This window comes from Curtobacterium luteum, from assembly GCF_014646995.1.
Taxonomy (GTDB): domain Bacteria; phylum Actinomycetota; class Actinomycetes; order Actinomycetales; family Microbacteriaceae; genus Curtobacterium; species Curtobacterium luteum.
The window spans coordinates 56,509-112,331 of sequence record NZ_BMOI01000006.1 but is presented as its reverse complement, the minus strand read 5'-3'; the positions used below and the strand labels follow the sequence as shown (position 1 = coordinate 112,331).

57 protein-coding genes and 1 pseudogene (1 of these 58 running past the window's edge) are annotated in these 55,823 nt (G+C 72.7%); 31 read left to right on the top strand and 27 right to left on the bottom strand.

Annotation, left to right across the window (positions count from 1 at the left end; genetic code table 11):
* The 3 genes in view from IEY20_RS08510 to aztB are tightly spaced (each overlapping or abutting the next) and all read right to left on the bottom strand, a layout consistent with a single transcriptional unit that may run on beyond the window.
* Nucleotides 1-646, bottom strand: the 5' portion of a protein-coding gene (locus tag IEY20_RS08510) for a metal ABC transporter substrate-binding protein (protein ID WP_372379195.1). It extends 278 nt beyond the left edge of the window; the window shows 646 of its 924 coding nt (coding positions 1-646); the start codon lies at nucleotides 644-646; the stop codon falls past the left edge of the window.
* On the bottom strand, nucleotides 643-1,815 hold the full coding sequence (locus IEY20_RS08505) for an ABC transporter (RefSeq protein ID WP_175327922.1): 1,173 nt from the start codon (nucleotides 1,813-1,815) through the stop codon (nucleotides 643-645). Before IEY20_RS08505 ends, IEY20_RS08510 begins: the two co-directional genes overlap by 4 nt.
* Nucleotides 1,812-2,690, bottom strand: coding sequence for a zinc ABC transporter permease AztB (gene aztB / locus IEY20_RS08500; RefSeq protein WP_175327921.1), 879 nt, complete (start codon nucleotides 2,688-2,690; stop codon nucleotides 1,812-1,814). The genes IEY20_RS08505 and aztB overlap by 4 nt, the downstream gene beginning before the upstream one ends.
* Nucleotides 2,691-2,740: 50 nt before the next feature.
* Between aztB and IEY20_RS08495 the strand changes: the two genes are divergently transcribed.
* A complete protein-coding gene (locus IEY20_RS08495) occupies nucleotides 2,741-3,382 on the top strand; it encodes a metal ABC transporter ATP-binding protein (protein ID WP_022902758.1) in 642 nt (213 codons plus the stop codon).
* Here the strand turns inward: IEY20_RS08495 and IEY20_RS17290 are convergent.
* Entirely contained in the window at nucleotides 3,352-3,798 is a 447-nt protein-coding gene (locus IEY20_RS17290) for a MarR family winged helix-turn-helix transcriptional regulator (protein WP_022902757.1), read from the bottom strand. The two genes, IEY20_RS08495 and IEY20_RS17290, sit on opposite strands and share 31 nt — an antisense overlap.
* Nucleotides 3,799-3,964: 166 nt before the next feature.
* On the opposite strand from IEY20_RS17290, the gene IEY20_RS17285 reads away from it, so the two are divergent.
* A complete protein-coding gene (locus tag IEY20_RS17285) occupies nucleotides 3,965-4,090 on the top strand; it encodes a hypothetical protein (protein ID WP_268239150.1) in 126 nt (41 codons plus the stop codon).
* A gap of 498 nt (nucleotides 4,091-4,588) precedes the next feature.
* Nucleotides 4,589-5,248, top strand: coding sequence for a TetR/AcrR family transcriptional regulator (locus IEY20_RS08485; protein WP_175327919.1), 660 nt, complete (start codon nucleotides 4,589-4,591; stop codon nucleotides 5,246-5,248).
* A gap of 7 nt (nucleotides 5,249-5,255) precedes the next feature.
* On the opposite strand, the gene IEY20_RS08480 is transcribed toward IEY20_RS08485, so the two are convergent.
* Genes IEY20_RS08480 through IEY20_RS08470 form a run of 3 tightly spaced genes read right to left on the bottom strand, consistent with a single transcriptional unit; the run spans nucleotide 5,256 to nucleotide 8,717 of the window.
* The gene (locus IEY20_RS08480; protein WP_175327918.1) at nucleotides 5,256-6,002 is read right to left on the bottom strand and encodes a copper homeostasis protein CutC; all 747 of its coding nucleotides are present in this window, start codon (nucleotides 6,000-6,002) and stop codon (nucleotides 5,256-5,258) included.
* Complete coding sequence (locus IEY20_RS08475) at nucleotides 5,999-7,540, bottom strand: M81 family metallopeptidase (RefSeq protein WP_175327917.1); 1,542 nt, start codon at nucleotides 7,538-7,540, stop codon at nucleotides 5,999-6,001. Before IEY20_RS08475 ends, IEY20_RS08480 begins: the two co-directional genes overlap by 4 nt.
* Complete coding sequence (locus tag IEY20_RS08470; RefSeq protein WP_175327916.1) at nucleotides 7,533-8,717, bottom strand: ROK family protein; 1,185 nt, start codon at nucleotides 8,715-8,717, stop codon at nucleotides 7,533-7,535. The genes IEY20_RS08475 and IEY20_RS08470 overlap by 8 nt, the downstream gene beginning before the upstream one ends.
* Nucleotides 8,718-8,932: 215 nt before the next feature.
* Here IEY20_RS08470 and IEY20_RS08465 point away from each other — a divergent pair, with 215 nt between their 5' ends.
* The 5 genes from IEY20_RS08465 (at nucleotide 8,933) to IEY20_RS08445 (ending at nucleotide 15,340) form a co-directional block, all read left to right on the top strand.
* Complete coding sequence (locus IEY20_RS08465) at nucleotides 8,933-10,732, top strand: peptide ABC transporter substrate-binding protein (protein ID WP_022902751.1); 1,800 nt, start codon at nucleotides 8,933-8,935, stop codon at nucleotides 10,730-10,732.
* A gap of 91 nt (nucleotides 10,733-10,823) precedes the next feature.
* Entirely contained in the window at nucleotides 10,824-11,783 is a 960-nt protein-coding gene (locus tag IEY20_RS08460) for an ABC transporter permease (protein WP_022902750.1), read from the top strand.
* A gap of 58 nt (nucleotides 11,784-11,841) precedes the next feature.
* Nucleotides 11,842-12,735, top strand: coding sequence for an ABC transporter permease (locus IEY20_RS08455; RefSeq protein ID WP_175327915.1), 894 nt, complete (start codon nucleotides 11,842-11,844; stop codon nucleotides 12,733-12,735).
* Complete coding sequence (locus IEY20_RS08450; RefSeq protein WP_188889049.1) at nucleotides 12,735-14,414, top strand: dipeptide ABC transporter ATP-binding protein; 1,680 nt, start codon at nucleotides 12,735-12,737, stop codon at nucleotides 14,412-14,414. The genes IEY20_RS08455 and IEY20_RS08450 overlap by 1 nt, the downstream gene beginning before the upstream one ends.
* The gene (locus IEY20_RS08445; protein ID WP_022902912.1) at nucleotides 14,411-15,340 is read left to right on the top strand and encodes an ROK family protein; all 930 of its coding nucleotides are present in this window, start codon (nucleotides 14,411-14,413) and stop codon (nucleotides 15,338-15,340) included. The genes IEY20_RS08450 and IEY20_RS08445 overlap by 4 nt, the downstream gene beginning before the upstream one ends.
* A gap of 12 nt (nucleotides 15,341-15,352) precedes the next feature.
* On the opposite strand, the gene IEY20_RS08440 is transcribed toward IEY20_RS08445, so the two are convergent.
* Nucleotides 15,353-15,952, bottom strand: coding sequence for a hypothetical protein (locus IEY20_RS08440; protein WP_175327913.1), 600 nt, complete (start codon nucleotides 15,950-15,952; stop codon nucleotides 15,353-15,355).
* 154 nt (nucleotides 15,953-16,106) lie between these two features.
* Here IEY20_RS08440 and IEY20_RS08435 point away from each other — a divergent pair, with 154 nt between their 5' ends.
* The 5 genes from IEY20_RS08435 (at nucleotide 16,107) to IEY20_RS08415 (ending at nucleotide 19,633) form a co-directional block, all read left to right on the top strand.
* Entirely contained in the window at nucleotides 16,107-16,994 is an 888-nt protein-coding gene (locus tag IEY20_RS08435; protein ID WP_175327912.1) for an SDR family oxidoreductase, read from the top strand.
* 60 nt (nucleotides 16,995-17,054) lie between these two features.
* Complete coding sequence (locus tag IEY20_RS08430; RefSeq protein WP_188889048.1) at nucleotides 17,055-17,639, top strand: hypothetical protein; 585 nt, start codon at nucleotides 17,055-17,057, stop codon at nucleotides 17,637-17,639.
* 94 nt (nucleotides 17,640-17,733) lie between these two features.
* Entirely contained in the window at nucleotides 17,734-18,030 is a 297-nt protein-coding gene (locus IEY20_RS08425; RefSeq protein WP_175327910.1) for a Dabb family protein, read from the top strand.
* A 136-nt stretch (nucleotides 18,031-18,166) separates the two neighbouring features.
* Entirely contained in the window at nucleotides 18,167-18,817 is a 651-nt protein-coding gene (gene pcp / locus IEY20_RS08420) for a pyroglutamyl-peptidase I (protein ID WP_022902907.1), read from the top strand.
* 81 nt (nucleotides 18,818-18,898) lie between these two features.
* Nucleotides 18,899-19,633, top strand: coding sequence for a phosphatase PAP2 family protein (locus tag IEY20_RS08415; RefSeq protein WP_175327909.1), 735 nt, complete (start codon nucleotides 18,899-18,901; stop codon nucleotides 19,631-19,633).
* Nucleotides 19,634-19,753: 120 nt separating this feature from the next.
* On the opposite strand, the gene IEY20_RS08410 is transcribed toward IEY20_RS08415, so the two are convergent.
* Nucleotides 19,754-20,986: a multidrug effflux MFS transporter gene (locus tag IEY20_RS08410; RefSeq protein ID WP_175327908.1), complete on the bottom strand. Its 1,233-nt coding sequence runs from the start codon at nucleotides 20,984-20,986 to the stop codon at nucleotides 19,754-19,756.
* 46 nt (nucleotides 20,987-21,032) lie between these two features.
* Here IEY20_RS08410 and IEY20_RS08405 point away from each other — a divergent pair, with 46 nt between their 5' ends.
* On the top strand, nucleotides 21,033-21,476 hold the full coding sequence (locus IEY20_RS08405; protein WP_217504204.1) for a MarR family winged helix-turn-helix transcriptional regulator: 444 nt from the start codon (nucleotides 21,033-21,035) through the stop codon (nucleotides 21,474-21,476).
* Here IEY20_RS08405 and soxR read toward each other — a convergent pair.
* On the bottom strand, nucleotides 21,436-21,984 hold the full coding sequence (gene soxR / locus IEY20_RS08400; protein ID WP_188889046.1) for a redox-sensitive transcriptional activator SoxR: 549 nt from the start codon (nucleotides 21,982-21,984) through the stop codon (nucleotides 21,436-21,438). The genes IEY20_RS08405 and soxR overlap by 41 nt on opposite strands.
* Before the next feature lie 115 nt (nucleotides 21,985-22,099).
* Here soxR and IEY20_RS08395 point away from each other — a divergent pair, with 115 nt between their 5' ends.
* On the top strand, nucleotides 22,100-22,288 hold the full coding sequence (locus tag IEY20_RS08395) for a hypothetical protein (RefSeq protein WP_022902902.1): 189 nt from the start codon (nucleotides 22,100-22,102) through the stop codon (nucleotides 22,286-22,288).
* A 95-nt stretch (nucleotides 22,289-22,383) separates the two neighbouring features.
* On the opposite strand, the gene IEY20_RS08390 is transcribed toward IEY20_RS08395, so the two are convergent.
* Nucleotides 22,384-23,412, bottom strand: a complete 1,029-nt coding sequence (locus tag IEY20_RS08390) for an aldo/keto reductase (protein ID WP_175327906.1) — start codon at nucleotides 23,410-23,412, stop codon at nucleotides 22,384-22,386.
* Nucleotides 23,413-23,655: 243 nt separating this feature from the next.
* Here IEY20_RS08390 and IEY20_RS08385 point away from each other — a divergent pair, with 243 nt between their 5' ends.
* A complete protein-coding gene (locus IEY20_RS08385) occupies nucleotides 23,656-24,873 on the top strand; it encodes an MFS transporter (RefSeq protein WP_175327905.1) in 1,218 nt (405 codons plus the stop codon).
* A 114-nt stretch (nucleotides 24,874-24,987) separates the two neighbouring features.
* Here the strand turns inward: IEY20_RS08385 and mnhG are convergent, their stop codons facing one another.
* The 8 genes and pseudogenes from mnhG to IEY20_RS08350 all read right to left on the bottom strand — a co-directional run bounded on the left by mnhG (nucleotide 24,988) and on the right by IEY20_RS08350 (nucleotide 32,276).
* Nucleotides 24,988-25,341, bottom strand: a complete 354-nt coding sequence (gene mnhG, locus IEY20_RS08380; protein ID WP_175327904.1) for a monovalent cation/H(+) antiporter subunit G — start codon at nucleotides 25,339-25,341, stop codon at nucleotides 24,988-24,990.
* Nucleotides 25,342-25,680, bottom strand: a complete 339-nt coding sequence (locus tag IEY20_RS08375) for an MrpF/PhaF family protein (protein ID WP_229727953.1) — start codon at nucleotides 25,678-25,680, stop codon at nucleotides 25,342-25,344.
* Nucleotides 25,677-26,258 carry a Na+/H+ antiporter subunit E gene (locus tag IEY20_RS08370; protein WP_022902897.1) on the bottom strand — a complete coding sequence of 194 codons (582 nt, stop codon included), beginning with the start codon at nucleotides 26,256-26,258 and terminating at the stop codon, nucleotides 25,677-25,679. Before IEY20_RS08370 ends, IEY20_RS08375 begins: the two co-directional genes overlap by 4 nt.
* The gene (locus IEY20_RS08365) at nucleotides 26,255-27,958 is read right to left on the bottom strand and encodes a Na+/H+ antiporter subunit D (RefSeq protein ID WP_175327903.1); all 1,704 of its coding nucleotides are present in this window, start codon (nucleotides 27,956-27,958) and stop codon (nucleotides 26,255-26,257) included. Before IEY20_RS08365 ends, IEY20_RS08370 begins: the two co-directional genes overlap by 4 nt.
* Nucleotides 27,955-28,392 (bottom strand): Na(+)/H(+) antiporter subunit C, encoded by a 438-nt coding sequence (locus tag IEY20_RS08360; protein WP_175327902.1) that lies wholly within the window; start codon nucleotides 28,390-28,392, stop codon nucleotides 27,955-27,957. The genes IEY20_RS08365 and IEY20_RS08360 overlap by 4 nt, the downstream gene beginning before the upstream one ends.
* Nucleotides 28,389-31,145, bottom strand: a pseudogene (locus IEY20_RS08355) (Na+/H+ antiporter subunit A); the annotation flags it as partial. The gene IEY20_RS08360 and the pseudogene IEY20_RS08355, both read right to left, overlap by 4 nt.
* 12 nt (nucleotides 31,146-31,157) lie before the next feature.
* Complete coding sequence (locus IEY20_RS17370) at nucleotides 31,158-31,334, bottom strand: hypothetical protein (RefSeq protein WP_307839857.1); 177 nt, start codon at nucleotides 31,332-31,334, stop codon at nucleotides 31,158-31,160.
* 156 nt (nucleotides 31,335-31,490) lie between these two features.
* Nucleotides 31,491-32,276, bottom strand: coding sequence for an SDR family NAD(P)-dependent oxidoreductase (locus tag IEY20_RS08350; RefSeq protein WP_175327901.1), 786 nt, complete (start codon nucleotides 32,274-32,276; stop codon nucleotides 31,491-31,493).
* A 43-nt stretch (nucleotides 32,277-32,319) separates the two neighbouring features.
* Between IEY20_RS08350 and IEY20_RS08345 the strand changes: the two genes are divergently transcribed.
* The 8 genes from IEY20_RS08345 to IEY20_RS08310 all read left to right on the top strand — a co-directional run bounded on the left by IEY20_RS08345 (nucleotide 32,320) and on the right by IEY20_RS08310 (nucleotide 40,005).
* Nucleotides 32,320-33,042 (top strand): SDR family oxidoreductase, encoded by a 723-nt coding sequence (locus IEY20_RS08345; RefSeq protein WP_022902891.1) that lies wholly within the window; start codon nucleotides 32,320-32,322, stop codon nucleotides 33,040-33,042.
* Nucleotides 33,039-33,680 (top strand): FadR/GntR family transcriptional regulator, encoded by a 642-nt coding sequence (locus IEY20_RS08340; protein ID WP_175327900.1) that lies wholly within the window; start codon nucleotides 33,039-33,041, stop codon nucleotides 33,678-33,680. Before IEY20_RS08345 ends, IEY20_RS08340 begins: the two co-directional genes overlap by 4 nt.
* A 47-nt stretch (nucleotides 33,681-33,727) precedes the next feature.
* Nucleotides 33,728-34,609, top strand: a complete 882-nt coding sequence (locus tag IEY20_RS08335) for an SMP-30/gluconolactonase/LRE family protein (protein ID WP_022902889.1) — start codon at nucleotides 33,728-33,730, stop codon at nucleotides 34,607-34,609.
* 68 nt (nucleotides 34,610-34,677) lie between these two features.
* Nucleotides 34,678-35,826: a glycosyltransferase gene (locus IEY20_RS08330; RefSeq protein ID WP_175327899.1), complete on the top strand. Its 1,149-nt coding sequence runs from the start codon at nucleotides 34,678-34,680 to the stop codon at nucleotides 35,824-35,826.
* Nucleotides 35,823-36,899: a glycosyltransferase gene (locus tag IEY20_RS08325; protein ID WP_022902887.1), complete on the top strand. Its 1,077-nt coding sequence runs from the start codon at nucleotides 35,823-35,825 to the stop codon at nucleotides 36,897-36,899. Before IEY20_RS08330 ends, IEY20_RS08325 begins: the two co-directional genes overlap by 4 nt.
* A complete protein-coding gene (locus tag IEY20_RS08320; RefSeq protein ID WP_175327898.1) occupies nucleotides 36,896-37,858 on the top strand; it encodes a glycosyltransferase family protein in 963 nt (320 codons plus the stop codon). The genes IEY20_RS08325 and IEY20_RS08320 overlap by 4 nt, the downstream gene beginning before the upstream one ends.
* Before the next feature lie 7 nt (nucleotides 37,859-37,865).
* The gene (gene rlmC / locus IEY20_RS08315; RefSeq protein WP_175327897.1) at nucleotides 37,866-39,017 is read left to right on the top strand and encodes a 23S rRNA (uracil(747)-C(5))-methyltransferase RlmC; all 1,152 of its coding nucleotides are present in this window, start codon (nucleotides 37,866-37,868) and stop codon (nucleotides 39,015-39,017) included.
* 301 nt (nucleotides 39,018-39,318) lie between these two features.
* A complete protein-coding gene (locus IEY20_RS08310; RefSeq protein ID WP_022902884.1) occupies nucleotides 39,319-40,005 on the top strand; it encodes a LysM peptidoglycan-binding domain-containing protein in 687 nt (228 codons plus the stop codon).
* Between the two features lie 62 nt (nucleotides 40,006-40,067).
* Here IEY20_RS08310 and IEY20_RS08305 read toward each other — a convergent pair whose 3' ends face one another.
* Both IEY20_RS08305 and IEY20_RS08300 read right to left on the bottom strand, forming a co-directional pair.
* Nucleotides 40,068-40,970, bottom strand: a complete 903-nt coding sequence (locus IEY20_RS08305; RefSeq protein ID WP_175327896.1) for an LCP family protein — start codon at nucleotides 40,968-40,970, stop codon at nucleotides 40,068-40,070.
* Nucleotides 40,971-41,358: 388 nt separating this feature from the next.
* On the bottom strand, nucleotides 41,359-41,763 hold the full coding sequence (locus IEY20_RS08300) for a MarR family winged helix-turn-helix transcriptional regulator (protein WP_042726466.1): 405 nt from the start codon (nucleotides 41,761-41,763) through the stop codon (nucleotides 41,359-41,361).
* Between the two features lie 70 nt (nucleotides 41,764-41,833).
* Here IEY20_RS08300 and IEY20_RS08295 point away from each other — a divergent pair, with 70 nt between their 5' ends.
* The 5 genes from IEY20_RS08295 to IEY20_RS08275 all read left to right on the top strand — a co-directional run bounded on the left by IEY20_RS08295 (nucleotide 41,834) and on the right by IEY20_RS08275 (nucleotide 47,711).
* Complete coding sequence (locus IEY20_RS08295; protein ID WP_175327895.1) at nucleotides 41,834-44,044, top strand: MMPL family transporter; 2,211 nt, start codon at nucleotides 41,834-41,836, stop codon at nucleotides 44,042-44,044.
* Between the two features lie 12 nt (nucleotides 44,045-44,056).
* Nucleotides 44,057-44,710, top strand: a complete 654-nt coding sequence (locus tag IEY20_RS08290; protein WP_022902881.1) for a GntR family transcriptional regulator — start codon at nucleotides 44,057-44,059, stop codon at nucleotides 44,708-44,710.
* Between the two features lie 70 nt (nucleotides 44,711-44,780).
* On the top strand, nucleotides 44,781-46,289 hold the full coding sequence (locus tag IEY20_RS08285) for an LCP family protein (protein WP_188889044.1): 1,509 nt from the start codon (nucleotides 44,781-44,783) through the stop codon (nucleotides 46,287-46,289).
* Between the two features lie 54 nt (nucleotides 46,290-46,343).
* Entirely contained in the window at nucleotides 46,344-46,919 is a 576-nt protein-coding gene (locus tag IEY20_RS08280) for a sigma-70 family RNA polymerase sigma factor (protein WP_148286088.1), read from the top strand.
* Nucleotides 46,920-46,928: 9 nt separating this feature from the next.
* A complete protein-coding gene (locus IEY20_RS08275) occupies nucleotides 46,929-47,711 on the top strand; it encodes an endonuclease/exonuclease/phosphatase family protein (protein WP_049976525.1) in 783 nt (260 codons plus the stop codon).
* 3 nt (nucleotides 47,712-47,714) lie between these two features.
* Here IEY20_RS08275 and IEY20_RS08270 read toward each other — a convergent pair whose 3' ends face one another.
* Nucleotides 47,715-48,485: a hypothetical protein gene (locus IEY20_RS08270; RefSeq protein WP_022902879.1), complete on the bottom strand. Its 771-nt coding sequence runs from the start codon at nucleotides 48,483-48,485 to the stop codon at nucleotides 47,715-47,717.
* A 166-nt stretch (nucleotides 48,486-48,651) separates the two neighbouring features.
* Here IEY20_RS08270 and IEY20_RS08265 point away from each other — a divergent pair, with 166 nt between their 5' ends.
* Entirely contained in the window at nucleotides 48,652-49,533 is an 882-nt protein-coding gene (locus IEY20_RS08265) for an SDR family oxidoreductase (protein WP_175327894.1), read from the top strand.
* Between the two features lie 75 nt (nucleotides 49,534-49,608).
* Here IEY20_RS08265 and IEY20_RS08260 read toward each other — a convergent pair whose 3' ends face one another.
* From IEY20_RS08260 to IEY20_RS08240, 5 genes are all read right to left on the bottom strand, one after another.
* Entirely contained in the window at nucleotides 49,609-50,400 is a 792-nt protein-coding gene (locus IEY20_RS08260) for a hypothetical protein (protein WP_175327893.1), read from the bottom strand.
* A gap of 90 nt (nucleotides 50,401-50,490) precedes the next feature.
* Complete coding sequence (locus IEY20_RS08255; protein WP_188889043.1) at nucleotides 50,491-52,572, bottom strand: iron ABC transporter permease; 2,082 nt, start codon at nucleotides 52,570-52,572, stop codon at nucleotides 50,491-50,493.
* Between the two features lie 2 nt (nucleotides 52,573-52,574).
* A complete protein-coding gene (locus IEY20_RS08250) occupies nucleotides 52,575-53,564 on the bottom strand; it encodes an ABC transporter substrate-binding protein (protein WP_022902875.1) in 990 nt (329 codons plus the stop codon).
* A 70-nt stretch (nucleotides 53,565-53,634) separates the two neighbouring features.
* Nucleotides 53,635-54,492 carry an ABC transporter ATP-binding protein gene (locus tag IEY20_RS08245; RefSeq protein ID WP_204620611.1) on the bottom strand — a complete coding sequence of 286 codons (858 nt, stop codon included), beginning with the start codon at nucleotides 54,490-54,492 and terminating at the stop codon, nucleotides 53,635-53,637.
* A 68-nt stretch (nucleotides 54,493-54,560) separates the two neighbouring features.
* Nucleotides 54,561-54,884: a hypothetical protein gene (locus tag IEY20_RS08240; protein WP_175327891.1), complete on the bottom strand. Its 324-nt coding sequence runs from the start codon at nucleotides 54,882-54,884 to the stop codon at nucleotides 54,561-54,563.
* A gap of 187 nt (nucleotides 54,885-55,071) precedes the next feature.
* On the opposite strand from IEY20_RS08240, the gene IEY20_RS08235 reads away from it, so the two are divergent.
* The gene (locus IEY20_RS08235) at nucleotides 55,072-55,749 is read left to right on the top strand and encodes a TetR/AcrR family transcriptional regulator (protein WP_031272895.1); all 678 of its coding nucleotides are present in this window, start codon (nucleotides 55,072-55,074) and stop codon (nucleotides 55,747-55,749) included.
* Nucleotides 55,750-55,823 lie beyond the last annotated feature (74 nt).

Here is a 55,823-nt window from a genome sequence, read left to right as displayed (position 1 = left end):
CACCGACGATCCGGAAGCCGTAGCGGTCGGCGAGGTAGCCGAACACGTGGTGGTTCGTCACGAGCGCGCGACGGTCGGCGGGGACGGTCGCGAACGCCGTGGCCACCTCGCCGTCGAGTGCGTCGAGCTGGGCGCGGTAGCCGTCCGCCCCCGGAGCGTCGATGCCGACCTCGTCGAGGGCGTCGTCGAGGGCCGAGACCACCTCCGCCATCCGCCGTGGGTCGGTCCAGAAGTGCGGATCCGGCCCGGAGTCGTCCTCGGTGCGCCAGTCGAGCACGTCGATCGCATCGCCCGCCGTGAAGACCGGCACGCCGTCCGCGGTGGCGGCCTCGACGTGCCGGGCGACGCCCTCCTCGAGCCCGAGTCCGTTCTCGACGACGAGGTCGGCGGACCGGAGCCGTGCGGCTTCCCGGGCGGAGACCTCGAAGGAGTGTGGGTCCGCACCCGCGGGCATGAGGACCGCGACGTCAGCGGCGTCGCCGACGACCTCGCTGACGACGTCACCGAGGATGTTCGTCGTCACGGCCACGAGCGGGCGGTCACGGTCGGCCGGGCTGCAGCCGGCGCTGGTCACGACGAGCCCGGCAGCGAGGACCGCGACGGCGGTGCGCACGGCGGCGGTGCCCGCCCGCGCGACGCGGGTCACCGACCGACCTCGGCGAGGGCGGCGACGGGGCGACCGAGCTCGATCGTGCGCGCCACCCGGGCGTCGTCGCCGAAGTCGATCTCGTGCACCACACCGGCCGTCGGGTCGGCGGCGTACGCCCGCTGTGCGTCGACCTGCAGGAGGGCCGGACCGTTCGCGGTGACCAGGGGTCGGGTCGTGGCGGTCCGGCCGTCCGGGGACGTCGGGTCCGCCGTCGCGACGACGACCACCCGCCCGGTGTCGTCGACCGCGACCACGTGCCCCTCGGGGTCGTCGACGGCCACGACCGCGCGGAACGGTCGTTCCGAGGGGACGTACCGCCAGGAGTGCTCCCGTGCGTCGAGCAGCCAGGCGCCGCCGTCCCCGGCGACCCCTGCGACGGTGGGCCGACCCGCCCGCGCTGCGAACGACGTCGGACGGCCCGCCGATCCCTCCGGCAGCGGGACCGTCGTCGCGCCGTCCTCGTCCACGACGACGGCGCCGTCGGAGCACCCGATCACGGCGCCCGCCCGGGTCACGATGCCGCCGGCGGGCTCCGGGCAGGCCACCGGCTCGCCCACGGCACGGCCACCCCGGTCGAGGACGGTCACCGCGCCGTCGGCCCCGGCGACGAAGCGGTCGCCGAACGGCAGCAGGACGGATGCCTCGACACGCAGGACCTCCGTGACCTCGCCCTGTCCGAGTGCCTCGCGGTCCAGTGCCACGGCCTCACCGTGGTCCGGCCAGGTCAGCGTGGTCGTCGTCTCCGAGGAGTGCACCGCGATCGCGCCGCCACGACCGACGTGCCCGACGACCCGCGGATCGGCGGCGTAGTAGTGCGTGTGGTCGCCGTGGTCGACCGTCCACGCGCCTCCGTCGGTGATCGTCGTCCGCTCGTCGTCGGACGTGACGAGGAAGCGCCCGTCCGTCGCGGCGTGCTCCGGGGCGTCCACGTCCTGGAGCTCGGACGTCTCGTCGGTGAGCAGGTCGTGGATCGTGGTCCGGCCGTCCGGGCTGACCGCGAGGAGGCGGAGCTGCGGTTCGCCGGCCTCCCGGGCGCCCTCGACGTACCCGTGCGGGCGATCCGTCGTCGTGGTGGGTCCTGGTGTGCCCGGGTCGGACGAGCAGCCGGCGAGCAGGAGCGTCAGCCCGAGCGCAGCGCCGACGGCGGGGGTGGAGCGGTGGTTCATGAGGCCTCTCGTGGTGCGGTGGGTGCTGGGGTTCGAGTGGTCGGGGCCTGCGTGGGCGCGCGGCCGCGCAGGAGTGCAGCGGCACCGCGGGAGACCGCGACGCCGAGGACCGCGACGACGGCGATGCTCGCTCCTGCGGCGGTGCCGAGGTGCCACGAGACGAGGAGGCCGGCGAGGACGGCGGCGGCACCGATGCCGGCGCCGAGGAGCATGGTCGAGCCGATCGAACGAGACCAAGCACGGGCGGCAGCGGCCGGCGCGAGGAGCAGCCCGACGACGAGGAGCGTCCCGACGGCCCGGTACGACGCGACGACGGCGAGTGTGACCAGGGCGACGAGGACCACCTCCGCCAGGCGCGGTCGCAGCCCGAGCGTCGCGGCCTTCCGGACGTCGAACGCGGTCGCGGTGAACGGGCGGTGGAAGCAGATCGCGGTACCGAGTGCCACGGCGGCGGCCGCAGCGAGGCCGACGAGGTCCGCGGAGGTCACGGCGAGCACATCCCCGAAGAGGATCGCGGTCACGTCCGTCGCGAACGAGCGCGACCCGGACACGATGATGACGCCGAGGGCGAGCATGCCCACGAACAGCAGGCCGATCGACGAGTCGTAGGACAGCCGAGCATGCCGCCGCAGTGCGCCGACGCCGAGGACCATGGCGCCCGCGCTCGCCGCGGCACCGAGGACCGCGGGGAACCCGGTGAGGGTCGCGACCGCGACACCGGGGAGCATGCCGTGCGCGAGCGCCTCGCCGAGGAAGGCCATGCCGCGGACGAGCACCCAGGTGCCGACGACCGCGCACAGCACCGCCGCCAGTGTGCCGCCGACGAGGGCGCGCAGCATGAAGTCGACGGAGAACGGGTCGGTCAGCCAGGTCACGGACCCAGACGCTACATGAAAATGACTATCAATACTGATAGCGTGCTCAGGTGCCGCTCTCCACGACCATCGAGCTCTCCGGCGTCGCCCTGCACCGGGACGGGCGTCGCGTCCTCGACGGACTGCACGCGACGTTCCGGTCCGGCGAGGTGACGGCGCTCACCGGACCGAACGGATCGGGGAAGTCGACGGTGCTCGACGCGATCGCGGGTGTCGTGCCGTGGTCTGCCGGACGGGTGACGGGCCTCCCGGCCGACGTCGCCTACGTGCCGCAGTCCGTCCCGCCCACCGCGCTCCCGCTGACCGTGCGCGACGCTGTGGCGATGGGGCGGTGGCGGGCGCGACCGTGGTGGCGCCCGTCGACGCGACGCGACCGGTCGGTCGTGGAGGCGCAGCTCGAGCGCCTGGCCGTCGCCGACCTCGCGGACCGCTCGTTCGACCGACTGTCGGGCGGACAGCGGCAGCGCGCTCTCGTCGCGCTCGGGCTCGCACAGGAGGCCGCGGTGCTGCTCGTCGACGAGCCCACTGCCGGTGTCGACGCGGCATCCGCGGCGCTCGTCGTCGCCGCGCTGGCGGAGGAGGCCCGCGGCGGGGTGGTCGTCGTGCACGCAGCACACGATCCGGTCGCCGTAGCGGCCGCTGACGCCCTTGTCGCGCTCGGTCAGCCCTCGGCGTCGCCGGCCTGCTCGTAGAGGCTCGTCGCGAGGTCGCTCAGCAGGCTGGCCAGGTCGCCGTCGTGCGTGTCGTCGACCGCCGTCAGCAGGTCGGCGTACCGCTGCCGGTACCGACCGACGACCGCATCGCCCTCCGATGTGAGCCGGAGGAGCGATCCGCGACGGTCGTTCGGGTTCGGCGCGCGCTCGACCAGGCCGGCCGCCACCATGCGGTCGACCATGTTCGTGACGGCACCGGAGGTGAGTCCGAGGTACCCCGCGACCTCGGTCGGGGTCGAGTAGCCCGTGTCGTCGATGAGCACGAGGGCGCGGAGGGCGTTCTCGTGCACGCCCGCGCCGGCGCTGAGTTGCCGGACGAGCACCGCGTTGGCGCGCACGACCGCCTCGAACGCGCTGATGAGTTCTGCGGGGTCCGCGTTCCCTGCTCGGGTCACAGGTGGCTCCACTCCGGGTCGGGAGGGGCCGTCCGTGGCGTCCCTCGCACTGGGGACAGTACACGAGTGGCCAAGTTGGTGAATGGTTGAGTATCTTTATGAGTGAAGCAAGTGAACCCGAGCCATTTGCTCCGCGACCGTACGACCGCAGAACGAGGAGGCCCCCGTGTCCGACAGACCCCGCACATCGCCCGTGCAGTGGCGCCGGTACGTGCCGGTCGGGCTGCTCGCCGGCATCGCCGCTGCCGTGGTCCTCTCGCTGTCGCTCACCGGTTCACTCGCCGGCGGGTAGCACGCACCACCGAGCCGGCGGCCCTCGATCGCTCCCCCCATCGAGCGAGTGCCGCCACCCCCGGCGACGCCTGGTCGCGCCCCCCCTCCGATCAGGCGTCGCCACCTTCCCCTCGCCCCACCCGCACCGGCGGCGCTCGACCGGCCCCCCCACCGGCCGAGCGCCGCCTGCCGTGTCGCGGCCGCGGCAACGGGCCGACGGCGTCGACGTGCTCGCTGGTCGACGGGGCATCGCGGCGACCGCCCCGGGGGTCCCGGTGCCGACTGACCGGTGTTGCCGCTCGTTCGGGTCGGGCGGCAGCACCGGTCGTCCGGCGGACGGCCCGCAGGGTGACGGGCCGGGCTCCGGGTCGGCGGCCCGCAGGGTGACGGGCCGGGCTCCGGGTCGGCGGCCCGCAGGGTGACGGGCGCGCGGACACAGCAGTGCCGGGTGCGACGATAGGCGCAGGCGCTAAGCGGAGTCAACTCTCCACTTGAATCGGACAGCTAGGGTCGGAGCATGTCCGCTGCCGAGCGTGCCCGTGCCGAGCGCATCGAGGTGCGCCGGAGCCGCGAGTCCATCCTCGCCGCGGCCGAGCGGCACTGGGCGGTCCACGACGCCGACCCATCGATGGCCCAGCTGGCGAAGGACTCGGGCGTCGGCATCGCGACGCTCTACCGTCGGTTCCCCGGCATCGACGAGGTGATCCGGGCCCTCCACGCCCGACTCGTCGCCGAGTTCGCCTGCATCGAGGAGGCGGTGGCGGTGCAGCCCACCGCGTGGGACGGCGTCGTCGCGCTCGTGACCGGCATCGTCGACGTGCTGCAGGATCACCCGGCGATCCCACGACTGAACCGCAAGATGGTGGCCCTCGACGACGACCGGCAGTTCAGCGACGGGTGGGCGGACCGACTCGCGGCGCTGGTCACCGCGGCCCAGGCCGAGGGACGTCTGCGGCCCGACGTCAACGCGAACGACGTCACCTTCGCGGCGTTCCGCATCGGGAGCTACTCGAACCTCCCGCCGGACGAGGCGGGACGGATCCTCGGGCGGCAGATCGGGATCGTCCTCGACGGGCTGCGCGCGGACGGCGGGACACGCCCGCTGCCGGGCGGACCGATCGCGATGGACGACCTCCACCGCGTCTTCCGCTACGAGGTCGAGCACCCCGTCGACTAGCGGCCGGTCAGCCGACGGCGTCGACGGCCCGTCGGGCGGCGGCGACGACCTCGGCGTCCGTGACGAAGTGCGCGGACCCGTCGTCGGACCCGCCCATCGGCACCCCCGCGTGGGCGCTGCCGGATGCGCGGCGCTTCGCCGAGAGGTGGACGGCCGCGGCACCGGTCGCGACGAGTGCCGGGACGTCCGCGGGGGTGACGCCGGCGCCGGCCATCACCTGGACCGACCCGGCGGCGTCCACCATCCGGGTGATCGTGCCGGCACCTGCGACGGCCGTCGACGCCCCGCCGGACGTCAGGACACGGGTGAAGCCGAGGTCGTGCAGTGCCGCGGCCGCTCGGACCGGGTCTGCGGTGTGGTCGACCGCGCGGTGCAGGGTGACCTCCGCGACGGCGCTCACCGAGCGTGCGGCGTCGACGAACCGACGGAGCGCGTCGACGTCGAGCGTGCGGTCGGGCCGGAGCGCGCCGACCACCACCCCGGCCGCGCCGGAGCGCAGCACCGTCCGCACCTCGCGTTCCATGAGCTCGAGCTCGCCGCGGTCGTGCACGAACCCGCCCGGGCGGCACCGGACGAGCGCGTGCGCCGGGATGCCGGTCTCGTGCACCGTCTCGACGAGGGCCTGGGACGGGGTGAGTCCGCCGAGCTCCAGGCCGACGCAGAGCTCGACGCGGTCGGCGCCGTGCTCGCGGGCGACGACGGCCCCGGCGGGGGAGGTCACCGCGATCTCGAGGGCGACGGAGGCGGTGGTCACGCGATGGCTCCGAGGGGTTCGTTCGACGGTGGGATGATCCGGGCGCCGAGGTCGGGCGCCGACGGGAACACCCGATCGTAGGGGAACATCGGGCGCTGGATCCTGTGGTGGCCGAGGCGCTCGAGGTCCTGGTCGACGCCGCCGGGCGTGAGGGCGAGCATCCAGTCCGCAGCCATGTCGAAGAGCTCGGGTTCGAGGTAGCCGATCTTCACGATCACGAGGTCGGCGTCCCGCGGAGCGAGGTCGAGGTCGGTGAAGTCGTGCTCGTGGTGGTACGGCTTCCGGAGCTTCGTGAGGATCGCGAACACCGACCCGACCTGCAGGACGACCTCGGTCTCCGCGTCCCGGTCCCCGTGCTTGACCGCGTGGACCCGCCCGGTCATGGTGATCGGCCCGGCGTGCAGGTCGTCGACCTCGGCACCCGCGGTGACGGTGACGGTCGCGCCCACCCCGGCCTCGACCGCGGTCTCCACGGCCGCGGGACCGGGAACGCTCGCGTAGATCACGGTCGGGCCGTCCGTGCTCGCGAACACTGGGTTCGCGAGCACCCGGGTGAGCCCCCACGTCATGTCCCCGGAGCCGCCCGCCGTCGGGTTGTCGCCGGAGTCGGACACGAAGAACGGCCGCGCCGCACCCGGGGCGAGCGCCGCGGTCAGACACTCGTCGAACGAACCGGTCGGGGCGACGAAGACGAACTCCTCGCGGACGTCCCAGAACGCGCGGGCGAGCCGCTCCGCACCGGCGGCGACGGCCTCGCGGTCCCACCCGGTGACGACCGTCACGGCACGGTCGCGCGGCTGGTCGGCCCACGCGTACCCGACCCAGATCGCTGCGTCGAGGACACCGGGGGTCGCCTCGACCTCCGGTACCTGCGCGTACAGCGACGCCGCGGGCTCGATGCGGGTCGAGGTCTGCTCGCCGGGGAGCAGCACGGGGATCGGGACCCACGCCTTCACGGGCCGCTGCTGCCCGACCGGTCGGGTCGTGAGCACGTCGACGAGGTTCCGGACCGCGCGTTCCTTCGTCTCGAGGGCGTCCTCGTGCGGGGCCATCCGGTAGCAGGTGACGAGGTCGACCTGGTGCGCGAGCTCGGCCGTGACGTTGCCGTGCAGGTCCATGGACGCCGACACGACGACGTCCGGCCCGACGACCGCGCGGATGCGGCCGAGCAGGTCGGTCTCGGCGTCGTCGAGCCCGTCGACGACCATCGCGCCGTGGATGTCGTACCAGAGGCCGTCGAGCTGCTCGGCGGCGGTGATCGCGCCCAGCCGGGACACGATCTCGTCGGCCAGCGATTCGTACGAGTCGCGGTCGACGACCCCGCCGGGCAGGGCGTGCCCGATGAGCGCACCCCGGAACTCGGCGCGGTCGGCGATGTCCGCGAGGAACGGGTACCGCGCGACCACCTCGTCGCCCCGGTCCGGGTGGAAGGCGGCTGCGTGTGTCCGGGTGGGCGTGAAGGTCGAGGTCTCGATGGCGAGTCCGGCGATCGCGATGACCGGACGACGTGCGGTGGGGGTGGGGTGGGACTCAGACACGGACGCTCCTCTTCCGGGCGGTGGACTGCGGGATGGGTGCGGACAGCTCCTCGAGCGAGGCCGTGAGTCCGCGCTGCAACGCGAACTGACCGGCCCCGACGAGCCCGGCGTCGGCACCGAGGGACACCGGCTCGATCGCGAGGTGCTGCGTCATGAGCGGGTGGCAGCTCTCGTACAGCTGGCTGCGGACCGCGGCGATGAACGGGTCGAGGGTGGACAGGATGCCACCGAGGTAGACGGCGTCCGGGTTGAAGAAGTTCACGTTCGCGGCGAGGACCTCACCGAGGTAACGACCGGCCAGGCGCACCGCCCGGGTCGCCTCCGGGTGGGCGTCCGAAGCGAGGCGCACGACGTCCGCCGTGGACTCGACCGCGACCCCGGCACCCGACAGGATGCGCACGAGGGCGGCCCCGGAGGCCACCGTCTCGAGGCACCCGGTGTTGCCGCACGAGCACGGGGTGTCACCGGCGGCGTCGATCCGGACGTGCGTGATGTCCCCCGCGGAGCCGGTCGCCCCGCGGTACAGGCGACCGTCGATGACGATGCCTGCGCCGATCGCCGACCCCGCCTTGATGGTGATGGTCTGGCGCCGCGAGGGGTCCTGCACGCTCTGCTCGCCGGCGGCCATGCAGTTCGCGTCGTTGTCGACGACGGCGGGGAGGCCGAACCGTTCGGTCAGCCACGCCGCCACCGGGAACCCGTTCCACCCCGGCATGCGGCTCGGGAGGTCGACGACCCCGGCCTCGACGTCGACGGGGCCGGGGAGGCTGAGCCCGACGCCGCGGAGGCCCGCGCGCCCCTGGTCGTCCGCGAGCCGCTCGAGCAGACCGGCCAGCCGTTGCAGCCCGGCGGTCGGGCCGTCCGCGAGCGCGAACGGGACGTTCGCGACGGACTCGAGCGCGCCTCCCGGCCGGACCACCCCGATGCGGGCGTGACCGCCGCCGACGTCCGCGGCGACCGCGTACTCGTCGGCGCCGCCGATCCGGAGCGCCTTGCGCGGGCGACCCCCCGTCGAGACGTCCGTGCCCTCCTCCGCGAGCAGACCGTGGGACAGGAGCTGCGCGACCACGTGGGACACCGTCGAGGGCACCGCGGCGAGCAGGGCCGCGATCTCGGTGCGGCTGGAGGCCTGTCCGGAGGCGACGAGCTCCAGGACGCGGGCACTGAGGTCCGGCACGACTTTCTCCAATCCGGTGGAAAGCGGTCGACGACCGCCCGTGGAGCCGAGCCTAGGCGGTGATCCGACCCGTCCACCCTTTCGTCCGTTCCGCAGAAACGCACTATTTACACGGAGATGTTTGTTTTTCCAACGGCTTTGGTCATTGACTGTCCCCGTGCCGACCGGCACGCGTGCTCCACACCCCGACACTTCCCACGCACCAGGAGACACACATGACCAAGCCCCGTCGCTGGGCGCTCCTCACCGGAGCCGCGATCGCCGTGAGCGCGCTGCTCGCCGGCTGCTCCGGGGGCGGCAACGCCTCGTCCGGCAGCAGCAACGCCGACGAGATCGACTACGCGCTGCCGGCGAACTTCACGCCGAACTGGATCCTCCCGATCGGGACGGCCGCCCACCTCAACACGAACAACGGCTCGATCGCGCAATCGCTGTACGAGCCGCTCGTCGCCTACGACGGCTCGACGGGCAAGATCGCGTGGAACAAAGCCGGATCCGTGGCCACCGACGCCGCGTTCGCGAAGGACGGCAAGAGTGTCGAGGTGACCCTCGGCGACCGCCACTGGTCGGACGGCAAGCCGATCACCAGCCGCGACGTCGAGTTCTGGTTCAACCTCATCAAGGCGAACAAGGACCAGTGGGGCTCGTACTCGAAGGGCAAGGCGCCCGACAACTGGACGTCCTTCACGACGGTGGACGACACCCACTTCACGATCACGTTCGACAAGGCGTACAACGCGGACTGGATGCTCGCGAACCAGCTGAGCCACATCGTCCCGCTGCCGCAGCACGCGTGGGACAAGACGAGCGCGAGCGGCTCCGTCGGAAACGCGGACGAGACGACGGCCGGCGCGAAGGAGGTCTGGAAGTACCTCAACACCGCCGCGGGCAAGATCTCGGACTACGCCAGCGACGACCTGTGGAAGACGATCTCCGGCCCGTACGGCGTGAGTGCGTTCACCACCGCCGGCAAGGTCACCCTCACCGCGAACACGAAGTACGACGGCGGCGAGAAGCCCTCCATCACGACCGTGAACCTGCTGCCGTTCACGTCCGCGGACGCCGAGGTCAACGCGGTCCGCTCGGGCGGTGTCGACTACGGCTACATCAACGCCACCGACATGGACCAGAAGCAGTCGTTCGAGGCCAAGGGCTACGAGGTGCAGCCGTGGACCGGCTGGGCGATCACGTACATGCCGTACAACTTCAACAACCCGACGATGGGGGCGGTGTTCAAGCAGCTGTACGCCCGCCAGGCCGTGCAGATGTCGATCGACCAGACCTCGCTGTCGAAGGTCGTCTTCAACGGCACCGCGACCTCGACCTACGGCCCGATCCCGCAGGCGCAGGAGTCCGACTACGTCTCGAGCGTCCAGAAGGACAACCCGTACCCGTTCAGCACGTCGAAGGCCAAGGACCTGCTGACCAGCCACGGCTGGGAGGAGCAGGGCGGCACGATGGTCTGCACCGACCCGGGCACCTCCGACAGCCAGTGCGGCGAGGGCGTGGACAAGGGCACGAAGTTCACGATGAACGTGCTCTCGCAGTCCGGCTCGACCGTGACCGACAACATGATGAGCGCGATCCAGTCCTCGCTCGCGAAGACCGGCATCGGCTTCACGATCAAGACCGCGCCGGTGTCGAGCGTCCTGTCGCAGACCCCGACCTGCACGAGCGACGAGGCCAGCTGCGACTGGGACCTCTCCTTCTTCGGCACCGCGGGCAGCTGGTACTTCCCGGCCTACCCGACCGGTGAGTCGCTGTTCCAGACCGGTGGGTCGGCGAACTTCGGCTCGTACTCGAACAAGGAGGTCGACCAGCTCATCGACGCGACCACCACCTCGACCGACTCGTCGGCCGTCCAGGCCTACAGCGCGGCCGTCGCGAAGGACCTCCCGGTGATCTGGCTCCCCGAGCCCGACTACCAGATCTCGGTCGTCAAGAAGGGCCTGACCGGGTTCGACCAGGACTCCCTCGCGAACTTCCACCCCGCGCAGTGGAAGTGGAGCAAGTAACACCAAGGACAGCCGGGAGGCGCGGTGCGCGTCCGACGCGCACCGCGCCTCCCTCCCGGCTCACGTCCCCGACCCGACCATCGGAAGCCGCATGACCACAGCCCTGTACCTGCTCCGGCGCGTGCTGCAAGCACTCGCCGTTGTCCTCATCGTCACGATCGTCGTGTTCTGCCTGCTGCACGCCCTGCCGGGCGGACCCGCCCGCGGCGTCCTCGGCGTCTCCGCGACGCCGGCGCAGATCGCCGCCTTCAACCAGTCCCAGGGACTCGACCAGCCGCTGCCCGTGCAGTACCTCCGGTTCCTCGGTCGTCTGCTCACCGGCGACATCGGCATGTCGTACACGCTCAACGAACCGGTCTCGCAGCTCATCGCCGAGCGCCTGCCGAAGACCCTCGTGCTCACCGGGATGTCCGCCGTCCTCGGGCTCGTCATCGCGATCCCCGTCGGCATGTGGCAGGCCGTGCGCCGCAACGGTGCCGTCGACTACGCCGCCACCGCGCTGGCGTTCGTGTTCTACTCGACGCCCGCGTTCTTCCTCGGGCTGCTCCTCATCATCGTGTTCAGCCAGCAGCTGCCGTGGCTGCCCGCGCAGGCGCCGAGCGGCACCACCCTCGCCGAGGTCTTCCAGGACCCGGCCGGCCTCGTGCTGCCGGTGGTCACGGGCGCACTCGCGATGATCGCCGTGTTCAGCCGGTACATGCGGGCGTCGACGCTCGAGAACCTGCAGGAGGACTACGTGCGCACCGCCCGGGCCGGTGGCGCGTCGACGGTGACCATCCTCCGGCGGCACGTCTTCCGGAACTCCCTGACCCCGGTCGTCGCGATGCTCGGGTACTACCTGCCCGTGCTGTTCGGCGGCGCGCTCGTCACCGAGCAGCTCTTCAACTACCCCGGCATGGGTCTGCTGTTCTGGAACGCCGCGCAGACCTCGGACTACCCGACCCTGCTCGGCTGCGTCCTCGTCATCTCGATCGCGACCGTGGTGGGCACGCTGCTCGCCGACGTCGCGCAGTCCGTCATCGACCCGCGAACGAAGGCGAGCCGCGCATGAGCGTCGTCACGTCCCTCATCGACACTGCGCCCACCAACGACGGGATGGGAGTCCGCGCATGAGCGTCGTACAACTGGCACCCGAAGCCCCGGGCGCCCCCGTCACGGTCGCATCGACCGGCTGGCGGCTCGCCGCCCGGCGCTTCCGCCGCAACACCCTCGCGGTGATCGGCCTCGTCGTCATCGTCGTGGTCATGCTGTTCTGCTTCGTCGGTCCGTTCCTGTACCCGACCGACCAGACCCACACCCAGTTGGACCAGGTGAACCTCGCCCCGGGTGCCGCGCACCTGCTCGGCACCGACGCCGTCGGGCACGACGTCCTCGGCCGCCTCATGTTCGGCGGGAAAGTGTCGCTCTTGGTCGGCATCGCCGCGGGCATCCTGGCGACGGTCGTCGGGACGCTCTGGGGCTCGGTCGCCGGGTACGTCGGCGGTTGGGTCGACGCCGTCATGATGCGGGTCGTCGACGCCGGCATCGCGATCCCCGCGCTCTTCATCCTGCTCGTCATCTCGGCGATCACGACCCCCGGTGTCTGGGGACTCATCGTGATCCTCGGGCTGGTCTCGTGGCTCGTGCCCTCCCGACTCATCCGCGCCGAGACCCTGACGCTGAAGAACCGCGACTACGTCCTCACCCTCCGCGCCATCGGCGGCTCCCACGCCCGCGCGATCCGTCGGCACCTGCTGCCGAACTCGGTGTCGACGATCGTCGTCGCGGCGACGTTCCAGGTCGCGGACGCGATCCTGCTCGTGGCGTACGTCTCGTACCTCGGGCTCGGTGTCCAGGCACCCGCGACCGACTGGGGCGGGATGCTGTCCGCCGGGCTGACCTCCGCCTACTCCGGGCGGTGGTGGCTCATCGTCCCGCCGGGACTCGCCGTGATCCTCGTCGTCTGCGCGTTCAACGCGGTGGGCGACGGGCTCCGGGACGCCTTCGACGTGAGGGGCCGCTGATGTCCATCCTGACCACCACCGACCTCGGGATCACCTTCGCCACCGAGTCCGGCACCGTCGACGCCGGCCGCGGGGTCACCCTGCACGTCGAACCCGGCGAGACGCTGGCGCTCGTGGGGGAGTCCGGCTCCGGCAAGTCGACCGTCGCGCTCGCCGCGATGGGCCTGCTGCCCGGCAACGCCACCGCCACGGGCAGTGCCGTCGTCGACGGCCACGAGGTGGTCGGCGCCCCCGAGCCCGCCCTCCGGTCCCTCCGCGGGTCCACCGTCTCCATGGTCTTCCAGGAGCCCGCCACCGCCCTCGACCCCCTCACCCGGGTCGGCGCGCAGATCGCCGAGGTCATCCGGAACCACCAGGACGTGTCCGCGACCGACGCGGCGGCGCGCGCGGTCGAGCTCCTCGAACGGGTCGGCATCCCCTCGCCGGCGGCGCGTGCGAAGGCGTACCCGTTCGAGCTGTCCGGTGGGCAGCGGCAGCGGGTGGTCATCGCCATGGCGATCGCGAACCAGCCGAAGCTCCTCATCGCGGACGAGCCCACGACCGCGCTCGACGTGACCGTGCAGGCCGAGATCCTCGAGCTGCTCCGCGGGCTCGCCGCCGACACCGGCACGGGCGTGCTGCTCGTCACGCACAACATGGGCGTCGTCGCGGACTTCGCGGACCGGGTCGCGGTGATGCTGCAGGGGGAGATCGTCGAGACCGGCCTGGTCGAGGACGTCCTGCTCCGCCCGCAGCACGACTACACGAAGCGGTTGCTCGCGGCGGTGCCGCGGCTGACGGTGGCGTCGGCCCCGACGGGCACGTCGTCCACGTCGTCGGCTCGGTCCGATCCGGCCGGGAGGCCCGACACGGCCCCGGTGGTCGACCTGCGGGACGTCTCGGTGACGTTCGGGCGCGGGGCACGCGCCGTGCACGCGCTGCGCGGCATCGACATCGCCGTCCACGCCGGCGAGACCGTCGGGCTCGTCGGGGAGTCCGGCTCGGGGAAGTCGACCGCCGCCCGCGTGGCCCTGGGGCTCGTCCGGCCGACCGCGGGCAGCGTGCACCTGTTCGGCACCGACCTCGTCCGCTCCCGCGGTCGCGCCCGTCGCGCGCTGCGGTCCGGGATCGGTGTGGTCCTCCAGGACCCGGTGGCGTCGCTCGACGCCCGGATGTCGGTCGCCGAGTGCATCGCCGAGCCCCTCGCCGTGCACCGCCGCGGGATGTCCTCGGCCGACAGGCGTCGCCGCGTCGACGAGGTGCTCGACGCCGTCCGCCTCCCGCGCACCCTGGCGTCCCGCGCACCCCGGGAGCTCTCCGGTGGCCAGCGGCAGCGGGTGTCGCTCGCGCGGGCGCTCGTGCTGTCCCCGCGGCTGCTCGTGGCCGACGAGCCGACGAGCGCGCTCGACGTCAGCGTGCAGGAGACCGTGCTCGACGTGCTCCGCCAGCTCCAGGCCGACCTGGGCTTCGCCTGCCTGTTCGTCTCGCACGACCTCGCCGTCGTGCAGCAGTTCGCCGAGCGTGTCGTCGTGATGCGCCAGGGCGGCGTCGAGGAGCAGGGGCCGACCGGCGCCACGCTCGTCCACCCGGAGACCGACTACACCCGACGCCTGCTCGCCGCGGTCCCCGTGCCCGACCCCGTCGTGCAGCGTCGTCGCCGCGCCGATCGTCTCGCGGCCCTCGGGACGGTGACCGCGTGAGCGCCGAGGTGCTCGCCGGCATCGACGTCGGCGGGACGAACACGAAGGTGCTGCTCACGACGCCGGACCTCGAGGTCGTCGACCGCGTCGACCTGCCGACGCCCGCGCACGCGGGCGGCGCGGCCATCGTCGCGACCGGTGTCCGTGCCGTGACGGACCTGCTCGACCGGCACCGGGCCTCCTTGTCGGGTGTCGGGGTCGGCGCAGCCGGCGTCGTGGACGCCGCGACCGGCACGGTCCTGGTGACCGGGAACTCCTTCACCGGCTGGGCCGGGTACGGCGTGACCGCGGCCGTCACCGGAGCACTCGGCGTGCCCGCGACCCTCGACAACGACGTGAACGCGTTCCTCCTCGGCGAGGTCGCCACCGGCGCGGTCGCGGGCGAGCCGGACGTGCTCGGGATGACGCTCGGGACCGGTGTCGGCGGGGCGCTCGTGCTCGGCGGATCCCTCTTCGCCGGACCACGCGGCGCCGCGGGGGAGATCGGTCACGTGCCGGGCTTCGGCGACGCGGTGTGCACGTGCGGCCAGGTCGGACACCTCGAGACCCTCGCGGGCGCCCGGGGCATCGCCGACCGCTACGAGGAGCGGTCCGGCCGGCGCCGCTCCGTGCGCGAGGTCGCCGAGGCCGCGCGAACCGGCGACGCCGACGCCGCCGAGGTCTTCGCGCGCGCCGGGTGGGGGCTCGCCCGCGCCGCGCTGCTGACCGCTGGGGTCCTCGACGTGACGACCGTCGTGATCGGCGGGGGGATCGCCCGGTCGTGGGACCTCCTCGAACCCGCGATCACCGCGGCCATCGAGGCCGAACCCCCGGTCAGTGGCGCACCGATCCGGCTCGCGCTGTCCACGCTGGGGTCCGACGCCGTCGCGCTCGGTGCGGCGGCGCAGGTGCGGGACGTCGTGTTCGGGGCTGCGCCCGTCGTGTGACGCGGGTGGCGGTCACGGGCCGGCGACACCGACCTGGGGCGGGTGCTCGACCACCTCGGCGGCGCCCGCCTTGTCGAGTGAGCCCGGGAAGTTGAACCGGGCGAACCGGCCGGTCGGGTCGTGGACGCTCGATGGGCGGGTGATCGACGATCCGGCGAGCGCCGCGAGGAGCGCATCGCGGTGCGCCCCGGTCGCGGTGGCCTCGCGACCCTCCCTGATGACGAGCACCACCGTGCGCCGCTTGCGGATCCCCAGACGGATCGAGAGCAGGTCCGGATCCAGGTTCGTGAACGGCTCCAGTTCCGCGAAGTCCACCGCGGAGAACGGCACGACCCTGCCGCGGAGCCGCACGAGGCCGCGTTCGCGGTCGATCGCGAAGGGCCGTGACACGAGGTGGAGCACACCCCACGCCGCGAGCAGGACGAGTCCCCAACCTGCGAACCAGATCGGGACCGCGATCCACCCGAACGACTGGAACGGAGACGGACCGCCCTTGCTCATGAACGCCGAGGCCGTCCCGAACGCCAGGACGAACGGCCACAACCGTCCGAGTCGACGGTGGATCACCCGCCGCTTCGGTCCGTCGTCGAACTCGACCCAGTCGCCCGCCACGGGCCGGACGGTACCCGCCCGCATCCTCCGCCGACCGGCAGGGTGCATGCGCGACAGCCTCATCGACATTCGTTCAGGCTGTGGATGCTGTCACGGCGTGTGCAGCCCCGTGCCCCTGAACCGGCGCGGAGCAGCTCCCGAGCATCGTGGCCGCATGAGCCAGTACGACAAGCGCGACCCGAACACCCTCTACCCCGCACCGCCGTACCCGGAGCAGGAACAGTCCCTGCCGGGCGCCGCCTGGAAGATGGACCCGCAGCCCGACCACGGCGAGCAGAGCTACGTCGGCAAGGAGCGACTGACGGGGTACCGCGGCATCGTCACCGGCGCCGACTCCGGCATCGGCCGTGCCGCCGCGATCGCACTGTCCCGCGAGGGCGCCGACCTCGTCCTGTCCTACCTGCCCGACGAGCAGGAGGACGCCGAGCAGGTCCGCGACCTCCTCGAGGGCGAAGGGCGCCGCGCCGTGCTGTTCCCCGGTGACATCTCCGACGAGCAGTACTGCAAGGACCTCGTGCAGAAGGCCGTCGACGAGTTCGGCGGCCTCGACACGCTCGTGATGGTCGCCGGTCGCATGGACAGCAACGACGACGTCCTGACGCTCACCACCGAGCACTTCGACTCCACCTTCAAGACGAACATCTACTCGCTGTTCTGGCTCACGAAGGCCGCGGTGCCGCACCTCGAGCCCGGTTCGACCATCGTGACGACCGGTTCGATCCAGGCGAGCACGCCGTCACCGGACAAGATCGACTACGCGATCTCGAAGAGTGCCGTGAAGACCTTCACCGAGGCCGTCGCCCAGCAGCTCGCGCCGAAGGGCATCCGCGTCAACTCGGTCGCACCCGGTCCGGTGTGGACCCCGCTGCAGCCCGGTTCGGACGACGCCGAGACCGTCGCGCACTTCGGGGAGTCGTCGCCGTTCGGTCGCCCGGGGCAGCCCGCGGAGCTCGGCGCCGCCTACGTCCACCTGGTCAGCCCGGAGTCGAGCTACCAGTCCGGCTCGACCATCACCATCGCGGGCGGGACCCCCGCGTTCTGACGGCCCACTGTCCCCCGGACTCCGGGAGACTGAGGAGTCCTCGTGAGTACGGTCTCGACCATGGTCGTGTGGATCGTGGTCGGGATCGTGCTCCTGGCGTCAGTCGTGCTCATCGTCGTCGAGGGCAACGTCATGCGGAAGCCCGCGGCCGAGCGCTCGAGCGGTGAACAGCGCTTCGTCCGTGCGAGCCGGGCCGTCGGGCGCGGACAGCAGGCCTACGCCCGCGTCGTCGCGCCGTGGCTCGTGCTCGGCTCCGCGCTCGTCGGACTCTTCGCCACCGTGCCGCTCTGGATGAGCGGGGAGACGGGTGTCGCGATCGGGCTGACGGTGTTCTTCCTCGTCTTCGCGGCGGGCATGCTCGTGTTCTGGGCGAAGGTCCTCCGACACCGGGGGCCGGGCAGCGCGTGGCTGGCCGCCGAGGACGAACGCATCCGCTCCGCTGACGAGGCCGGCCGGCCGCGCTGGTTCGTGAGTGTGAAGGCCGGTTGGGCACTGTCCGCGATGTTCACCGGCCTCGGCGTGGTGTTCCTCGTCCTGGCGCTGACCGGCGGCGGCTCGCTGCTCGCGCCGGCCGTCGTGCTCGGCGTCGGGCTGCTGTTCATGGTCCTCGTCGGCATCCAGCAGCGGGCCGAAGCCCGGAAGTGACCGCGGGGCCCCGCGCCCAGCGGATGAGACCCGGACCGACGGGCGCCACCGCTGCACGGTGCTGGCAGCATCGGACCCGACGACGGGAGTGACGATGACCGGTGTGACGCACGTGGTGCTGGTGACGTGGGACGGCGACGACGGACGAGCGGCACAAGGGGACGCGCTCGCACGGGAGCACCTCACGCGGATCGAGGGCGTCGAGACCGTCCGGTCGGGGACCAGCGTGAGCACCGAGGGGCTCGAGGGCGGGTTCGACTGGATGCTCGTCGTCGGGTTCCGCGACCGCGCAGCGCTCCAGGCCTACCTGCCGCACCCCGAGCACCAGCCCGTCGCCGAGCACATCCGGGCCGGCAGCAGCCGGGTCGTCGTGTTCGACATCGACAACTGACGCCGCCGCGGCGGGGACGGCCGGCTCGGCGGTCCGACGGGGCCGGTTCCGGCCCGGCAGTGGCCCGGTGACGGTCGGGAGGCGCGACACGGCGCCGCCACGTGCCTCCCGGCCGATCCGTGCCTAGGCTGGGCCGGTGGCCGACGCGACCGGACCGACCGTCCTCCTGACCGCCTTCGAGCCGTTCGGGGGTGCCACGACGAACCCGTCCTGGGACGCCGTGACGGCGCTCGCCGACCGGTGGGACGGCCCCGCCCGGATGCGGGTCGAGCAGCTGCCGGTCGTCTTCGCGGAGGTCCGGCAGCGACTCGTGGCCGCGATCCTCGAGCACCGGCCGACCGTGGTGGTCGCGACCGGTCTCGCCGAGGGACGGTCCGCGGTGACGCCCGAGCGCGTCGCGATCAACGTGCAGGACGCGAGGATCCCGGACAACGCAGGAGCCCGGCCGGTCGACGAGCCCATCGACCCGAACGGTGCGACGGCCTGGTTCTCCGGGCTGCCGATCAAGCGGATCGTCGCGGGCATCCGGGCGCTCGACGTCCCTGCCGCGGTCTCCAACACCGCCGGGACGTTCACCTGCAACCAGGCGTTCTACGAGCTCATGTCGCTCGCCGACCGGCACGACTTCCGTGGCGGGTTCGTGCACGTGCCGGCCACACCGGGCTTCGGTGCCCCCGGCCTGCCGACACTCCCGCTGGACGACGTCGTCCGGGCGCTGGACGTCGTGGTCCGCGAAGCCCTCCGCGGCGGACCGGACCTGGTCGAGCAGGGCGGGGCGGAACACTGAGCGCTGCGACGCTGAGGGGTTTCTGATCTTCCGTCACGGGTCTCCGGGTCGGGTGCGCCGACGACCTGGGACCATGGTCGGATGACCGCCGACGCCCCGCAGCTCCGTCCCCGAGGCCGCTCGGCCACCGCGACCGACGTCGTGGGCATCCTCGAGCCGGCGCGCTACCCACTCGTCTCGGTCGCGGTCGCCGTCATCGCGGTCGTCGTCATCACGGGGGTCGGCTTCCTGCTCGGCACGGTCGACCTCGGGCTCTCGAAGGCCCTGAACACGCTGCACACCGGGGCGCTCGGCGCGTTCACGGACGCCGTGTACCACGTGATCAGCCCGGCCCCGGCGATCGGGATCACCGTCGTCGTGGTGGCCGTCATCTGGTGGCGGTCCCGTGACCTGCGTCCGGCGCTCGCGTTCGGCGGCACGATCGCGATCACGTGGGTGCCCTCGGCGGTCGTGAAGGAGATCGTGCACCGCGCGCGCCCCGACGTCGCCGTCCTGCCGCACCCGTTCGCCGTGCAGCCCGACCCGGGGTACCCGAGCGGGCACACCGTGTACATCACCGCGTTCGTCATCGCGCTCGTCTGGCTCCTGCGCGACAGCCGGTGGCACCGCACCGTGCTCGTGGCGGGCACAGCGGCGATCGTCGTGGTGTTCTTCGCGGTGTCGATCGACGCGGTGCACTACCCGACCGACGCGGCGGCGTCGATCCTCTGGTCGCTCGCCGTGGCCCCCGGCGTCCGGGTGGTCTGGGTCGACTGGCTGATGCCGCGCATCCCGTTCCTCCGGAAGCCGGTGGGCGGACGAGCCGTCCGGTCCTGACGCCCGGGGGGGGGGGGGGGCGCCGTCGGTCGGGCAAGCGCGCCCGCTCCGACGTCGCTCGTGGTGATCGACGCGCGCTCCGTCGGAACGCGCACGCTCCCCGGTCCGGCCCCGCCGGTGTCAGGCGCGATGCCGGGCGAGGAGCAGGGCGACCACCGAGACCACGGCCGCGGCGAGCATCACGACCGCGAGCGGCCCCGCGGTCGCCGACCCGCCGATGCTCACGAGCGGTGAGACGAGGGCCGCGAGGCCGAACTGCAGTGCACCGAGCACGGCCGAGGCGCTCCCGGCAGCCGACGGCACCGCGCCCAACGCCAGCGCGGTCGCGTTCCCGAGCACCAGGCCGAGCGACCCCACCGCGGTGAACAGCGGGACGGCGAGCCAGAACACGGGCGCCCCGGTCACGACGAGCAGCCCGAACGCCACCGTCGACGCCGTCACGAGCCCGATCCCGACGCTGAGGACCCCGACGACGGAGCGGGTGGCCGTGAGCTTCGCGGACAGGATGCTCACGCCCATCAGCGCGAGCGCGTTGCAGCCGAACGCGACGCCGTAGCCCACCGTCCCGAGCCCGAGCATGTCCTGGTAGAGGAACGGCGACGCGGAGATGTACGCCATCATCACCGCGAACGCGAATCCGAACACGGCGGTGTACCCGATGAAGGCCGGGGAGCGGAGTGCCCGCACAGGGGAGCCCGAACCGGCCCGCTCGGCCCGGAGTGCGTCCCGGCGCGAGCGCAGGTGGGTCTCGCGGACGACGGCGAGCACGGCGACGAGCATCGCGACGGACAGGCCGAGCACGATCGTGAGCAGTCCGCGCCAGCCGAGCGGCGCGGTGAGCAGGCCGCCGAGCAGCGGGGCGACGACCGGGGCGACGCCGCCGACGATCATCATGAGCGAGAACGCCCGCGCCGCGGCCCTGCCGGAGGCGAGGTCGGAGATCACGGCACGACCGATCACCATGCCGGCCGCACCACCGAGCCCCTGGAGCAGACGGGCGACGATCAGCACCCCGACGTTCGGTGCGAGCACCGCGGCCACGCTCGCGAGGACGCACAGCGCCGCACCCGCGACCAGCGGCGGCACCCGGCCGAAGCGGTCGGACAGCGGACCGAAGACGAGCTGCCCGGCCGTGACCCCGACGAGGAACGCGGTCAGCGTGAGCTGCACGGTCGTCGCGGAGGTGCGGAGCTCCGTCGTCATCTTCGGGAACGCCGGGAGGTAGAGGTCGGTGGCGAACGGCGCCACCGCGCTGAGGAGTCCGAGGACGAGCAGGAGCGCCGTGGTGATGCCCCGTGTCGTGGTCGGTGCGGCCGCGTCGTGCGCGCGGATGGTCCCGGTGTCGGTCGTCATGGTTATGAAATCATAACTCATGGAGTGCCCGCGGTACAGTGCTGCCATGCCCCCGGTGTCGGACGACCTCCTCGCGGAGTTCGCCGACGTCCTGCTCCGCGTCTCGCGCGACGTCGACCCGCACGGCCTCCGCACGCTCGACATCGTGCCGCTCACGGGGACCGAGGCGCTCGTCATGCGGTGGGTCGACCGCAACCCCGGGACCTCACCGAGCGCGACCGCCGAGGCGACGGCCCTCAAGCGCAGCAACCTCAGCGTCGCGCTCAAGGCGCTCGTCGACAAGGGGATGGTCGAGCGGCGGCCGGACCCCGAGGACGCCAGGACGGTGCGCCTCCATCCGACGCCGGTCGCGCGGGAGAGCATCGGGCGGCTGCACGCGCACTGGGTCCGCACGCTGCGCGAGGCGCTCGGGGGCGACGTCGACGGGGTCGAGGGCGCCTTCGCCCTGCTCACGCGGATCGACGCCGGCCTCCGGGGAGTGGCTCGCTGACGGGCTCCTCCTCGACGTCCTGATCGGCTGCACGCCCGACCTCGTCCTCGATCGACATCAGGCGCCGCGCACCCGCCCCGTCCGCGCCGAGCGCATCGCCCGGGTTCATCACCAGGCAGGCGTTCAGTGAGACGCACCCGCAGCCGATGCACTGCGTCATCTCCTCCTGGAGCCGCTCGAGCTCGAGCTGGCGGGCGCGGAGCCGTGCCCGCCACCGCTCGTTCAACCGGGCCCAGTCGCGCAGGGACGGCATCCGGTCGCTCGGCAGCGTCGCGAACTGCTCGGCGACCTCGCTCAGCGGGATACCGAGCCGCTTCGCCACCTGGATGATCGCGATGCGCCGCTCGACGTGCCGGGGGTACAGCCGGGTGCCGCCGGTCGTCCGCTCGGGGTGGATCAGGCCCTTGCGCTCGTAGAAGTGCAGGGCCGACGCGGCGACCCCGGTGCGTTCCACCACCTCGCCGATCGAGAGCAGGTCGGTCGGCTTCGGTGCGGGGATCTCCACCATGGTCGAGATCCTAGGCGCGAGTGTTCACATCGCACTTGACAGGGCTATCTGACGGTAATATGTTGGACATCACAAGGCCGGTGCAGGACCGGCTCGAACCTCGAAGGACACGACCATGAGCGTGCTCACCGCGCAGCAGGACATCGCCCGCCCCGTCTCGTCGAACTGGCCCGAGCCGACCGGCAACCCGGTCCTCGACGCGGTGCTCTCCGGTCTCGAGCGGCTCGCCGCCCGGCTGCCCTACGCCCTCGCACTCCCGGTGATGCTCGCGCACGAGGGCCTCTGCCGCACCACCGCCCGCTGAGGCCGTACGACGTTCCCGAACGCGTCGACGTCCCCGAACGCGTCGACGTCCCCGAACGCGTCGACGTCCCCGAACGGCGTCGGCATCCCGCGGGATCAGCGCACGAGTGCCGGTCCGCGGAGCCGCTCCCGGGACAGCGCCGGCAGCGCGATGCCCGTGTCGTCCTCGAGCACGTGGGTCCCGGGCGGCACGACCTGGTCGACCGCGTCGAGCAGGTCGTCGTCGAGCGCCACCTCCGACGCCTGCAGGTACGCGTCCAGGTGCGACGTCGTCCGCGGGCCGACCACGACGCTCGACACGTCCGGGTGGGTCAGCGCGAAACCGACGGACAGCTCGAACAGGGTCAGACCGGCCTCGTCGGCGAGACGCCCGAGGCGGTCGACCACCCCGAGCTTCCGGCGGTTGCGCGGCGACCCGACGTCGTAGGCCGTGGGGTCGGCGAGCGTCCGCGGCGACACCGGCTGGCCGGCGCCCTCCCGGTAGGACCCGGCGAGCCAGCCTCCGGCGAGCGGTGCCCCCGTGAACGCGCCGAGCCCGAAGCGCCGTGCCACCGGCAGCACCGTCCGCTCGGCCGTCCGCGTCAGCAGCGAGTACGGCACGTGCGTGGCGGTCGCGCTCTTGCCGCCGGACCGCAGCCACTGGGCCTCGACGAGCTCCTCGGCGGGGAACCCGGGGATGCCGAAGGCCCGGATCCGACCGGCGGCGACGAGGTCCGCGAGGGCGTCGAGCGTCTCGTCGAGGGACGTCGCCGGGTCCGGACGCGCCGGCTGGTAGAGGTCGATGACGTCGACCCCGAGCCGCTCGAGGCTCCGTTCGACCGCGCGGAACATCCACCGACGGCCGTTGCCCCGGTGCGCGGGATCGGAGTCGACCGCGTCGCCGAACCGCACCGACACGAAGACGTCGTCCCGCCGACCCGCGAGGGCCGCCCCCACGGCGGACTCCGCGCGACCGCCGCCGTCGGCGTCCGACACGTCGACGGCCGTCACGCCGCGGTCGAGGGCTTCGTGCACGAGCACGGCCGCCTCGTCGAGGTCCCGGGTCGCCACGCCCGCGAGCGCGTGCGTCCCGAGTGTCAGGGCGCTGACGGGCGCCCCCGTGCGCCCGGTGCGTCGCTGTTCCATGCGCGTCACGATAGGTGCGCCGACGCGACGCACGGACGCGGGTGACGAAGCGTTACCGCCTGACGGCCTGGAGGCCCGTGGCGGGCCCGCCCGGTGCCTCCAGGCCGCCGCGCGGTAGGCTGGGGACGCACCACGAACACGCAGTGTGTATCTACCGGCCGTCGCCCGCCCTCCGGGCGCGACGGACAGCGGCGGCACCCGATGGGCCCGCTGCCGGACGGCCGGGCCGAGAAGGCACACCCCATGCTCCACGCACGACCCACGTCCCTGATCGCCCACGCCGGTCGGTGGTACTTCCCGATCGCCTTCGTCGCGCGACTCCCGTTCGCGATGATGGTCGTCGGCGTCCTCACCCTCGTCGTCGCCGCGCGCGACTCCGTGGCCCTCGGCGGGCTGAACTCCGCCTCCGTCGGCATCGGCTCCGCGGTCTTCGGCCCGGTCGTCGGTGCGGCCGCGGACCGCTTCGGCCAACGGCGCGTGCTCGTCCCGGTCGGCATCGTCAACGGCGTGCTCCTCGGCGCGCTGCCGTTGGTCGTGACGAGCGCCGCGCCCGACGTGGCCGTCCTCGCGATGGCGTTCCTCGTCGGGGCGTCGGCGCCGCAGGTCGCCCCGATGTCCCGGACCCGGCTCGTCGCGATCATCCGGCAGCGGATGAGCCCGGACCGCCGCGAGCGGGTCACGAGCGGCACGATGGCCTACGAGTCCGCCGCCGACGAGACGGTGTTCATCATCGGACCGTTCCTCGTCGGCGTGCTCGCGAGCGCGATCGCACCGTGGGTCGCGGTGGCCGGGGCGTCCGTCCTGACGCTCGCGTTCGTCACGGCCTTCGCCCTCCACCCGACCGGGCGTCTCGTCGCCGGCGGCACCGGGCACGTGGCGCAGGCGCCCGCCCGGCAGCTGCTGCGCCCCCGGTTGCTCGTGGTGGTGGCCGGCATCCTCGGCATCGGCCTGTTCTTCGGCGCGACCCTCACCTCGCTGACCGCATTCATGGAGGCGCACGGCGGAGCCTCGCGCGCCGGGCTCCTCTACGGCGTGATGGGCATCGGGTCGGCGGCGCTCGCGCTCGGGTCGGCGGCGTTCCCGCGGGCGTTCGGCCTCGGCTGGCGCTGGCTGGTGTTCGGGGCGGTGCTCCTCGGCGGGGCGGTGGCCTTCGCGTACGCGGACTCGGTGGTCGCGGTCGCGCTCGTGCTCGGCGTCATGGGGATCGGCATCGGCCCCACCCTCGTGACGCAGTACTCCCTCGGGTCCGAGCGGGCGCCGGTCGGACGCTCGGCGACGACCATGACGATCCTCGGCTCGGCGGTCATCGTCGGACAGTCCCTGTCGTCGGCCGTCACGGGCGCGTTCGCCGAGCGTGCCGGTGCGGCGGGAGCGATGGTGCTGCCGGCGATCGCGGCCGGCGTCGTCGTCGTGGCGGCGGTCGCGGACCTGGTGCTCGAGCGGCGGGCCGCCCGGCGCTGACCGGCGCTGCGGGCGCTGCGGGCGGCGCAGCGTCGCTGTGAGACGACCTGGCCGCTGTCGCACGACATCGGCGGCGTCGTTCGACGTCGGACACCCGCCGCGCGCCGCCGGCGCCTACTCCGTGTCGTCGTGGAGCAGCGCTTCGTGCCGGTGGTCGCCCGACCGCAGCCCGGCCCGCGCGATCATGTGCGTCGACACCGGCACCAGGAACAGCTGGAACACCAGGATCGGGAGCACGACCCAGAGCGCTGTCCACGTCCACACGGCCACGACGACCGCCGCGAGCGCGAAGGCCAACCCGAGCACCTGCGGCTTCGCCATGGCGTGCAGGCGGACGAGCGGGTCGGGGAACCGGACGATGCCCACGGCGGCGCCGAGCGACAGCACGGAGCCGACGAGCAGCAGCGCGACGGCGATCCAGGCGCGGATCCCGGCGCCCTCGACGAACGCCTCGATGAGGTCGATCACCTACGTCTCCTCCTCGATCGCGTGCTCCGGGGTCGTGGCGTCGGAACCCTCGTCCGACGGGTCCGACGAGGGTGTGACCGCCCGGGCGACGGCGACGGTCGCGAACACGCTCGTCGCGGCGATCACCACGAGGACCGGGACGGCGGTGAGGTCCCGACGGAGCGCCATCGCGGCGGCGGTCACGATGAGGACCGTCGTCAGCACCAGGTCGGAACCGATCATCCGGTCGAGGATCGTCGGCCCCCGGACGATGCGACCGACCGCCAGTGCGAGCGTCACCCCGAGGAGCACCAGGACGACGGCGACGCAGACCGCCATGACCACGACCCCGGCGCTCACCGGACGACCTCCGGCAGCGGCTCGGAGAGCTCCGAGACGTCCTGCCGCGACCCGAGCGCGCGGATGACCATGGCCTCGATGCGGAGCGCGGTCCGCCGTTCGGCCTCGACCTGCTCGATCCGCTCGGTGTCCAGCACGTGCAGCAGGACCCGACGGTGCCGCAGGTCCACGTCGGCGACGTACGAGCCCGGCACGAGCGAGACCGCGATCGTCGCGAGGGTGAACGTCATCTCGGACGTGCTGTGCAGCTGCACGAGCACGATCGAGCTGCGCCGCACCCCACGTGGACGGAACGCCGCCCACGCGACCCGGAAGGACGCGGCCACCACCAACCCGCCCCACACGACCAGGAACCAGAGGACGGCAGGGAGCGAGAAGCGCCCCGACAGGGGGACCGGTGGCAGCGGGAGCAGCTGCGTCACGAGCAGCGCGACGACGATGCCGCACAGCAGGGTCAGCGGCGTCCACGAGCCCCACAGGAGTGCCCAGAGGACGGTGAGGCCGGCGACGAGCGGTACGTCGTAGCGCCACGCGACGGCGATCCGCCGCGCGTTCGTGAAGCGTCGGGTGTCGCTCATCGGTCGCCTCCGAGCACGGCCTGCACGTACCGGTCCGGCGACTCGAGCGACTCCGCCGCCCGGGTCGCGTACCCGTAGAGGGGGCCCGCCACCACCGTGAGGGCCACAGACCCGAGGACCGCTACGGTCGTGACGCCGACGAGCATGCGGGGCAGACGGGTGCGCGGCGGCGCCTCGCCGGCGACGGGCGTCGGCCCGCCCGTGGCCGTCTCGTCCGGACGGGAGGCACGGCTCGCGTGCGGTGCGTCGGTGACCGTCACCGAGCCTCCCGGGTGGTACGCCTCACCGGTCTCCTCGGAGACGGTCAGCGGCGCCGGTTCCGGCGCCCGCAGGTGCGCGTGCGGCTCGGCCGTGCTCGCGTGCGGGGCGGCCGCCTCGGCCGCCGGCTTGGGCCGCCAGAAGGCGGCGTCCCAGACGCGCATGAGCGCGTAGAGGGTCAGGAGGCTCGTCACGACCCCGGCGGCGATCGTCGCGTACGCCAGTGGGGAACCGTCCTCGGCAGCGGCGCGGAACAGACCGAGCTTGCCGATGAACCCGGAGAACGGCGGGATGCCGCCCAGGTTGAACGCCGGCACGAGGTACAGCGCGGCGAGCAGCGGCGCGGCCTTGAGGAGCCCGCCGAGGGAACGGGTCGAGGTCGTGCCGCCGACGCGCTCCATCAACCCCGAGACCAGGAACAGGGTCGTCTGCACGACGATGTGGTGCACCGTGTAGAACACCGCCGCGGCCGTGCCGGCGACCGACCCCAGCCCGACCCCCATCACCATGAACCCGATGTGGCTGATGGGCGTGAAGGACAGCAGCCGTTTCACGTCCGTCTGCGACACCGCGCCGAGCACGCCGACGACCATCGTGAGGATCGCGACCACGAGCAGCACCGTGTTGAGCTGCGGCCGCGGGAAGATGATCGTCTCGAGCCGGATGATCGCGTAGATGCCGACCTTCGTGAGGAGTCCCGCGAAGACCGCGGTGACGGGGGCGGGGGCCGTCGGGTACGAGTCCGGTAGCCAGAACGCCAGCGGGAAGACCGCGGCCTTGATGCCGAACCCGATGAGCAGCATCGTGTGGAGCAGCAGCTGCACGTGCTCCGGCAACTCGGCGACCCGTTCGGAGATCTGCGCGATGTTCACGGTCCCGGTCGCCCCGTACACGAGCCCGATGGCGGCGAGGAAGATCGCGGACGCGATGAGGCTCGTCACGATGTACGTCGTCCCAGCGCGCACCCGTTGCTCGCTGCCCCCGACGGTGATGAGCACGTACGAGGCGACGAGGAGCATCTCGAACGCGACGTAGAGGTTGAAGAGGTCGCCCGCGATGAACGAGTCGAGCACGCCCGCCGCGAGCACGAGGTAGGTCGGGTAGAAGATCGTGACCGGGGCGTCCTCGTCGTCGTCGGCGAGGCCCTGCCCGATCGAGAACAGCAGGACGAGCAGGAGCACGCTCGCGCTGACCGTGAGGAGCAGGGCGCTCAGCCGGTCGACCACGAGACTGATGCCGTACGGCGCCTGCCAGCCGCCCACCTGCACGACGATCGTGCCGTGCCGGTCGACGAGCACCATGAGGGTGACGGCCACGGCGACGGCGATCGCCAGCACGGCGACCGTGATCGCCCGCTGCGTCTTCTGGTGGCGGACGAGCCCGAGCGCGACCGCGGCGCCGAGCAGCGGGACGAGCACGAGGAGGGGGACGAGCCAGGTCATCGGGCGTTCTCCTCCTGCTGGGCGGCCTCGGGGTCGGTGTCGATCTCCGGGTCCTCGTCGACGACGTCCTCGTCGCCGCTGCCGTCGCGCTGGCGTCCGATCGCGGCGTCGGCCTCGTCGACCTCGACCTCGTCCGCGCGCGACAGCTTCCAGGAGCGGTGGATGAGTGCGAGGAGGAAGGCGCTGACCGCGAAGGTGATGACGATCGCGGTGAGGGCGAAGGCCTGGGGGAGCGGATCCGTGATGCCCTCGGCGGACTTCCCGATCGGTGGCTTGCCGGCTGCCCCGGACATCACGAGGAGGAGCAGGTTGAGCGCGTTGCCGAGGAGCAGGAACCCGAGCAGCATGCGCGTCAGAGACCGTTCGAGCAGCAGGTAGACGCCGCACGAGAACAGCACGGCCATGGCGACGACGAGGACCAGGGTGACGGTCACGTGGCACTTCCTTCCGGGGTGGCGGCCGCGGCGTCCTGCACGGGGTCGGACCCGGTCGTGTCGGGCTCTGTGGAGTCGGCGATCGGGGTGCGGAGGTCCTCGAGTCGCTGGCGGTCGACCTCGGCGCCGAGGCTGCGGAGGACGTCGAGCACGAGGCCGACGACCACGAGGTAGACGCCGATGTCGAAGAACGTCGCCGTGACGAACTCGACGTGCCCGAGGACCGGGACCGTGGCCTCGACGAACTCGGAGTACAGCGCCTCCTTCCCGAAGAACAGCGGCACGAGCGCGGTCACGGTGGCCGTCGCGACGCCGAGGCCGAGCAGGCGACCCGCGCGGACCGGGGCCGCGGCACCGAGTTCGGCCGGGCCGCCGGCGAGGTACCGGGCCGCCAGCGCGATGCCGGCGACGAGGCCGCCGGCGAACCCGCCGCCGGCGGCGTTGTGCCCGGCGAACAGCAGGTAGACCGACAGGACGACGAGTCCGTGGAAGAGCAGCCGGACGACCACGTCGAGGAGCGCCGAACGCCCGGTCGGCATCGCTGCGCTCGTCGGCAGCCAGGCCCGCGGCTCGCCGTCGGGACGGTGCTTGTCGCTCGTGATGCTCGACGGCAGGTCGCGGAGCCGCGGCAGGGTGTCCTCGCGGGAGTTGACGAAGATGAGGCTCGCGACCCCGGTGGCCGCGGCGACGACCACGGTCAGTTCGCCGAGGGTGTCCCAACCACGGAGGTCGACGAGGGCGACGTTCACGACGTTGAGTCCGTGCCCGAACGAGCTCGTCAGGGCGGGGAGGTCGGGCCAGAGCGGCTCCGTGGTCCGCGACGACGCAGCGACCACCACGACGACCGCGAGCGTGGTCCCGGCGAACCCCGCGAAGAGCGCACGCACGATCCGGAAGCGCGAGGGGTTGGCCGTCGCGATGCGCGGGGGCAGCCGTCGGAGCACCAGGACGAACGCGATGAGCGTCACCGTCTCGACCACGAGCTGGGTGAGCGCGAGGTCGACCGCCCCGTGCAGGACGAAGAGCACGGACATCCCGTACCCGGTGACCCCGACGAGCACGGCTGCGGCGAACCGGGTCTTCGCGGTCGTGACGGCGATCGCGCCGATGCTCATCACCACCACGACCGGGACCTGACCCCACGAGTCTGCGAACCGCACCGAGAACGCCCAGGGTCCGCCGACGACCAGGTTCACGAGCGCCCCCGCCACGAAGACCGACAGGATCACGGTGAGGTAGTAGGGGAGCGAGCCCCGCTGGAGCGCCGCGGTCAGGCTGGTCGCGCCGCGGTCGAGTCCGCGCATGACCCGGCGGTAGGTGCCGGCCGCGCTCGGCGCCCCCGCCAACCGGTGCTGCAGCGCCTCGACCGGACGGCGCAGGAGGAACAGGGCGGTGCCGCCGAGGAGCGTGACCGCGGACAGCCCGAGCGCCGGCTCGAGCCCGTGCCACAGCGCGAGGTGGGGCACCGGGGCGAAGCCGATCGACGCGGCGTTCGCGGCCGGTTCGACGCCCTTCGCCACGAGCGGGGTGGCGAGACCGAGCACCACGCCGAGGACGCCGAGCACCGACGGCACCGCCCCGAGGCCGTGCAGCGCGTGGGGCTCGGTGTCCGCGACGCCGGGCTTCCGGGCGAACGCACCCCACAGGAACCGCAGCGAGTACGCCACGGTGAGCAGGGACCCGATGGTGACGCCGACGAGCGCGACCCACGCCCACCCGGTGTCGGGACCGGCGTGGAGGGACTCGACGAACCCGGTGAGCACGGCCTCCTTCGCGACGAAGCCGATCGTGGGCGGCAGTCCGGCCATCGAGGCGAGCGCCAGGACGGTCACGACCACGAGCCAGGGCATCCGCCGTCCGAGGCCGCTGAGCCGCCCGAGGTCGCGGGTCCCGGCTGCGTGGTCGATCGCGCCGACGACGAGGAACAGCGTCGACTTGAACGTCGCGTGGGCGACGAGCAGGGCGATCCCCCCGAGCGCGACGGCCGGCTCGCCCCACCCGACCGCGAGCACCAGGAACCCGAGCTGGGCCACCGTGCCGTACGCGAGCAGCAGCTTGAGGTCGGTCTGCCGGAGCGCCCGGTAGCCGCCGATGAGCATGCCGCACACCCCGAGCACCGTGACCGTCCCGCGCCAGCCGTCGACGAGCGCGAAGCCCGGGGCGAGGCGGGTGACGAGGTAGATGCCGGCCTTCACCATCGCCGCGGCGTGGAGGTAGGCGCTGACCGGGGTCGGCGCGGCCATCGCCGCCGGGAGCCAGAAGTGGAAGGGGACGATCGCGGACTTCGTCAGGGCACCGAGCAGGACGAGCACGACCGACACCGGGACGAGCGCGCCGCCCGCGGACACCAGGGTCGGTGCGGCGTCGACGATGGCGCTCAGCGACGTGGTGCCGGCCCGGACGGACAGCAGCACGAGCCCGGCGAGCATCGCGAGCCCGCCGGCGGTCGTCACGACGAGTGCCTGCATGGCGGCGGCGCGGCTGGCGCGCTTCACCGCGTCGTGTCCGATGAGGAGGTAGGAGAAGACGGTCGTGGCCTCCCACAGCACGAAGAGGACGATGACGTCGTCGGCGATGACGAGTCCGTACATCGAGCCGGCGAAGGCGGTGAGGACGCCGGCGAACCGGCCGAGCCCGACCTCGCGCTCCTCGAAGTACGCCGCACAGTAGACGAGCACGAGCGTGCCCACGACGGTGACGACGAGCGCGAGCACCCACGAGAGGGCGTCGACGCGCAGGCCGATCGCGAGGTCGAGCTGCGGGACCTAGGTCGAGCGCTCGCGGATGCCAGGACCGAGGGCCGCCGGGGTCTGCGCGACCGTGAGCACCGCAGCCGCAGCGGGTGCGAGCGCGGCGATGAGGAAGACCCGGCGCCCGAGCCAGGGCGTCAGCGCCGGGACGACGAGGGCGAGGACCGCGAACGCGGCGAGGACGGTGACCATGGGGCACCTCCTCGGGGTCGGGCTGCAGTCCGGCTCACTGGATGCTCCCAGCTTAGGGTGGCCCCGATGGGCAGAACCTGTGTGCCCGGACAGTGTCAGGAGCAGCCGGTCGGGCCGTCCCGTCCAGTCTGCTCGCGCGCCGGCCGAGTCGACCGGTCAGCGTCCGTGCGCCCGCGCGGGGATCTGCGTCGCGAGCTTCCCTCCGGAGACGTCGACGAGCGTCCCCGTGATGTACCCGGCCGCGTCGCTCGCCAGGAACACGAGCAGGTCGGCCACGTCGTCCGCGGTCTCCCACCGGCGCAGCGAGAGCGTGTCGAGCAGGCGGTCCTGCCGGTCCGGCGGCATGTCCGCGAAGCCGTTCATCGCGGTCGGCACCATGCCCGGTGCGTAGGCGTTCACGGTGATGTCCCACGGCCCGAGCTCGGACGCGAGCACCCGCGTGAACTGCACGACGGCGGCCTTCGACGCCGCGTACGCCGCGCTCCCGACGCTCGGCACGATCGCGGCGAAGGACGCGGCGTTGATGATCCGCCCCCGACCCGCCGCCTGCATCACGGGCGCGACGGCCTGGCTCACGAGGAAGGTGCCGCCCGCGTTGACGTCCATGCACCGACGCCAGCCCTCCCACCCGAGGTCGGCGACGGTCCCTTCGACGTCGATGCCCGCGTTGTTCACGAGCACGTCGACCGTGCCGTGGCGCTCGACGACGGTGGCGACCGCGGCCCGGACCGACGCCGGGTCGGTGACGTCGCACACGATCCGGTCGGGCAGGGCGTGCCCGTCGTCGGGCACGGCGCCCCCGTCGTCGGCCACGTCCGGGAACCCGAGGTCGAGCGCGGCCACACGACACCCCTCGGCGACGAACCGCTCGGCGATCACCGCGCCGATCCCGCGCGCGGCTCCGGTCACGACCACCACGCGGTCGGTCAGGTCGAGGTGCATCGTCGCTCCCGTCGTCGGTCTGCAATAGGCATACTATTCACCCATGACCGATGCGCGCGTGCTCTGGATCACCGGCGGCGGGAGCGGCATGGGTGCCGCCGTGGCGGAACAGGCCGCGCGGGACGGCTGGACCGTCGTGCTGAGCGGTCGCCGGACCGACCGCCTCGACGCCGTCGCCCAGACCGTGCGTGCAGCCGGCGGCAGCGCGGACGTCCTGCCGCTCGACACCGCCGACGTCACCGCCGTCGCGACCGCTCGGGACGTGCTGCTCGGCCGGCACGGTCGGCTCGACGGGCTCGTCCTCGCCGCCGGCCTCAACGCCCCCGAGCGCCGGTGGGACGACCAGACGATGGCCGACTTCCGGGCGATCGTCGACACGAACCTGACCGGCGTGGTCGCCGTCGTCGACGTGGCGCTCCCGTCGCTCCGCGCGGTCGGCGGCACCGTGGTCGTCGTCTCCTCGTACGCCGGGTGGTCCTTCCAGCCCGGCGCCGGCGTCGCGTACTCGGCGTCGAAGACCGCGCTCGCCTCCGTCGTCCGCACGCTCAACCAGCAGGAGGCCGAGCACGGCGTCCGTGCGACGCACCTCTGTCCCGGGGACGTCGCCACCGACTTCCTCGACCGTCGACCGGTGGTGCCCGACGCTGCGGCACGGGCCGTCATGCTGCAGCCGGAGGACGTCGCCCGAGCGGTGTCCTTCGTGCTCGAGGCCCCGTCGCACGTGCGCGTCGACGAGCTCGTCGTCAGCCCGGTCGCCCAGCGGTGATCTACGACCGGGTCCTCGACGAGCTCGGCGCGGCCGTCGTCCACGGCGGGTTCGGCACCGCCCCGGTGAGCATCGACGACCTCGTCGCCCGGACCGGGGCGAGCCGCAGCATCGTCCGCGAGGCCGTCCGGGTGCTCGTCGGCCTCGGACTCCTCCGGGCCCGGCGCCGTGTCGGCGTGCTGGCACTCGCGCCCTCGGAGTGGGACGTGCTCGACCCCCGGGTGATCGGTTGGCGGCTCTCCGGCCCGGACCTGCGCGCGGTCCTCGACGAACTGCGCGCGCTGCGGCGCGCGGTGGAACCGGCTGCCGCAGCGGCGGCGGCCGCGGCGGACGGTGACGCCGCCGGCCTGGAGGCACTGCTCGCGTCCGCCGACCACCTCGCCACCGCGGCGGGTGCCGCGGACGCCACCGCGTTCCTCCAGGCCGATCGTGCGCTGCACCGCGCCGTCCTGGACCGGTCCGGGAACACGCTCTTCCGCCGGCTCCACGGCGTCGTCGAGCGGGCCCTCGACGAGCGGGCCGGGATCGGGCCCGATGAGCACGACGTCCGACTGCACGGCGCGCTCGCGCGCGCCGTCGCCGACGGCGACCCGGCCGCAGCCCGTGCCACGATGCAGGAGATCGTCGACCGGACCTGACCCGCGACCGGTGCCAGGCTGGCCGCAGACCAACGCGAAGGAGCGTCATGGAGTTCACCGACCTCGTCCCCGACCCGGCCGCCGTCGAGCGGATCGCGACCGGGAGCACCTGGGCCGAGGGCCCCTGCTGGGTGCCCGCCTCGAGGACACTCCGGTGGTCGGACATCCCCGGCGACCGGATCCTGCAGTGGCACGCCGACACCGGAGCCGTCGACACGTACGCCGAGCACGTCGAGTTCACGAACGGTCGGACGCTCGACCGCGACGGCTCCGTCGTGCAGTGCTCGCACGGACTGCGGCGGGTCGAGCGCGACCGGGACGGGGCGGTGTCCGTGATCGTGGACGGCTGGGCCGGTGGTCGGCTCAACTCGCCGAACGACGTCGTGGTCGCCTCCGACGGTGCGGTCTGGTTCACCGACCCCGCGTACGGGATCACCCAGCCCCGCGAAGGCCACCCCGGCGTCCGTGAGTACGGCGACCACTGGCTGTTCCGCTGCGGCCCGGACGGCGGGGACCTCCGGCCGGTGGTGACCGACGTCGACGAGCCGAACGGGCTCGCGTTCGCCCCGGACGAGCGGGTGCTCTACGTCGCGAGTTCCTCGGGCGACCTGCCGGTGATCCGCGCGTACGACGTGGACATCGACGACGTCGGGGTCCGCGTGAAGAACGGGCGTGACTTCGCACGGCTCGGTGCGGGGGAGGGCGTCCCCGACGGCATCCGTGTGGACGAGCACGGCAACGTCTGGTCCTCGTCGCACCGCGGCGTCGTCGTGTTCGACCGGGCGGGTGCGCGACTCGGGGAGATCGCGGTACCGGAGGTCGTCTCGAACCTCTGCTTCGGCGGGGACGACGGCACCGAGCTGTTCCTGACCGCGACGACCTCGGTCTACCGGCTCCCGACGCGGGCTCGGGACGCCGCTCGACGGTAGCCCCTTCCCTCTCGTGATACTGCTGTGTAAAATATCATTGCAGTTGTCATTCGAACAAGGGAGCCAGCGTGTCGAAGCGCGTCGCGATCATCGGTACCCGGGGGTACCCGTCCTACTGCGGCGGCTTCGAGACCGCCGTCCGGCAGGTCGCCCCGGCGCTGGCGGACGTCGGCTGGGACGTCACCGTCTACGGACGCCCCGGGCAGGAGCGCCCGGACGACCCCACGCTCGACACGCGGATCACCCGACGCGTCACCCGTGGTCTCGAGTCGCGGTCGCTCTCGACGCTCACCTACGGTCTGACCGCCGTGCTCGACACGGTCCGCCGCCGCCCGGACGTCGCCCTCGTCATGAACTGCGCGAACGGGTGCTGGCTGCCCCTGCTCAAGCTCGCCGGCATCCCGACGGTCGTCAACGTCGACGGCATCGAGTGGGAGCGCGCGAAGTGGGGTCGGATCGCGAAGGCGGTGTTCAAGACCGGTGCCCGGATGACCGCGTGGAGCGCCGACCGGCTCGTCTTCGACGCGCGGGCGATCGGCGAATACTGGCAGCGGGTGTTCGACAAGGACGGGGTGGTGATCCCCTACGGCGGGACGACGGCCTCGGCCCTGCCGCTCCACCCGGAGGACGCGCACCTCGCCGGCCGCCCGTTCGCGCTCGTCGTCGCACGGTTCGTGCCCGAGAACACCGTTCCGGAGTTCCTCGCGGCGGCCGAGCGCATCGCCCGGCGCTTCCCGGTCGTCATCGTCGGCTCCACCGGCTACGGCGGCGAGCTCGACCAGCACGCACGGCTGCTCGCCGACACCCGCCCCGACGTGCACTGGCTCGGCCACGTCGCCGACGACGACCGCCTCTTCGCGCTCTGGCAGCACGCCGGTGCGTACTTCCACGGACACAGCGTGGGTGGGACGAACCCCGCGCTCGTGCAGGCCATGCACCTCGGCGCCCCGACGATCGCGCGCGACACGGTCTACAACCGCGAGGTGCTCGCGGACACCGCGGCTGCCTTCGTCGAGCCCCGTCCGGACGCGATCGCCGACGCCGTCCTGACGCTGCTGTCCGACCCGACGGAACAGAACCGCCTGAGCCGGGTCGTGCGCGACCGGGCACTCCAGCACTACACGTGGCGCGGAGTCTGCGACGCGTACGAGCGAGCCCTGGACGAGCAGGTCCGCGGCGTCGTCGCCGATCGACCCGAGGCGGTGCCGGCCGCGTGACCCCTCCGACGAGCCTACGCATCGTCCCGGAGCTGCGGGCGGTGCACGTGGAGCGACACCGCACCGGGACACCGGCCGAACTGCTCTACCTCGACGTGAACTACGACCTCGCGGGCACCCCGCTCGCGGAGGGCATCCGACGGACCACGGTCGGCAGGGCGCTTGCGCGGTTCCTGCACACCACGGCGACCACGCTCGAGGTCCCCGAGCCCCTCTGGATGCGGTTCTGGCCGAAGCACGCGGTCCTCGCGGCCGGCTTCGCCCTCGCCGGCGTCGTCCGCGGGCGCCGACACCGCGTCGTGACGTACGCGATGGAGAACAACGACCTCCGCACCCTCGTCGGTGGCCGCGGCCGTGTCCCGGCGCTGCTCGTGACCGCGGTCGGGCTCCTCGTCGGCGTGGTCGCACGGCTGACCCTCGACCGCATCCACTTCGCCACGCCGGCCGCTCGGAACGCGTACGCGCAGTTGCCCTTCGTCGGGGCGATCGAGCAGACGGTGGGTCTCGAGCTCCCGGCGCCGGCTCCCGGGCCGACCCGTGACGCCGTTCCGGGTTCGTGCGTGTTCGTCGGCGTCCTCGAGGCACGGAAGGGCATCGCACCCCTGATGTCCGCGTGGGAGGTCGTCGAACGCACGCGTCCGGGCGCCGTGCTCACGATCGTCGGTCCCGGGCCGGAACTCGACCGTGTCCGGCGCTGGGCCGCGGGGGCACCGGACCGACGTCGTGTCCTCGGTCCCCTGCCGCACGCCGAGGCCGGTGCCGCGGTCGCGCGTTCGGCGGTCCTCGTCGCGCCGTCGATCCCCGACGGCCGCTGGCGGGAGCAGGTCGGCCTGCCGGTGAAGGACGCCCTCGCGGCCGGACTCACCGTCGTCGCCACCGACCAGACCGGACTCGCACCGTGGCTCGCCGAGCACGGGCACCAGGTCGTCACGGTCGCCGGCGGCGACCTCGTCGGACGACTGGCACGGTCGATCGAGCGGGCAGTCGACACCCCACTGCAGCGCGAGGCCGTCCGTGCGGCACTGCCCGGTCGGGACGGCCGGATGGCCGCGGACGAGTGGCTTCACGCGTGAACGGCGGGCGGATCGTGGTGGTCAACACCCTCGGCGGAGCGCTCCGGCACTACGCCGCAGCACTCGTGGCGAGCTTCGGCAGCGACGACGTGCGGCTGCTCGCGGTCGACGAGCCCAGTGTCGCGGGCGGCTCCGGGCTGGCATGGCTCGGCCGGACGCTCCGGGCGCTGGTGCGGGCTCGACGACTCGGGGGGCGTGTCGTCGTGACCTGGCCCGTCCTCGGCCACCTCGACCGGGTGCTGCTCCGACTCGTGCTCGGTGCCAAGGTGGACGCCGCCCTGGTCGTGCACGACCCTCGGCCGTTGGTCCACGCTCGTGGCTACGGCGCCGGTGCGCGGTGGCTCGGCCGGTTCCTGGGCGGTTCGGTGCGGATGATCGTGCACAGCGAGCAGGCCGCGGACGCCCTGCGGGAGCACTGCCCTGGTGACGAGCCCGTCCTGCTGCCGCACCCCGTCGCGCCGCGGTCGGAGTCGTCGCGACGCCCGCCGGCGAGCGCCCGTCCGGTCGTCCGGGTGCTCGGGCAGTACAAGCCGGACCGCGACGTCGCCCTGCTCGTCGCGCTGGCCGCACGGCTCGGTGACACCCACCTGCTCGAGGTCGTCGGTCGCGGCTGGCCGCCCGTCGCGGGCTGGTCGGTCCGTGACGCGTTCGTCGACGAGGCCGAGCTCGACGACCTCATCGTGACGGCGGACGCGGTGCTCGTGCCGTACCGGCGCTTCTTCCAGTCCGGGGTGGCGATCCGGTCGCTCGAGCTCGGGACGCCGGCGGTGGGACCTGCCGACTCGAGCATGGCCGATCTCTACCCGGACGACCGTTTCCTCGCGGACGGATCGGTCGACTCCTGGTGCCGCGCGGTCGAACGCGCAGCCGGGGCATCCCGGAGCGACACCGTCGCGCTCGCCCGGGCAGCCGACGAGCGAGCGCGCGGCGCATGGCGGACGGAGTACGCCGTACCCTGAGACGGCCATGCAGTGCGACTACTTCGACCGCGGGGTGTGCCGATCGTGCACGCTCATGGGCCAGCCGTACGCCGACCAGGTCCTCGACAAGGAGATCCGGACGCGCGAGCTACTCCACGACGCGGTCGAGGCTGCGGGCGGTCCGGGTGCGGTCGAGTGGCTCCCCGCGATCACGAGTCCGGAGTCGGCCTACCGCAACAAGGCGAAGATGGTGGTCGGCGGCTCCGTGCAGCACCCGACCGTCGGCATCCTCGACCACCGCCAGCGCGGGGTGGACCTGCGGCACTGCGGCATCTGCACGCCCGGCATCCAGCGCGCGCTGCCGGTCCTCGCACGGTTCATCGCCGACGCCGGACTGATCCCGTACGACGTCGCCGCCCGGCGGGGTGAGCTGAAGTTCGTCCTCGTGACGGAGTCACCCGACGGCGAGCTCATGGTCCGCTTCGTGCTGCGTTCGGAGGGACAGCTGCCCCGGCTCCGCGAGCACCTCGCCGCGCTCCGCTCCGTGCTGCCGGAGGCCGTGGTGGTCACGGCGAACCTGCTCCCCGAGCACAAGGCCGTCACCGAGGGCGACCGCGAGGTGCTCCTGACCGAGCAGGCGACGCTGCCGATGCGGATGGGGGACGTCACGATGCACCTCCGTCCGCAGAGCTTCTTCCAGACCAACACCGTCGTCGCCGCGCGGCTGTACGAGCAGGCCACTGCGTGGATCGACGAGGTGGACCCCGCCTCGATGTGGGACCTGTACTGCGGGGTCGGCGGCTTCGCCCTGCACGCCGCTCGCCCCGGCCGTGCGGTGACGGGCATCGAGACGAGCCGCGAGGCCGTCCGTTCGGCGGGACAGTCCGCTCGCGAGGCCGGCCTGACCGACGTCCGGTTCGCCGCCGACGACGCCACCGAGCACGCGCTCCGAGCCCGTCCGGACGCCGTGCCGGAACTCGTCGTGGTCAACCCGCCCCGGCGCGGGATCGGTGTGACGCTGGCGGACTGGCTCGAAGCGTCGAGCGTCGACCACGTCGTCTACTCGAGCTGCAACCCGGTGACCCTCGCGAAGGACCTGGCACGCATGCCGTCCTTCCGACTCGACCGCGTCCGGGTCCTCGACATGTTCCCGCAGACCGGCCACCTCGAGGCCGTGACCGTGCTGTCGAGACGGTGATCCGAGCCTCCTGGCCGACTTTCCCAGGGAATTGCCAAGCGAATGTACCCGGGTACAGCACCATCTGCGCGAGCACGGCGATCGGGGCGTACAGGTTTCACCGTGGGGGACATAGCACCGAAGGGTAGAACCGTTTGTCTCAGTTTGATAACGGTGCGGAGTTTCCTATGGTGGCCGACCGAGGTGCCACCGGCGCGAGACCACTGCCCCCGGTGGCGCACCCCACAACGTGACCGCGGACGGTCGGGACGGGCAGTGGACAGGTCGGAACTCCGGCGCGCGGTCCCGGTGGAGCAATCACATGAAGAAGCTTTCCCGTACCCGCACCATCGTCGGTGGCCTCGCCTTCGCAGGCATCGCCGCGACGGGTGTCGGCCTCGCGGCTGCGCCCGCGAACGCAGCGTCCGGTTCGACCTGGGACGCGCTCGCACAGTGCGAGTCCGGTGGTAACTGGGCGATCAACACCGGCAACGGTTTCTACGGCGGTCTCCAGTTCACGCTGGGGACGTGGCAGGCCAACGGCGGCTCGGGCAACCCGGCCGCTGCCAGCCGCGAGACCCAGATCGCCGTCGCCGAGCGCGTCCTCGCGTCCCAGGGCTGGGGCGCATGGCCGGCCTGCTCCGCGAAGCTCGGTCTGAGCGGCACCACCGGTGCTGCTCCGACGGCCGCCACGCCGCAGCCCGCCGCACCGGCGACCCAGGCCGCTCCGCAGCAGAGCACGACGCAGGCTGCGCCGCAGCAGAGCACCACGCCGGCGGCGCCGCAGCAGGCGGCCCCGAAGGCGACGGCCCCGGCTGCCTCGAGCAAGCCGGCCGCGGTGGCGACCAGCGGCAAGACCTACAAGATCGCGTCGGGTGACACGCTCGACAAGATCGCCGCGAAGCTCGACGTCGAGGGCGGCTGGAAGCAGCTCTGGGCGGCGAACACGTCGACGATCGACGACCCGAACCTCATCTACGCGGGTCAGACCCTGCAGCTCCCGGCCTGATCGCCGCGACTGCGTGACGGAACCCCCTCGACCTCGGTCGAGGGGGTTCCGTCGTCGTCGGGCTACTGCGGGTTCTCCGCGAGCCACCCGGCGACGTCGTCCGACCGCAGCGCCTGCGACAGCGACTGCACCGCGAGGGTGTTCACGGCGACGTACGACTGGCCGTCGCTCGAGGTCCCACCGCCAGCCGTCGGCATCGTGAAGGTCACGAGGTCGGACGACCTGACGCCGCGCAGGGACCACCCGAGGTCGACGAGCGTGCGGAGGTCGAGGCCGGCGTCGACGGACAAGTACCTGGTCGTCGCGTCCACGAAGGCCCGGATGCGACCGGGGTTCGTGATGGTGCCGCGCGAAAGGGCCCCGTCGAGCACGCCGCGCATGAAGGCCTGCTGGTTGCGGACCCGGGTGTGGTCGGCGTCGGCGAAGGCGTACCGCTCGCGGACGAAGGCCAACGCCGCGTCGCCGTCGAGGCGGTTCGGGCCGGCGACGAACTCGTCGCCCTCGCGGGCGGTGAACGCACGCGGCGAGTCCACGGTCACGCCACCGAGTGCGTTCGTCATGTCGCGGAAACCGGCGAAGTCGATCTCGGCGACGTGGTCGATGCGGGAGTCGAGGAGTTCCTCGACGGTTCGGACGACGAGCGGGACTCCGCCCCAGCTGAACGCCGCGTTGATCTTCGCGGTCCCGTGGCCGGGGATGTCGACCCACGAGTCGCGCATGATCGACATGAGGTAGGCGCGCTTGCGGTCGGCCGGGAGGTGCAGGAGCATCAGCGTGTCCGCGCGGCCGCCCGTGACGCCGTCACCGTTCGGATCGAGCGACGCGCGGGAGTCCGACCCGATCAGGAGGATGTTCTCGACGCCGTCCACCGGAGCGGGGCGCTCGCCGCTGGGGAAGGCGTGGTCGATGGTGGTGCTCTGGTCGAAGCTGCGAGCGAGACCGCCGATGAAGACACTGGCGACCACCGCGATGACCGTGGCCAGTCCCGCGAGGGTCCCGATCGTCGCGAGGAGCGCGACGAGGAACGGGCGCCTGCGTCGCCGTCGCCTCGAGGGGTTCGATCGCCCGCTGTCGTTGCGCTGCCGGACGCGGTCCGGCCGATCGGTGCCACCCACCCGGCCGTTGCCGCCGGATCGATCGCTGCCCCCCGGCAGATCCCCGCTCCCTGGCCTGACGCTCGCCGGTGCAGCGCGTCGCGGCGCGCCGACGCCGGGTCGCGGTCGGTCGTGGGATTCGGCGGCAGCCGCCCCTGCGGCGGCTCTGGCTGCACGGCGTTCGGACACATGGTCTCCTGGGATGCGGGCCGGCCCTGATGCCGACCCTCCCAGAGTACCGCATGTGCAATATCAGATGCTAGGAATTCGTCCGGCTCATGATCGCTGCGAGCGCCCCACGCAACGCTGCGTCCTCGGGCAGGACCTCGCGCTCGATGTGCTTCGCCGTGTCCCATGCGGCCCGCCCGGCATCGGTCACCGTGACCACGCGCCGCCGACGGTCCTCCGGGTGCGGCGAGCGTTCGACGAGGCCGTCCCGCTCGAGCCGCTCGAGCGTGCGGGACATCGTCTGGGGCTGCACCCGTGCCGCGCGGGCGACCGTGTCGGCGCCGGTCGGACCGGTCCGGATCAGGATGTCGATCGCGATGAGCCCGGCGTGCGGGAGCCCGATCTCGCGCAGTCGCTCGTCCCAGTCGCGCTCGACACGTCGTGCGGCCGCGGCCAGCAGGCGCCCCATGGGCCATGCCGCGGGCTGTTCCTCCATGGCAGCATCCTACGGAGCGGGCATCGACGACAGATGATCAGCATGCTGACGATCGGTGTACGCTCGCACCGTGTCCCGCTTCCTCCGAATCGTGCTCCCCGCCGTCGTCATCGTCGCCTGGCTCGCCGTCGCGTCCGTCGGCGGTCCCTACTTCGGCAAGATCGCCGAGGTCTCGACGAACGACCAGACGTCCTTCCTCCCGGCCTCGGCGGACGCCACGAAGGTGCAGGAGCGAGCGTCCGAGTTCCGGCAGGCATCCGGTGCCCCGGCCATCGTGGTCCTCGACCGTGCGGGCGGCTTGACGCGCACCGACCTCGCTGCGGCAGACCGTCTCGCGGAGGACCTCGGCGACCGCGGCGACGTCCAGGGTGTCAGCCCGGTCATCCCGAGCGAGGACGGGGACGCGGTCGAGATCGTCGCCACACTGACGCAGACGGCCGAGACCGGCGACGCGGTGGAGGCGATCCGGGCGGACGTCGACGACGCCCTGCCGACGGGCGTTCGCGGCTTCGTCACCGGGCCGGCCGGCTTCACGGCCGACCTGACCGCAGCCTTCGCCGGCATCGACGGGCTGTTGCTCGGCGTCGCCCTCGCCGCCGTGTTCGTGATCCTCATCGTCGTGTACCGGTCGCCACTCCTGCCGGTCCTCGTGCTGAGCACCGCCTCGTTCGCGCTCTGCGCCTCGATCCTCGTGGTGTGGTGGCTGGCGAAGGCCGACCTCGTGACCGTCAACGGGCAGGTGCAGGGCATCCTCTCGATCCTCGTGATCGGCGCCGCGACGGACTACGCGCTGCTCTACACGGCGCGCTACCGGGAGGCCCTCCGTGACCACCGCACCGGGTGGGACGCCACGAAGGCCGCGCTCCGGGGCAGCCTCGAACCGATCCTGGCGTCCGGTGGCACGGTCATCGTGGGTGTCCTCTGCCTCCTGTTCTCCGACCTCAACTCGAACAAGGCGCTCGGGCCGGTGGCAGCGATCGGCATCGCGTTCAGCCTGCTCGCGGCGCTCACGCTGCTGCCGGCGCTCCTCCTCGCCTTCCGGCGCGCGGCCTTCTGGCCGCTCCGGCCGGCGTACGGGTCCGCCCACCCCGTCGTGACCGGTCCGGACGCGAAGGGCCTGTGGGCGTCGGTCGGGAGGCTCGTGGCGCGTCGGTCACGCGTCGTCTGGGTCGTGTGCACGGTCGGCCTCCTCGCCATGGGGGCCGGGCTGTCCGGCCTGCGGGCCGACGGCGTGCCGCAGAGCGACCTCGTCATCGGGGCATCCCAGGCCCGGGACGGGCAGGATGTGCTCGCCGACCACTTCCCGGGCGGTTCCGGCAGCCCGGCGCAGGTCATCGGACGCGCGGACTCGCTCGACGAGCTCATCCGGACCGTCCGCGGGGTCGACGGGGTCGACGGCGTGGTCGCGGCCGCGAAGGACTCCCCGTCCGGCACGGTCGCCGTCACCGACGGGTCCGGCGCGAGCGCTGGTGGTGGCTCCGGCTCGGCTCGGTCCGGCGTGGGCGGTGGCGGCTCCGGCTCGGCTCGGTCCGGCGCGGGCGGTGGCGGCTCCGACCCGACCGCCGAGCCGACGGTCTCGCGCGGCGACGTCCTCCTCGAGGCCACCCTCGCCGACCCGGCCGACTCCGCGGCGGCGGAGCAGACCGTCCGCGACCTCCGGACCGCCGTGGAACGGGTGGACCCGGACGCGATCGTCGGCGGGGTCACCGCGACCGCGCTCGACACGAACGACACGGGCATCCGTGACCGCTCGGTCATCATCCCGGTCGTCCTCGCGGTCATCCTGCTCATCCTCATGCTCCTGCTGCGGAGCATCGTGGCGCCGCTCGTCCTCATCGGCAGCGTGATCGTGTCCTTCGCGGCGGCGCTCGGCGTCGGGGCGCTCGTGTTCGACCACGTGTTCCACTTCCCCGGGGCCGACCCGTCCGTGCCGCTGTACTCGTTCGTGTTCCTCGTGGCACTCGGCGTCGACTACAACATCTTCCTCATGACCCGGGTCCGGGAGGAGGCGCTGCGGCACGGCCCGCGCGAGGGTGTGCTGCGCGGACTCGGTGTGACCGGCGGTGTCATCACCTCGGCCGGCATCGTGCTCGCGGCGACGTTCGCGGCGCTCGGCGTGATCCCGATCCTGTTCCTCGTGCAGATCGCGTTCGTGGTCGCCTTCGGCGTCCTGCTCGACACGGTGGTGGTGCGCTCGCTGCTCGTCCCGGCGCTCGCCGTCGAACTCGGGCGTCGGGCGTGGTGGCCGTCGCGCCTGTCGCGCCCGGCCCATCACATGTGACACGCTGGTGCCATGCCAGTGCCCTCGACCCAGCCCGCCGCCGAGCGGAAGCTCCTCCGCGACACGGTGCAGGACAAGATCCGCGACGCGATCATGGACGGCACGCTGGAGCCGGGCGAGCGGCTGAACGACGACGACCTCATCGCCTGGCTCGGCGTCTCCCGCACGCCCATCCGCGAAGCCCTCGCGGAACTCGCCCGGTCGGGGCTGATCGAGATGGCGCCGAACCGGTACACCCGGGTGGCGGCGCCGACCAAGGACGAACTGCTCGACGCGTACCGGACCCTCGGTGTGATCTACGGCGGGGTGGTCCGGCTCGCCGTGCCCCGCTTCACCGAGCCGCAGCGCAAGAAGGTCGTCAAGATGCTCGACGACGTCATCGCGCGGAGCACGAAGGGCAAGCAGGACGAGGTCGCCCGTGAGGGTGCGAGCATCTACTCGATGTGGGTCGAGGCCTGCGGCAACGCATCGCTCGCGGCGCTCTGCCGGTCGACGACCGACGGTCTGGCGTTCAAGCTCCGGGTACCGGAACTGCCGGAGCTCATCCCCGCGGACACCGTCCTGCCGGAGCTCGAGAAGCTCAAGGCCGCGGTGCTCGCGAAGGACCCGATCGCCGCCGAGCTCGCCATGGAGGCCGTGCACCTCCTTCCCGCGCGCGAACACTGAGCCAGGCGCTCTTCGCGGATCGACCGGGCGTTCTCATCGCACGTCCGAGCACTGCGGTTACCCTTTCCGGGTGAGCGAAGCACCCGACGAGACGACCCGCCGCGCCCGCCGCGGCTCCGTGCCGCCCCGCCACGGGCGCCAGAAGCGCCGCCTGAGCGCCGTGTTCCCGGCCGTCGCGGGCGTGCTCACGATGGCGATTGCGCTCAGTGGTGCGTACGCGTTCTACACGTACGACCAGCTGGCCAGCAACGTGACGATCATCAACGCGATCACGGGCAAGAAGGACACCAAGAACGACGTCGACGGTCAGGCGCAGAACATCCTGCTCGTCGGTGACGACCACCGACCGGACAACGCCACCCCCGAGCAGATGGCCGAGCTCAGCACGGAGTCGGACGGCGGTGCGACGAACACCGACACGATGATCGTCCTGCACATCAACGCGGACGGCTCCCAGTCGACGATGATCTCGTTCCCGCGCGACTCCTACGTCGACATCCCGAACGTGGGCAAGGGCAAGCTCAACAGCGCCTTCTACTACGGCACGCTGAACGGGGGCGGCGACACCGGGGGAGCGAAGCTGCTCATCCAGACGATCGAGAACGTCAGCGGGTTGCAGATCGACCACTACGTCCGTGTCTCGCTGCTCGGCTTCTACCAGGTCGTCAAGGAACTCGGTCCGGTGAACGTCTGCCTCAACAACGCGGTCAACGACCCGTACTCCGGCGTGAACCTGCCGAAGGGGAAGTCGACGCTCGACGCCAAGCAGGCGCTCTCGTTCGTGCGGCAGCGGCACGGTCTCCCGAACGGCGACCTCGACCGCAACGTCCGGCAGCAGTACTTCCTGTCGCAGGAGGCGCGCAAGGTGCTCTCCGCCGGGACCCTGCTCAACCCGATCAAGCTCGGCAACATCCTCAAGGCGGTCGGTGGGTCGATCCAGACCGACACCGACCTCGTCTCGCTCGGCTCGCAGATGCGGAACCTCCGACCGGGCAACATCCAGTCGGCGACGATCCCGACGCTCGGCACCCCGACCATCTACGTCAACGGCTCGGCGCTGTCCATCGTCCAGGTGGACGAGGTCGGCCTCCCGGCCTTCGTGCAGGGCCTCGTCGGCGAGCCGGAGGCGTACACGAAGGCCGGGCGTGCGCAGCCGGCGAACACCACCGTCACGGTGCTCAACGGCAGCGGGGTCGAGGGTGCGGCGGCGGCGGCGACCCAGAACCTCACCGCGCGTGGGTTCCAGGTGGGTGCTCCGGGATCGTCGGACACGACGAAGGCGACGCAGGTGCAGTACCCGAAGGGCATGGAGTCGCAGGCCAAGGCCGTCGTGCGGGTGACCCCGGGCGCGGTCGCGGTCCGCACCAGCGCGGTCACCGGTGTGACGCTGGTCCTCGGTTCGGACGGCAAGACGGTCTCGGCGCCGTCACAGCCCGGGTCGTCGGCCTCGAAGCCGTCCTCCGGGGGGTCCGGGGGATCGACCTCCACGAAGAAGCCGGACGCGCGGCCGAGCAAGGAGCCGTCGCCGAAGTCCACGGACGTGCACAACTACGGCAAGGCGAACGTCTGCATCAACTGAGGACGCGGACCTCCGGACTTGCCCCTCCCGTGATCAACATGCAAGATATCAGATGTGCATGCTGACCTCCTCGCCGTCCGAGCGGAAGAGCGCGCGCTCATGCTCGCGGTCGCCGGCGGCGACCAGGCGGCCTTCACAGCGCTGCACCGACGCCTGCGGCCGATCGTCGAGCGCTACGTCCGGCACCAGCTGACCGACCCGACCCAGGCCGAAGAGGTCGTCCAGGACGTGTTCCTGGAGCTCTGGACGATCGCCGGGCGGTACGACCCGTCGCACTCCGTGATCGCCTGGGTGCGGACGATCGCGAACCGCCGAGCGATCGACCGGGTGCGCAAGAGCGTCGCCGACCGGGACCGCGACCTGCGGATCGGTGCCCGCGACCACGAGCCCGTCGACCTCGCGAGCCAGGAACGCGCGGAGAGCGTCCTCGACCGGACGGCCCTCCGGCGTGCGATCGTCCGGTTGCCGCCACGCCAACGGGAGGCGGTCGTCCTCCGGCACCTCGTCGGACTGTCCGGTCCGGAGCTGGCTGCGGAGCTCGGCCTCCCGCTCGGCACGGCGAAGACCCGAGCCCGGGACGGCGTGCTCACACTGCGACGGACCATGGCGTCCCAGCGCGCCGCTCGGTAGGTTCGAGCGGTGAACAACGCCGTGCGTCCGATCACCCTGATGACCTACAACGTGAAGAACCCGGACCCCGCCCACGACTGGCCCGGACGGCTCCCGGTGCTGCTCGACGTCGTCCGCCGGCACGACCCCGACCTGCTCTGCGTGCAGGAGGCGTTCGACCACCAGATGGACGACCTCCGTGCGGGCCTGCCCGACCACGGCGACGTCGGCCAGGGACGGGAGGGCGGCACCGCGGGTGAGCACGCCGCGGTCTTCTTCCGACGGTCTCGGCTCCGACCCGTCGACCAGGGCTCGTTCTGGATGTCAGACACCCCGGACGAACCGGTGTCGAACACCTGGGGCAGCGCGTACCCACGCATCGCGAACCACGTCCGGTTCGTCGACGTGGACGGCGACGCGTTCACCCTGCTGACCACGCACCTCGACCACGAGGAGGGCGCACACGGCGACGAGGTCCGGGCGAAGAGCGCAGCGCTGATCGTCGAACGGCTCGCAGCGACCGACGGCCCCGTGCTCGTCGCCGGCGACTGCAACGAGCCCGCCGGTGCCGGAGCCGCATCGCGTGTGCTCGCCGAGGCGGGGTTCGAGGACGCATGGACGGTGGCCGGGGACCCGGACGACCGCACCGCCACGTTCAACGACTGGGCGCCTCCGGTGTCGTCGGGAGAGCGCATCGACTGGGTGTTCGCCCGTGGTGTGCGCGGCGTCGACCGTGTCGTGATCGACCACGACGGCCCGGAGACGTGGTTCGCGAGCGACCACTTCCCGGTGATCGCGTCGATCCGCGTCTGACGGTCAGCAGCTCCGGGTGGCGTTGACCGGCATCGGTGAGCCGAGCACGGCCACGGTGGTCCCGTCGGTGAGCGCCGAGACGCCGTTCCGGCCGTCCTCGTCCGCGCGGACCGCGGCGGTCCGCGCGGGGTCGTCGCTCGTGGTGTCCGCCCGTCTGTCGTCGCTCGATCCGTCGGTCGCGTCCCAGCCGCGTTGGAGCAGCACCTGCCAGGCCGACGGCTCGTCCTCGTCGCCCGCCCCGAAGGACATCCGGTCGGCGCGGTCCGTCTTCGCGATCCGTCCCGCGATGTCGTCACCGACCTGCACGCCGCGCGGGCCGGAGAGCTCGACCGTGGTGCCGTTCCGCGTCCGGACGTCGTCGCGGAGGACGCGGATCTCGACCGCGTTGCCGAGGTCCGCGGGCGTCGCCAGGGCCGCGACCCGGACCGCCCCACCCCACGTGTAGGTCGTGCCGGCGGGGAAGCACGCGCCACCGTCGCCCTCGGCCGTGTGCGTCCGGGCCGGCGTGCCCAGCAGTCGGTCGAGCACGTCGACGGTCGTGCGGGCGTCGCGCATGGAGACCACGGCGACGGTGCGGTCGTCGCGTTCGAAGACGAGCGACTCCGCGTGGAGCTCGACCGCGTCCACGTGCGCGAGCGTGCCGTTCGTCACGCGCGGGGCGGAGGACGATCCCCACGACGGCTCCGATGCCCGGGCGGGCGCTCCGGACGCGATCGTGGTCGCCGACGCGGCGAGCACGGCGACGCCGAGCGCGAGTGCGGGGCGGAAGGTCATCCGTCGACCGTACGTCGTCGTCCCTCGTCGGGCGACAGGTGTTACCGAATCGGTTCACGCCCGTCACCGGACCGTGATCTTCGACGAGGACGTCCGGGGGACACCGGGCTGGGCGGGAGCGCTGCGACGGGTGCGTACCGTACGGGCCATGACGGACTAGTACACGATGCAGGACCCGACCGCGATGTACGCGGACAAGAAGCCCGACGAGCAGTACCTGCCGGGCGCCGGAACCGACGAGGAGATGGCGCAGAACGTCCCGGCCGACCACGGTGAGGACACCTACCGCGGCTCGGGCCGACTCGAGGGCCGGAAGGCGCTCGTTACCGGCGGAGACTCCGGCATCGGGGCGGCCGTCGCCATCGCCTACGCCCGCGAGGGCGCCGACGTGGCGATCTCGTACCTGCCCGAGGAGGAAGAGGACGCGAAGCGCATCGTCGGACTCATCGAGGCCGCCGGCCGCACGGCGGTCGCGCTGCCCGGTGACATCACGTCGAAGGAGTGGTGCGAGGAGCTGGTCGCGAAGGCCGTCGACGGCCTGGGCGGGCTCGACATCCTCGTGAACAACGCGGGCAAGCAGCAGAACGTCGACGACATCACGAAGATCTCGGACGAGGAGTTCGACGAGACCTTCAAGACGAACGCCTACGCGACGTTCCGCATCACGAAGGCCGCCGTCCCGCACCTCCAGCCGGGCTCGACGATCATCAACACGACCTCGATCCAGGCGTACGCCCCCTCGCCGCACCTGGTGCACTACGCGGCCACGAAGGCGACCGTGAACAACCTGGCCAAGGGCCTCGCCGCGCAGCTCGCGCCCAAGGGCATCCGCGTGAACGCCGTCGCGCCCGGGCCGATCTGGACGCCGCTGCAGCCGGCCGGTGGACAGCCGCCGGAGGCCCTGCCGTCCGCGGGCGAGCAGACCTACCTCGGCCGCTGGGGCCAGCCGGCCGAACTCGCGCCGGCGTACGTCTTCCTCGCCAGCGGCGAGTCGTCCTACGTGGTCGGGGAGACGCTCCACGTCGACGGCGGGATGCCGACCCCGTAGCGGCGACCCAGGACGGACGGGAGGCGCGGTGCCAGCTGGCACCGCGCCTCCCGTCCGTCCGTGGTCGGTCTGCGGTCAGACCGTGAGCCGCTGTTCCTCCGGTCGGACCGGCCGGACCGACGCGTGGAGCTCAGCTGTCGTCATCCGGCCGCGCTGCCACGCGTCGAGTGCGAAAGCGACCGTCCGAGCGGTCCGGAGCTCCGCGACATCGACGTCGGAGCGTGGATCGTGCAGCGCGACGTACAGCTCCGTCAGGGAGTCGTGCGACCCGAGTCGCACGGTCGGGACGCCAGCGGACCGTGCGACCCGCTCGACGGTCCGGTCGTCCGTCACCACGAGTGCACAGTCGGTGATGCGCCGCGCGGTGACGTCGGTCGAGATGTCGTGCGCGACGAGCGCCACGGGGATCGAGGACATGCGGCGGACGGCCCGGAGGACCTCGTTCGACCGTGCGCCGTCGCGCTCGTCCAGCCGGAACACGACGATCGAGGCCGCGTCGCGTTCGCCGGCCACCGCCACGACCGCGGCGGCGAGGTCCTCCGTGGAGAGTCCGATGTCGGTCTCCGCGCCCACCGTCAGTCCGACGCCGACAGGGGTGCTCGGGACCGCGGCGACGTCGGCGGCGTGGTCGATCCACAGCAGGTCGAGGGTGCCGGCCGCGATCGAGCCCGGGGTCGCGGGCTCGATGTCGTCGGTCAGGGTGATGCGTTCGCTCCCGGCGAGCCGGACCCGGTCACGGAGGGTCAGTGGGGTGGCGGTGTCGAACGTGTCCGGGAGCAGCGCTCGCCAGGCCTCGAGGAGGACGGAGCGAGCGAACGCCGAGCGTCCGGGGGCGATGTCGGCGATGAGGCGGCGTCGTGCGGGCATGTCCGGGCCTCCGGGGTCAGGTCGCTGATCGGGTGCTGGTCGGGTCCAGCTCCTCCATCATCGCAGACCGGTATGTGAAATACAACACGGTCAGTGAGCGCCGCGGGGTGAGCGCAGCAGCAGCCACACGAAGTAGGGCGTCCCGACGAGCGCCGTCAGGATCCCCGCGCCGAGCTGCGCGGGCGCGATGACCGTGCGGCCGAGGAGGTCGCCGAGGCAGACGAGCACCGCGCCGAGCAGCACGGCCACCGGGACCACCCGGGCGTGCGGGCGACCCACGAGCGAGCGAGCGGCGTGCGGGGCCACCAGACCGACGAACCCGATCGTGCCGACCGCGGCGATGGCCGTCGCCGTGAGCAGCACCGACAGCGTCAGGAGGGCGAGCCGGGCCCGCCCGAGCCGGATGCCGAGCAGTCGCGGTGTGTCCTCGTCGAGCGACACGAGGTCGAGCTCGCGGTGGCGGGGGAGGACGAGCACGAGTGCGACCACGAGCACCACGACCACCGGCAGCGAGTCCTGCCACGTCCGGCCGTAGGTCGAGCCCGACAGCCAGGTCAGGGCCTTCGTGGCGTTGAACGGGTCCGTGACGACGATGAGCAGGCTGATGAGTGCGGTGAGTCCGGCCGACACCCCGACACCCACGAGCACGAGGCGGTTCTGCCGGAAGCCCCCGCGGGCCGCGAGACCGAACACCACCACCGCGGCGACCGCGGCGCCGACGAACGCGGCACCGGCGACGCCCCACGTCGTCGCTGCTGGGACCGCCGTGACGACGAGCACCGCCCCGAGTCCCGCGCCGCTCGAGACGCCGAGCACGCCGGGGTCGGCGAGCGGGTTCCGGGTGACGCCCTGCACGAGGGTGCCGGCGAGGGCGAGCGCGGCGCCGGCGAGCAGGGCGGCGGAGACCCGCGGGACCCGGGTGTCGAGGATGAACGAGATGCCCTGGTTCGCCCTGCCCGACAGCCAGTTCGCCACGTCGCCGAGCAGGAGCTTCGCGTCGCCGAGGAGCACGGCCGCGACGACGACCCCGGCGAGCACCACGACGAGACCGAGCACCGTCAGCGTGACCGCGAGCCGGCCCGGGATCCGGGTGACCTCGAGCGGGGTGGTCTGGCCCGTGTCGCGCATCCGCAGCGCCATCACGACGAGGAAGACCGCGCCGACGACGCTCGTGACGACACCGGTCGGCACCGACACCGCCCGGTCGCCGTGGACCACCGCGCGGAGGAGGACGTCGGACCCCATCACGATGCCGGCGCCGACCAGGCCCGAGACCGACAGGAGCGCCCACGACCGGTGCAGCGTCGGGAAGGTCCGCGCGACGGGGCGTACCAGTGCCGGAGCGCACAGCCCGACGAAGCCGATCGGCCCCGCGATCGTGACGGCCGCGGCGGAGAGCAGCACGGCGAGGGCGACGGCGACGACCCGGGTGCTCCGGACCGGGACGCCGAGGCCACGGGCGGCGTCGTCCCCGAGCGCCAGGGCGTCCACCCGGTGCGAGACGAGCAGGAAGCCGGCCACGCCGACGACGACCACCGGCAGCATCGGCAGCACTGTGTCGTAGCCGTTCTGGGCGATGCCGCCCTGGTTCCACGCGTAGAGGCCCTGCGTCTCCTGCGGGAAGAGCAGGACCAGGGCCTGGGTCACGGAACCGAGGCCGAGCGCGAGCGCCGTCCCCGCCAGGACGAGGCGCAGGGTGCCGCTGCCGAGGCCGGACAGCGCGAGCACGAGGGCCGCCGCGGCCAGGCCGCCGACGAAGGCCACCCCGCCCTGCGCGACGACCGGGAGGCCCACACCGGCGACGGACACGACGCCGAGCGCCAGGTACGCGCCCGCGTTCACGGCGAGCGTGTCCGGCGCCGCGAGCACGTTCCGACTGACCGACTGCAGTGCGGCACCGGCGACACCGAGTGCGAACCCGACGACGAGCCCGGCGACGGCGCGCGGGAACCGGGACGCGACCACGACGGAGGCGTCGGCGGCGTCCGCGTGCCCGGTCAGGGCCTTCCAGACGGCTCCGGCGCCGACGTTCGCGGTCCCCTGCGTCGTGTCGAGTGCCGCCAGCGCCGCGACGACGGCGATCCCGGCGACCAGGAGCACGACGCCGAGCGCGGGCCGGGCGACGGTCGGGGAGCGCCGTCCGGCCCGCTGGGGCGTGGCGGAGTCGAGCACCGCTACTTCGTGAGCGCGGCGACCGCGGCGTCGACGTAGGCGTCCATCGCGCCCGGCCCGCCGAACATCCAGATGCCGTCGTCGAGACGGTGCACGTGGTCCTGCTCGACGAACGGCAGCGACTTCCACACGGCGTTCGAGGCGAGGGTCTTCCCGAAGACGTCGTCCTCGCTGGCCTTCGCGTTGTCGATGTAGAGGAACTGCGTGTCCGACGGGAGCTTGGTCAGCCCCTCGACGTCCGTCGAGCCGAGCCCGTACGCCGCGTCGCCCTCGATGCCCGTGCCGGTCCAGGCGTTCTCGAGCCCGAGTTCCTCGTTCACGGCGCCGATGAGCGAGCCGGCGGTGTACGGCCGGATGGTGACCTGGTTCGACAGCACGTAGCCGTCCGCGAACGCCACCTTCGTGCCGTCCTTGCCAGCGTCGGCGATCTCCTGCTTGCCCTCCGCGATCTTCTCCTCGAGCGCCTTCCAGACCGACTCGGCCTTCGCGGTCGTGCCGGTGGCCTCGGCGATGAGGTCGAGCGTGTCCTTGATGGTGTCGAGCTGGTCACCGGACTTCGCCGACGCGATCACGATCGTCGGTGCGATCTTCCGCAGCTGCGTGACGACCGAGTCCTTGAGGTCGGTCGTCGCGACGATGAGGTCCGGCGCGATCGACGCGATGGTGTCCGTGCTCGGCTCGCCGCGTGTCCCGATGTCCTTCGGGTCCCCGGTCAGCGGCACCTTCGAGTCCCACTGGCTGTAGCCCGTGACGTCCGCGACGCCCGCGGGTGCGACACCCAGCGTCTCGAGGTCCTCGACCACGTTCCACTCGGTGCCGACGACCTTCTTCGCGGGGCCGTCGAGGGTCACCTTCGTGCCCTGCGCGTCCGTGACGGTGATCTTCGCGGCTGAGGGGCTGGCGTCGGTGGCGGCCTGGGTGGAACCGCACGCCGTGAGGGCGAGGGCTGCGGCCGCGGCGATGGCGGTGGTGGCGAGGAGTCGTCGCTTCATGGCGGCTCGGGTTCTTCCTGTTCGGTGAGGGGTGGACTGTCGGCGCGGACCGCTGCGAGCGGCGCGGCCGTCAGCGTGCGGGTGCAGGGGTGGTCCGGCTGTGGTGCCGACCGACCGCGCGGGTGCGGAGGCGGCCGGTGGTCGGGTCGTGGTCGACCTCGACGCGGATGCCGTAGACGTCCGAGAGCCGGTCGGCCTCGAGCACCTCGGCGGGGGTGCCGTCCGCGACGACGACGCCGGCGCGGAGCAGCACGAGCCGGTCGGCGACGGCGGCCGCCTGGTCGAGGTCGTGCAGGACGACGCCGACCGCCGTGCCGTGGTGGTCGGCCAGGTCGCGGACGAGGTCGAGCAGCTCGACCTGGTACCGGAGGTCGAGGTAGGTCGTCGGCTCGTCGAGCAGCAGCACGCCCGTCTGCTGCGCCAGGCAGCTCGCCAGCCAGACCCGTTGGAGCTGTCCGCCCGAGAGCTCGTCAGCCGGTCGCTCGGCCAGGCTCGTGAGCCCGGTCACGTCGAGGGCGTGCGCCACCACGGTCTGGCCGTCGGGGTCCTGACCGCCGAAGCGGCCGCGGTACGGGTGGCGGCCGAACGCGACGAGGTCGCGGACGCGGAGGCCGCCGGGCACCGGCCGACCCTGCGTGAGCAGGGCGACCTGCCGGGCGAAGGCCTTCGGCGTCAGGGCGAGGCCGTCGACGACGTCCGTGTCGGGAGCGCTGCTCGCCTCGTGCGCGTCGGTCGCGCCGCGCAGGTCGACCGCCCCGGAGCGGGCCTGCTGCAGTCGCGCGACGGTGCGGAGGAGCGTCGACTTGCCGGAACCGTTCGGGCCGACGAGGGCCGTCACGGAGCTTCCGGCGAGCTCGAGGGAGGCGGCGTGGACGACGTCCTCGCCGTGGTAGCCCACGGTGACGTCGCGTGCATGCAGATCGACCACGAGGTAAGGGTAGCCTCACCTACATCGGATCACCTAACGTCGCTCGGTGTCCGGATGACTCCGACGGCTCAGCAGGGCGCTCCGCAGGTCCGTGCCATCCGCTCCAGCAGCTCGCGGGCGGCGAGTGCCGCGGCGAGCTCCACCTCGACCGGGTTGATCCCGATCGCCCGCTCGAACGCACGACGGCGTGCCTGGTCGGTGATCGGCACCTCGGGGCGCTGGGGCAGCACGGCGATCGCGCGGGCCGCGGCCTCGAACGCGCCGGGCGGGCGTCCGAGCTGCTCCCACATCGTGCGGAGGTCGTGCGCGACCTGGTCGGCGTCGCCGCCGAACTCGAAGCCGGCCGACGCCATGGTCGCGAGGCCCTGCGCGGTGGAGTCGTTCGGTGACATGGCGGCATCGTCACACGACTGCCCGGAAGGGCGCTGAGCAGCGCGGTTGTCCCCCGGAATGCCGACACCCGGACCGGGGATTCTGGTGTCCCCCGATCTGTACCAGGATCGGACGTGCACCCGATCGGGTGCACCCCGTGCCCCACGAGGGCACCCCGGACAGGACGTCCGGCGATCGGAGGGCACGATGCTCGAGAACACCAGCGCGGACACGCACGCCGCCGCGGCCGCGGCCGCCACCCTGCACCTGCGGATCACCATCGTGGGGGCGACGGTCGACCTGCTGCGCGACGTGCCCTTCCACGAGGCCCGGCCGGAGCACGTCGCCGAGCGCATGGGGATCTCGCTCACCGAACTCGAACTGCACTTCCCGTCGTGGGACGGCCTCGTCCTCGCCGCGGTGGACCGGTGGAACGGCGGCCGCATGGAGGAGGTGACCGCCGAGGTCGGCGATGCCCCCACGGTGGACCTCCTGCGCGCGATCGTCGCCTCGAACGCGGAGGACCCGGCACTCGCGCGGCTCCTCGTCGCGCTGCTCTCGGTCGCGGGCAACCCCGCGCACCCGATGTCGACGTACCTCCGCTCGCGCTACCAGCTCTTCTTCTCGCGGATCAAGCGCGGCCTCGAGCGGGACATCGCCGTCGGGCGGGCCCCGCACACGATGGACCCGCGTCGCGGTGCCGAGCAGCTCATCGCCCTCTACGAGGGACTCCAGCTGCAGGCGCTGCTCCGCGGCGACATGGACCTCGTCCAGGCCTTCGACCGGGCGGTCGCCCGCCTCGAGGCCGGGTGGATGGAGCGCTACCAGCCCCAGGCGCAGGTCCGGCACGCCACGTGGAGCGACCCGGGCAGCTGGGAGATCTGACCCGCGGCCCGTTGGCCGCGGAGCGCAGACCCGGGCGGGGTCGGAGCGGGCACGGGGTACTCGGTGGAGGCCCC

Excerpts from the sequence above, each read along its gene's own strand:
- IEY20_RS08390 (WP_175327906.1), bottom strand. The coding sequence starts at position 23,412 with ATGGAACAGCGACGCACCGGGCGCACGGGGGCGCCCGTCAGCGCCCTG.
- IEY20_RS08260 (WP_175327893.1), bottom strand. The coding sequence starts at position 50,400 with ATGCCCGCACGACGCCGCCTCATCGCCGACATCGCCCCCGGACGCTCG.
- IEY20_RS08425 (WP_175327910.1), top strand. The coding sequence starts at position 17,734 with ATGACCGGTGTGACGCACGTGGTGCTGGTGACGTGGGACGGCGACGAC.
- IEY20_RS08460 (WP_022902750.1), top strand. The coding sequence starts at position 10,824 with ATGACCACAGCCCTGTACCTGCTCCGGCGCGTGCTGCAAGCACTCGCC.
- IEY20_RS08370 (WP_022902897.1), bottom strand. The coding sequence starts at position 26,258 with ATGAGCGACACCCGACGCTTCACGAACGCGCGGCGGATCGCCGTCGCG.
- IEY20_RS08345 (WP_022902891.1), top strand. The coding sequence starts at position 32,320 with ATGACCGATGCGCGCGTGCTCTGGATCACCGGCGGCGGGAGCGGCATG.
- IEY20_RS08485 (WP_175327919.1), top strand. The coding sequence starts at position 4,589 with ATGTCCGCTGCCGAGCGTGCCCGTGCCGAGCGCATCGAGGTGCGCCGG.
- IEY20_RS17370 (WP_307839857.1), bottom strand. The coding sequence starts at position 31,334 with ATGGTCACCGTCCTCGCCGCGTTCGCGGTCCTCGCCCTCGTCGTCCCG.
- IEY20_RS08250 (WP_022902875.1), bottom strand. The coding sequence starts at position 53,564 with ATGAAGCGACGACTCCTCGCCACCACCGCCATCGCCGCGGCCGCAGCC.
- IEY20_RS08300 (WP_042726466.1), bottom strand. The coding sequence starts at position 41,763 with ATGGAGGAACAGCCCGCGGCATGGCCCATGGGGCGCCTGCTGGCCGCG.
- IEY20_RS08450 (WP_188889049.1), top strand. The coding sequence starts at position 12,735 with ATGTCCATCCTGACCACCACCGACCTCGGGATCACCTTCGCCACCGAG.
- IEY20_RS08335 (WP_022902889.1), top strand. The coding sequence starts at position 33,728 with ATGGAGTTCACCGACCTCGTCCCCGACCCGGCCGCCGTCGAGCGGATC.
- IEY20_RS08270 (WP_022902879.1), bottom strand. The coding sequence starts at position 48,485 with ATGACCTTCCGCCCCGCACTCGCGCTCGGCGTCGCCGTGCTCGCCGCG.
- IEY20_RS08265 (WP_175327894.1), top strand. The coding sequence starts at position 48,652 with ATGCAGGACCCGACCGCGATGTACGCGGACAAGAAGCCCGACGAGCAG.
- soxR (WP_188889046.1), bottom strand. The coding sequence starts at position 21,984 with ATGGTGGAGATCCCCGCACCGAAGCCGACCGACCTGCTCTCGATCGGC.
- rlmC (WP_175327897.1), top strand. The coding sequence starts at position 37,866 with ATGCAGTGCGACTACTTCGACCGCGGGGTGTGCCGATCGTGCACGCTC.
- IEY20_RS08405 (WP_217504204.1), top strand. The coding sequence starts at position 21,033 with ATGCCCCCGGTGTCGGACGACCTCCTCGCGGAGTTCGCCGACGTCCTG.
- IEY20_RS08365 (WP_175327903.1), bottom strand. The coding sequence starts at position 27,958 with ATGACCTGGCTCGTCCCCCTCCTCGTGCTCGTCCCGCTGCTCGGCGCC.
- IEY20_RS08395 (WP_022902902.1), top strand. The coding sequence starts at position 22,100 with ATGAGCGTGCTCACCGCGCAGCAGGACATCGCCCGCCCCGTCTCGTCG.
- IEY20_RS08240 (WP_175327891.1), bottom strand. The coding sequence starts at position 54,884 with ATGTCACCGAACGACTCCACCGCGCAGGGCCTCGCGACCATGGCGTCG.
- IEY20_RS08505 (WP_175327922.1), bottom strand. The coding sequence starts at position 1,815 with ATGAACCACCGCTCCACCCCCGCCGTCGGCGCTGCGCTCGGGCTGACG.
- IEY20_RS08435 (WP_175327912.1), top strand. The coding sequence starts at position 16,107 with ATGAGCCAGTACGACAAGCGCGACCCGAACACCCTCTACCCCGCACCG.
- IEY20_RS08410 (WP_175327908.1), bottom strand. The coding sequence starts at position 20,986 with ATGACGACCGACACCGGGACCATCCGCGCGCACGACGCGGCCGCACCG.
- IEY20_RS08310 (WP_022902884.1), top strand. The coding sequence starts at position 39,319 with ATGAAGAAGCTTTCCCGTACCCGCACCATCGTCGGTGGCCTCGCCTTC.
- IEY20_RS08290 (WP_022902881.1), top strand. The coding sequence starts at position 44,057 with ATGCCAGTGCCCTCGACCCAGCCCGCCGCCGAGCGGAAGCTCCTCCGC.
- IEY20_RS08430 (WP_188889048.1), top strand. The coding sequence starts at position 17,055 with ATGGTCGTGTGGATCGTGGTCGGGATCGTGCTCCTGGCGTCAGTCGTG.
- IEY20_RS08350 (WP_175327901.1), bottom strand. The coding sequence starts at position 32,276 with ATGCACCTCGACCTGACCGACCGCGTGGTGGTCGTGACCGGAGCCGCG.
- IEY20_RS08465 (WP_022902751.1), top strand. The coding sequence starts at position 8,933 with ATGACCAAGCCCCGTCGCTGGGCGCTCCTCACCGGAGCCGCGATCGCC.
- IEY20_RS08385 (WP_175327905.1), top strand. The coding sequence starts at position 23,656 with ATGCTCCACGCACGACCCACGTCCCTGATCGCCCACGCCGGTCGGTGG.
- IEY20_RS08235 (WP_031272895.1), top strand. The coding sequence starts at position 55,072 with ATGCTCGAGAACACCAGCGCGGACACGCACGCCGCCGCGGCCGCGGCC.
- IEY20_RS08455 (WP_175327915.1), top strand. The coding sequence starts at position 11,842 with ATGAGCGTCGTACAACTGGCACCCGAAGCCCCGGGCGCCCCCGTCACG.
- IEY20_RS08415 (WP_175327909.1), top strand. The coding sequence starts at position 18,899 with ATGACCGCCGACGCCCCGCAGCTCCGTCCCCGAGGCCGCTCGGCCACC.